Annotated in this window: 43 protein-coding genes and 1 pseudogene (2 of these 44 cut by a window edge); 10 read left to right on the plus strand and 34 right to left on the minus strand. The window is 62.3% G+C overall.

The genetic code is table 11. From position 1 onward, the window contains the following. Together ACP7DW_RS16660 and ACP7DW_RS16665 are read left to right on the plus strand one after the other, a co-directional pair. Window positions 1-1,075 carry the 3' portion of a TolC family protein gene (locus ACP7DW_RS16660; protein ID WP_426055807.1) on the plus strand. Its footprint begins 161 nt before the window's first position, so 1,075 of the gene's 1,236 nt are visible here — the last part of the coding sequence; its start codon lies off the left edge, out of view; its stop codon occupies window positions 1,073-1,075. A 49-nt stretch (window positions 1,076-1,124) separates the two neighbouring features. Further along, window positions 1,125-1,667 carry a cytochrome b gene (locus ACP7DW_RS16665; RefSeq protein ID WP_426055808.1) on the plus strand — a complete coding sequence of 181 codons (543 nt, stop codon included), beginning with the start codon at window positions 1,125-1,127 and terminating at the stop codon, window positions 1,665-1,667. Window positions 1,668-1,716: 49 nt separating this feature from the next. Here the strand turns inward: ACP7DW_RS16665 and ACP7DW_RS16670 are convergent, their stop codons facing one another. The 13 genes from ACP7DW_RS16670 to ACP7DW_RS16730 form a co-directional block, all read right to left on the minus strand. Then, window positions 1,717-2,703, minus strand: coding sequence for a magnesium and cobalt transport protein CorA (locus tag ACP7DW_RS16670; protein ID WP_426055809.1), 987 nt, complete (start codon window positions 2,701-2,703; stop codon window positions 1,717-1,719). Between the two features lie 344 nt (window positions 2,704-3,047). Further along, the gene (locus ACP7DW_RS16675) at window positions 3,048-4,325 is read right to left on the minus strand and encodes an OmpA family protein (RefSeq protein WP_426055810.1); all 1,278 of its coding nucleotides are present in this window, start codon (window positions 4,323-4,325) and stop codon (window positions 3,048-3,050) included. A gap of 289 nt (window positions 4,326-4,614) precedes the next feature. Further along, entirely contained in the window at window positions 4,615-7,128 is a 2,514-nt protein-coding gene (locus ACP7DW_RS16680) for an ATP-binding protein (RefSeq protein WP_426055811.1), read from the minus strand. 10 nt (window positions 7,129-7,138) lie between these two features. Continuing rightward, window positions 7,139-8,167: an ABC transporter substrate-binding protein gene (locus ACP7DW_RS16685; RefSeq protein ID WP_426055812.1), complete on the minus strand. Its 1,029-nt coding sequence runs from the start codon at window positions 8,165-8,167 to the stop codon at window positions 7,139-7,141. Next, the gene (locus ACP7DW_RS16690; RefSeq protein WP_426055813.1) at window positions 8,164-9,801 is read right to left on the minus strand and encodes a response regulator; all 1,638 of its coding nucleotides are present in this window, start codon (window positions 9,799-9,801) and stop codon (window positions 8,164-8,166) included. The genes ACP7DW_RS16685 and ACP7DW_RS16690 overlap by 4 nt, the downstream gene beginning before the upstream one ends. 120 nt (window positions 9,802-9,921) lie before the next feature. After that, on the minus strand, window positions 9,922-12,120 hold the full coding sequence (gene paoC, locus ACP7DW_RS16695; RefSeq protein ID WP_426055814.1) for an aldehyde oxidoreductase molybdenum-binding subunit PaoC: 2,199 nt from the start codon (window positions 12,118-12,120) through the stop codon (window positions 9,922-9,924). A 4-nt stretch (window positions 12,121-12,124) separates the two neighbouring features. Further along, entirely contained in the window at window positions 12,125-13,084 is a 960-nt protein-coding gene (locus tag ACP7DW_RS16700; RefSeq protein WP_426055815.1) for an FAD binding domain-containing protein, read from the minus strand. Further along, a complete protein-coding gene (paoA, locus tag ACP7DW_RS16705) occupies window positions 13,081-13,749 on the minus strand; it encodes an aldehyde dehydrogenase iron-sulfur subunit PaoA (protein ID WP_426055816.1) in 669 nt (222 codons plus the stop codon). The genes ACP7DW_RS16700 and paoA overlap by 4 nt, the downstream gene beginning before the upstream one ends. A gap of 76 nt (window positions 13,750-13,825) precedes the next feature. Then, window positions 13,826-14,050 (minus strand): sigma factor-like helix-turn-helix DNA-binding protein, encoded by a 225-nt coding sequence (locus ACP7DW_RS16710; RefSeq protein ID WP_426055817.1) that lies wholly within the window; start codon window positions 14,048-14,050, stop codon window positions 13,826-13,828. Continuing rightward, window positions 14,001-14,405 carry a filamentous haemagglutinin family protein gene (locus tag ACP7DW_RS16715; protein ID WP_426055818.1) on the minus strand — a complete coding sequence of 135 codons (405 nt, stop codon included), beginning with the start codon at window positions 14,403-14,405 and terminating at the stop codon, window positions 14,001-14,003. The genes ACP7DW_RS16710 and ACP7DW_RS16715 overlap by 50 nt, the downstream gene beginning before the upstream one ends. Continuing rightward, window positions 14,342-14,479, minus strand: coding sequence for a hypothetical protein (locus ACP7DW_RS16720; protein ID WP_426055819.1), 138 nt, complete (start codon window positions 14,477-14,479; stop codon window positions 14,342-14,344). The genes ACP7DW_RS16715 and ACP7DW_RS16720 overlap by 64 nt, the downstream gene beginning before the upstream one ends. Window positions 14,480-14,487: 8 nt before the next feature. Then, window positions 14,488-14,946 carry a sigma factor gene (locus tag ACP7DW_RS16725; protein WP_426055820.1) on the minus strand — a complete coding sequence of 153 codons (459 nt, stop codon included), beginning with the start codon at window positions 14,944-14,946 and terminating at the stop codon, window positions 14,488-14,490. Beyond that, a complete protein-coding gene (locus ACP7DW_RS16730) occupies window positions 14,873-15,076 on the minus strand; it encodes a hypothetical protein (protein WP_426055821.1) in 204 nt (67 codons plus the stop codon). The genes ACP7DW_RS16725 and ACP7DW_RS16730 overlap by 74 nt, the downstream gene beginning before the upstream one ends. Window positions 15,077-15,396: 320 nt before the next feature. On the opposite strand from ACP7DW_RS16730, the gene ACP7DW_RS16735 reads away from it, so the two are divergent. After that, on the plus strand, window positions 15,397-16,413 hold the full coding sequence (locus ACP7DW_RS16735; protein ID WP_426055822.1) for a M14 family zinc carboxypeptidase: 1,017 nt from the start codon (window positions 15,397-15,399) through the stop codon (window positions 16,411-16,413). Further along, the gene (locus ACP7DW_RS16740; RefSeq protein WP_426055823.1) at window positions 16,410-17,210 is read left to right on the plus strand and encodes an alpha/beta fold hydrolase; all 801 of its coding nucleotides are present in this window, start codon (window positions 16,410-16,412) and stop codon (window positions 17,208-17,210) included. The genes ACP7DW_RS16735 and ACP7DW_RS16740 overlap by 4 nt, the downstream gene beginning before the upstream one ends. Before the next feature lie 118 nt (window positions 17,211-17,328). Here the strand turns inward: ACP7DW_RS16740 and ACP7DW_RS16745 are convergent, their stop codons facing one another. From ACP7DW_RS16745 to ACP7DW_RS16770, 6 genes are all read right to left on the minus strand, one after another. Continuing rightward, window positions 17,329-19,023 carry a ShlB/FhaC/HecB family hemolysin secretion/activation protein gene (locus ACP7DW_RS16745; protein ID WP_426055824.1) on the minus strand — a complete coding sequence of 565 codons (1,695 nt, stop codon included), beginning with the start codon at window positions 19,021-19,023 and terminating at the stop codon, window positions 17,329-17,331. A gap of 7 nt (window positions 19,024-19,030) precedes the next feature. Beyond that, window positions 19,031-27,871, minus strand: a complete 8,841-nt coding sequence (locus tag ACP7DW_RS16750) for a YDG domain-containing protein (protein WP_426085221.1) — start codon at window positions 27,869-27,871, stop codon at window positions 19,031-19,033. A gap of 71 nt (window positions 27,872-27,942) precedes the next feature. Then, window positions 27,943-28,887: a tetratricopeptide repeat protein gene (locus ACP7DW_RS16755; protein ID WP_426055826.1), complete on the minus strand. Its 945-nt coding sequence runs from the start codon at window positions 28,885-28,887 to the stop codon at window positions 27,943-27,945. 169 nt (window positions 28,888-29,056) lie between these two features. Further along, on the minus strand, window positions 29,057-29,905 hold the full coding sequence (locus ACP7DW_RS16760) for a phage tail protein (RefSeq protein WP_426055827.1): 849 nt from the start codon (window positions 29,903-29,905) through the stop codon (window positions 29,057-29,059). A gap of 127 nt (window positions 29,906-30,032) precedes the next feature. Continuing rightward, window positions 30,033-31,010 carry an IS481 family transposase gene (locus tag ACP7DW_RS16765; RefSeq protein ID WP_426055828.1) on the minus strand — a complete coding sequence of 326 codons (978 nt, stop codon included), beginning with the start codon at window positions 31,008-31,010 and terminating at the stop codon, window positions 30,033-30,035. 189 nt (window positions 31,011-31,199) lie between these two features. Next, window positions 31,200-32,102 (minus strand): LysR family transcriptional regulator, encoded by a 903-nt coding sequence (locus ACP7DW_RS16770; RefSeq protein WP_426055829.1) that lies wholly within the window; start codon window positions 32,100-32,102, stop codon window positions 31,200-31,202. A gap of 87 nt (window positions 32,103-32,189) precedes the next feature. Between ACP7DW_RS16770 and ACP7DW_RS16775 the strand changes: the two genes are divergently transcribed. Further along, window positions 32,190-33,251 carry an NAD(P)H-dependent flavin oxidoreductase gene (locus tag ACP7DW_RS16775; RefSeq protein ID WP_426055830.1) on the plus strand — a complete coding sequence of 354 codons (1,062 nt, stop codon included), beginning with the start codon at window positions 32,190-32,192 and terminating at the stop codon, window positions 33,249-33,251. 54 nt (window positions 33,252-33,305) lie between these two features. Here ACP7DW_RS16775 and ACP7DW_RS16780 read toward each other — a convergent pair whose 3' ends face one another. Further along, entirely contained in the window at window positions 33,306-33,716 is a 411-nt protein-coding gene (locus ACP7DW_RS16780) for a GNAT family N-acetyltransferase (RefSeq protein ID WP_426055831.1), read from the minus strand. Window positions 33,717-33,915: 199 nt separating this feature from the next. Then, window positions 33,916-34,863 carry an alpha/beta hydrolase gene (locus tag ACP7DW_RS16785; protein WP_426055832.1) on the minus strand — a complete coding sequence of 316 codons (948 nt, stop codon included), beginning with the start codon at window positions 34,861-34,863 and terminating at the stop codon, window positions 33,916-33,918. Between the two features lie 531 nt (window positions 34,864-35,394). Between ACP7DW_RS16785 and ACP7DW_RS16790 the strand changes: the two genes are divergently transcribed. Continuing rightward, window positions 35,395-36,653, plus strand: a protein-coding gene (locus ACP7DW_RS16790; protein ID WP_426055833.1) for an IS3 family transposase whose coding sequence is annotated in 2 segments (ribosomal slippage) — window positions 35,395-35,743 and window positions 35,743-36,653 — 1,260 coding nt in all. Because the reading frame shifts where the segments join, the coding sequence is not laid out codon by codon here. Window positions 36,654-37,387: 734 nt separating this feature from the next. Here the strand turns inward: ACP7DW_RS16790 and ACP7DW_RS16795 are convergent. The 5 genes from ACP7DW_RS16795 to ACP7DW_RS16815 form a co-directional block, all read right to left on the minus strand. After that, window positions 37,388-37,741: a hypothetical protein gene (locus ACP7DW_RS16795; protein WP_426055834.1), complete on the minus strand. Its 354-nt coding sequence runs from the start codon at window positions 37,739-37,741 to the stop codon at window positions 37,388-37,390. 812 nt (window positions 37,742-38,553) lie between these two features. Beyond that, complete coding sequence (locus ACP7DW_RS16800) at window positions 38,554-38,850, minus strand: hypothetical protein (RefSeq protein WP_426055835.1); 297 nt, start codon at window positions 38,848-38,850, stop codon at window positions 38,554-38,556. Between the two features lie 75 nt (window positions 38,851-38,925). Further along, window positions 38,926-39,438: a DUF1579 domain-containing protein gene (locus tag ACP7DW_RS16805; RefSeq protein WP_426055836.1), complete on the minus strand. Its 513-nt coding sequence runs from the start codon at window positions 39,436-39,438 to the stop codon at window positions 38,926-38,928. A gap of 174 nt (window positions 39,439-39,612) precedes the next feature. Then, the gene (locus tag ACP7DW_RS16810) at window positions 39,613-40,407 is read right to left on the minus strand and encodes a TOTE conflict system archaeo-eukaryotic primase domain-containing protein (protein WP_426055837.1); all 795 of its coding nucleotides are present in this window, start codon (window positions 40,405-40,407) and stop codon (window positions 39,613-39,615) included. Between the two features lie 47 nt (window positions 40,408-40,454). Next, the gene (locus tag ACP7DW_RS16815) at window positions 40,455-41,990 is read right to left on the minus strand and encodes an MFS transporter (RefSeq protein ID WP_426055838.1); all 1,536 of its coding nucleotides are present in this window, start codon (window positions 41,988-41,990) and stop codon (window positions 40,455-40,457) included. 118 nt (window positions 41,991-42,108) lie between these two features. Here ACP7DW_RS16815 and ACP7DW_RS16820 point away from each other — a divergent pair, with 118 nt between their 5' ends. Further along, on the plus strand, window positions 42,109-42,969 hold the full coding sequence (locus ACP7DW_RS16820) for a LysR substrate-binding domain-containing protein (protein WP_426055839.1): 861 nt from the start codon (window positions 42,109-42,111) through the stop codon (window positions 42,967-42,969). A 144-nt stretch (window positions 42,970-43,113) separates the two neighbouring features. Beyond that, window positions 43,114-43,755, plus strand: a complete 642-nt coding sequence (gene gstA, locus ACP7DW_RS16825) for a glutathione transferase GstA (protein ID WP_426055840.1) — start codon at window positions 43,114-43,116, stop codon at window positions 43,753-43,755. Here the strand turns inward: gstA and ACP7DW_RS16830 are convergent. From ACP7DW_RS16830 to ACP7DW_RS16865, 8 genes are all read right to left on the minus strand, one after another. Further along, window positions 43,712-44,200 carry a PaaI family thioesterase gene (locus tag ACP7DW_RS16830; protein ID WP_426055841.1) on the minus strand — a complete coding sequence of 163 codons (489 nt, stop codon included), beginning with the start codon at window positions 44,198-44,200 and terminating at the stop codon, window positions 43,712-43,714. The genes gstA and ACP7DW_RS16830 overlap by 44 nt on opposite strands. Window positions 44,201-44,404: 204 nt before the next feature. Next, on the minus strand, window positions 44,405-47,044 hold the full coding sequence (locus ACP7DW_RS16835) for a hypothetical protein (RefSeq protein ID WP_426055842.1): 2,640 nt from the start codon (window positions 47,042-47,044) through the stop codon (window positions 44,405-44,407). A 23-nt stretch (window positions 47,045-47,067) separates the two neighbouring features. Continuing rightward, complete coding sequence (locus ACP7DW_RS16840; protein WP_426055843.1) at window positions 47,068-47,556, minus strand: hypothetical protein; 489 nt, start codon at window positions 47,554-47,556, stop codon at window positions 47,068-47,070. Continuing rightward, a complete protein-coding gene (locus ACP7DW_RS16845) occupies window positions 47,553-49,058 on the minus strand; it encodes a dynamin family protein (RefSeq protein WP_426055844.1) in 1,506 nt (501 codons plus the stop codon). The genes ACP7DW_RS16840 and ACP7DW_RS16845 overlap by 4 nt, the downstream gene beginning before the upstream one ends. Continuing rightward, the gene (locus ACP7DW_RS16850; RefSeq protein ID WP_426055845.1) at window positions 49,055-49,798 is read right to left on the minus strand and encodes a hypothetical protein; all 744 of its coding nucleotides are present in this window, start codon (window positions 49,796-49,798) and stop codon (window positions 49,055-49,057) included. The genes ACP7DW_RS16845 and ACP7DW_RS16850 overlap by 4 nt, the downstream gene beginning before the upstream one ends. Further along, window positions 49,785-50,522 (minus strand): DUF1566 domain-containing protein, encoded by a 738-nt coding sequence (locus tag ACP7DW_RS16855; RefSeq protein ID WP_426055846.1) that lies wholly within the window; start codon window positions 50,520-50,522, stop codon window positions 49,785-49,787. Before ACP7DW_RS16855 ends, ACP7DW_RS16850 begins: the two co-directional genes overlap by 14 nt. Beyond that, on the minus strand, window positions 50,519-52,876 hold the full coding sequence (locus ACP7DW_RS16860; RefSeq protein ID WP_426055847.1) for a dynamin family protein: 2,358 nt from the start codon (window positions 52,874-52,876) through the stop codon (window positions 50,519-50,521). The genes ACP7DW_RS16855 and ACP7DW_RS16860 overlap by 4 nt, the downstream gene beginning before the upstream one ends. Further along, the gene (locus ACP7DW_RS16865; RefSeq protein WP_426055848.1) at window positions 52,791-55,361 is read right to left on the minus strand and encodes a dynamin family protein; all 2,571 of its coding nucleotides are present in this window, start codon (window positions 55,359-55,361) and stop codon (window positions 52,791-52,793) included. The genes ACP7DW_RS16860 and ACP7DW_RS16865 overlap by 86 nt, the downstream gene beginning before the upstream one ends. Before the next feature lie 129 nt (window positions 55,362-55,490). Between ACP7DW_RS16865 and ACP7DW_RS16870 the strand changes: the two are divergent. After that, a pseudogene (locus ACP7DW_RS16870) lies at window positions 55,491-56,473 on the plus strand (IS481 family transposase). 125 nt (window positions 56,474-56,598) lie between these two features. After that, window positions 56,599-57,671: the 5' portion of an acyl-CoA dehydrogenase gene (locus tag ACP7DW_RS16875; RefSeq protein ID WP_426055849.1), read on the plus strand. The gene runs 25 nt beyond the window's last position; only the first 1,073 of its 1,098 coding nucleotides appear in the window; its start codon is at window positions 56,599-56,601; its stop codon lies beyond the right edge, outside the window.

Raw genomic sequence — 57,671 nt, forward strand, 5'->3', positions numbered from 1 at the left:
ACGCGACAAGCTGGCCGCCGGCCCCTATGAATGGACGGTGCGCGCGGGCGCCAGCCGCCGCACCGCGCCCGGCGCAGAACGCTACCTGGAACAGGAAGTGGCGCTGGAGCGGCCCCTGCGCTGGTTCGGCAAGGCTGACCAGGACCAGGCGCTGGGCGAGCAAGGCCTGACAGTGGCGCGTGCGCTGCATGGCGACGCCTGGCACGAGGCGGGACGCGCCCTGCTGCGCGACTGGTTCGACGCGCTGCGCGACCTGGCCGGCGTGGCGCGGCTGGAAGAGCAGCTGGCCGTCACGCAGCGCTTGCAAGCGATTGCCGCGCGCCGCGTGCAGGCCGGCGACGGCGCCGCGCTCGACTTGCTGCAAGCCGAGACGGAACAGCGGCGCGTGCTGGCCCTGCTGCAACAGGCACGCCAGCGCAGCGAGCAGACGCTCACGCTGCTGGCCATCAGCTACCCCGGCTTGCCGCGTCCGCAGGCCGACTCGCTGCCACTGCCGCAAGCCGATGGCGAGAGCGTATCGCGCTGGACCGAGCGCATCGTGCACATCGAGCACGATAGCCACGAACTGCAGCTGGCCCAGGCGGAAGCGGACCTGTACGCCATGCGCGCCAGCCGGCTGGCCAGCGACGCCATGCCTGACCCGACGCTGGCACTGCGCGCCGCGCGCGAGCGCGACGGCCAGGAGCGGGTGTTCGGCGTGAGCCTGTCGTTTCCCCTGCCCGGCGCCGGACGTACGGCGGACCGGTCGGCGGCGGCCATCAAGGCCGCGATGGCGCGCGAACGGGTGGCGCAAACGCAGCTGCGCGTCGCCCTGGCGGCCCGGCGTGCCGCCAGCGACAGCGTGCATAGCCACGCAATCTGGTCTACATTACAAGAAGTACAACAACAAACCATGCGCCAGGCGGAACTGATGCAGCGCGCCTACCAGGCGGGCGAATGCACGCTGGCCGACGCGCTGGCCGGCAGGCGGCAGGCGCTCGACGCGGCGCTGACGGCGCAGACGGCCCAGATCGAGGCGCTGGCGGCCCAGGCGCGCCTGCAGCTCGACGCGCACGCCATCTGGTCCATCGACTGATGCGGCGCCAACACGATTCATCCACGCGATTGACCGAGAAGGAAACACCATGAACACCGAGAAATTGACAACGCAAGGCTGGCGCTATGCCGCCCCGGCGCGCCTGCTGCACTGGCTGATGGCCGTGCTGATCCCCGCCATGCTGGCCCTGGGCTGGACTATGATGGAAATCGAGGACGATCCCGGCAGCGACGTCTACTTCAATCTGCATAAATCGCTGGGCCTGCTGCTGTTGCTATTGCTGGCCGCGCGCGCCGCCTGGCGCCTGGGCCACCGGCCGGCGGACTTGCCGCCGTCGGTGCCGTCCTGGCAAGCGCGCCTGTCACGCCTGGGGCATGGCTTGCTGTACGCGGGCATGCTGCTGGTGCCGGCTGCGGGCCTGGCCGGTGCGCTGCTGAGCAAGAGCGGCGTGGCCTTCTTCGGCCTGGCCCTGCCGCGCTGGTTCGCGCCCGACCACGCGCTGGCCGAACAATGCTTCGAACTGCACGAACTGGGCGCCTGGACCCTGGCCGCCCTGATCGTCCTGCACGTCCTTGCCGGCCTCAAGCATCTGCTGCTGGACAAGGACGGCGTCTTCCAGCGCATGCTGTAGCGCACCGCCATTCAGCCTGCTGTTCAGCGCTGGCGCGCAAGCCGGCTGCCTACAGCCAGCCCTCGCGCTTCAGGCGCCGGTGCAGCCACCAGCAGCCGGCGATGATGACGACGATCACGGCCGGATAGCTGCCACGCCACTTCAGTTCCGGCATGAATTCGAAGTTCATGCCGTACAGGCTGAAGACCATGGTGGGCACGGCCAGGATGGCGGCCCAGGCGGCCAGGCGCTTGACCACCTCGTTCTGGCGGATCGAAATTTGCCCCAGCGCCACCTGCATGGCCGAATTGACCAGTTCGCGCATCTGCCCCGCCGTGTGCGTGACGCGTTTGACGTGGTCGAGAATGTCGCGGTAATAGATGCGGTTTTCCTTGGGCACGATGTCGCCATGGAAACGGATCAGCTGGGTGCAGATGTCGTGCAGCGGATTGACGGCCGCGTCGAGCTTGAGCAATTCCGTCTTGAGCTGGTAGAAATCCTGCAGCTTGTCTTCGGAGAGACTGGGCTGGAACAATTGCAGTTCGTAGTGCTGGAAGCGCGACTGCAGATGGTCGATACAGGGCTGGTACTGGTCGACGATGAAGTCGATGATGGAATAGAGCACGTAACCGGGGCCGCTGGCCAGTTTCTCTGGCATGCTTTCCTTGCGTTCACGCAACTTTGCATAACCGGCCGAGGCGCCATGGCGCACCGTGATGATGAAGCGGGGACCGAGAAAGACGTGGGTCTCGCCGTAGACGATGGCGCCGCCGTCCAGCGTGGCCGTGTGCATCACCATGAACAGGGTATCGCCGTACTCTTCCAGCTTGGGTCGCTCGTGCGCCCCCTGCGCATCCTCGACGGCCAGTTCGTGCAAGCCAAACGCCGATTGCAGCGCCTGCATGGCGATGCTGTCGGGACCGGCCAGGCCTATCCACACGAAACAATCGGGGTCGCCGAGGAAGTCGCCCACCTTGTCGATGTCGAAATGGGCGATCTTCCTGCCATCGCGATACGCTTCGCAGTTGACGACGGCGGCGTGGGTACTCAGGTCCATGGTGATTTTCGGCTAGTGGCGGCAATATTGGGGGGCCAGTATAGCGGAGACCATGATAACCATGCCAACTGCACGGGCGCATTGACATGCGGACGCGCCAATACAAAAGGAGGACCATACGCATGCAAGAAGGACCTGCGACGGCCACGAACCAGCTTTAGCGCCAGCTGACGGCGCAGGTGAACGTGGAAAATGTGCTCGACAAGAAATACATCAACATCAATACTTGTGCGCAAGGCACGTACGGCGGAACGCTGACGTACCGCTTCTGATGCCACATCCAACGACATAAAATGCCACGCGAGGGGCGGCAACAGCGGCAAACGCCGTTGCCGCCGCTCTCCTTACTGCGTTCGCGAGTACATCACCCGCACCTCCACCCTGCGGTTCAAGGCATTGCACTGTTCCGTTTCATAGGAAGTAGTAGTTGCCTCGACAGGGCATTTCACGCGCGGTTCCCGCGCACCCGCCCCTTCCGCTCTCAATGTCAGGTTCTTTCCCGCCAGCGTAGTTCTGAGCACATTGACAATCGCCTCTGCGCGCAGCTCCGATAGACGCTGGTTATCCACGCCTTTTCCAGCAATGCTACCCGCGAAAGGACGGGCGTCACTGTGACCCCGCACCAGTATGTCACTCGGCGTACCCGATGCCAGAATGGCTGAGGCAAGGGCTTGCAGACGCGCTTGTGCCGTTGGCAATAATTGCTCGCTGCCGGTCTTGAACAGCAAGTCATTGGAAAGGTCGAAACAGGGATTGAGCGCAGGCCGGCTCTTGATGATGCGCATCGTTGCCGCGTCCAGACGCAAGGTGGCAACCTTGAGGATGGCCGGCTCAGGGCTGAAGATGCCGGCCTCCTGCTGCGTGCGGACACTGAAACTGACAAGCGACACCCCACCAATGCCGGTCCACAAGACATCGGCATGATGTAGCAGCAATCGCCCCCCGGCGACCCTGCGGCAGTCAAGGATGGGGCGGCCGAGGACTTCCGTGACGCGCTCGATTTCACCGAGCTCGCTCTCGGGCACTTCGATGCTCACGTCGGGAATACGCACACCCAATAGCTGGAACGCCATATGCACCATCTTCATGAACGGCCCGAAGAACAGCACGAGTACCAGCGGTGCGACGAATACTGCGGCAAGCTGCGCCCATTTGCGCGGCGGCTTCGGCTGCCCAGCTGCGCCCGTGATACCCGCTTGCGTGCCAGCCGTACCGATAAAAAGGGTAAGAAAACCGGCACAAAAAAAGATCAGGATCAGTAAAAACAAGGAAGGTTGTGCAGCAGCGAATAAATGCAACAAGGACAGCAAAAAAAAGAACAGCGATACCAGAAAATAGCCAACGCCATGCAGCCCGGCTGGAACGACAAACAGGGCCGCCCGCCCATGGGAGCCGCGACACCTGGCTCGCCCCCTTTCCAGCCAGGAAAGCAGCTGGAGCAGCCATACTGCAGACATGGCCCCGAACAACAGGAAGATACAGTACAGAAAACCGAACATCAGTGCCACAAAGATAAAGAACACCACTTCGCCTGGCGTCAGGCTACTGGGGAAGAACCGAATGTCAAACAGATAGGTCAGCGTGACGACGGCGCCCACTGCAACGGCCAGTTTATATGTCAAGGTCGTCACGAGATCAAGGATCGCTATTTTCTTGCTCAGCGAATCACTGCTGTACGCTGGGACAGTTGCTGGCTCTGGCGGGGGTCTCGGTATGATCACAGTATCCCCCTCATTGTGGACAACGCGTTTGACTCGCTTGAACAGGCATGCCCATCACGCCTTTGGCAAAGGCGCCAGCTAAGGGTCCAACCATACAAGTCTAGTGCGTCGTCACGCCGCGATGCGGCCATTGCAGCGAAGCTTGATACGGATTAAACAAGGATAATCGGGATTGAACGACCCCGGCGGCCTATACATTCGCCATGACCGCATTCAGGGCGCGCCGCAACTCCTTCAGCCGGGGCGGCTTGCCCAGCACGCAGTCGACGTGTTCGGGATAGTCGCTGTCGGCCGCCAGGCGCTGGCCCCAGCCCGTGAGCATGATGACGGGCGTGGCCGGCGAGCACTGGCGCACGGCGCTGGCCACCTTGCGCCCGTCCACGTGGGGCATGCCCAGGTCCGTGATGACCACCGCAAACTGTTCGTGCCGCTCGTACGCGGCCTGGAAGCAGTCGATGCCGGCCTGGCCGCCATCGGCTGACGTCACATCGTGGCCATCGATTTCCAGGATGTCGCGCAGGGACTTGAGCACCATCGGGTCGTCGTCCACCACCAGGATGCGCAGGCGCGGTGGCACGGCGTGGGCCGCGTCGGGCGCTTGTTCCCCCTCGCCCGCCGCGCAGGCGGGGAAATCCAGGCGCACCGCCGTGCCCTGCCCGGGCGCCGTGACGATGTCGATGCTGGCGCCATGGCGCTCCATCATGCCGTACACCATGGCCAGGCCCAGGCCCGTGCCCCGCTCGCCCTTGGTGGTAAAAAATGGTTCCAGGCAGCGGCGGCGCGTGTTCTCGTCCATGCCGATGCCCGTGTCGCCCACCTCGATGCGCACCTGCCGCGCCTCTCCCGCTGCGCCGGTGCAGCTGGTGCGCACGCTCAATGTGCCGCCGTCCGGCATGGCGTCGACGGCGTTGAAGACCAGGTTGGTCAGCGCTTCGCGGATTTCCCCCACGCTGCCGGGCAGCATGGGCAGCGCGTCCGCCAGCTGCGTGCGCAGGGCGATGACGATGCCGCGCTGCTGCGGCATGTCGCTCCAGCGCGCGCGCGTCAGGTCCAGCACCTGCTGCACCACCAGGTTGGCGTCGATGGGTGACAGCGCCAGCTGCGGTTCGCGCTGGCGGTAGAATTCGCGCATGCGCGCCACGGTGGCGGCCACGTCGTCGATGGCGCGCTCGATCACTTCCAGGCAATGCCGGCCCTGCGGACTGAGATTGGTTTCCGTCTCCAGCAAGGACTCGGTGTACAGCGCCACGGGGGAAATGGCGTTGTTGATGTCGTGTGCGATGCCGCTGGCCATCTGCCCCAGCGCGCGCAGGCGCTCCTGCTGCATTGCGGATTGCTGCGTCTGGCGCAAATCGTCATACGCGCGCTGCAGCGCGCCGTAGAGCTGTGCCTGGTTGGCGGCCAGCGCCACATGCTCGCTCAGCTGGCTGAGGAATTCGCATTCGCCGCTGGTGAAGCTGTGCGCGGCGCGGCGCGCCACGATCAGGATGCCGAAGACCGTGTTTTCAGCCAGCAGCGGCGCCATGACGAGCGCGCGCAGCCCCCCTTGCGCCAGCCGCTGCGGAAATGGAAACGCCACCTCGGCGATGTCGGCTTCATACACGAGCTTGCCGCGCACGCAACTCGACAGGCCATTCTCGTCGATGGGGATGTGCGCCTGCTCGCCCATCATGAACGACTGCGCCAGCGCCTCGCTGCGCACGCCCACGCACGTCACCTGCAGCGCGTGCTGCGCCGGTTCGTACAGGCAGATGCAGCTGAAATCGATGGGCAGCTGGTCTTCCAGGCTGCGCACCACGACCTGGAAGATGCTGCGCAAGTCCTGCCGCTCGCCGATCGAGCGCGTGATCTGCTGCAGCAGGTTCAGGCGCTCGAGCTGCTCATGCACCTTGCGCTCGGCCAGCTGGCGCTCGGCGATCTGCGTTTCCAGGGCGGCATTCGTGCGCGCCAGCTCGTCGCGCGAGACGGTGGTGCGGCGCAGCTTTTCCGTCATGCCGTCGAAGGCGCGCGCCAGGTCGCCGATTTCATTCTTCGTGTGCACGCCGAGCGCGAAATCGAGCTTGCCGGCGCCGACGATCAGGGTGCCCTGGCGCAGCTTTTCCAGCGGTCCCGTGACGCTCGTCATGGTGAAGTAGATCAGGCCAGCCACCAGCGCGATGATCACGCCGCCAAACAGCATCACGGCGACGTTGGCCCGCTGCTGCGCCTCGAGCACGCCTTGCCGGCTCAATTCGGACAGCCGCATCGCATCCGAAATCATGCCCTGCACCCTGCCCATGATCTGGCCCGACAGGCGCGATTCCAGCTCGACCAGCACCTCGCGCCGCTGCGGATCTTGCCCCAGCTCGCGGTGATTCGCCACAAACAGCTCGAACAGGGCGCCCACGCCGGCCAGGTCGCCCTGCAATTCGCGCAGCAGCTTGCGCTCTTCGTCGCCGTTGAAGGCGCGCCTGGCCAGCAGGCCCGTGCCCAGCGATTCGCTGCGCAGCTGCCACTGGGCGCGCGTGCGCGCGCCATGGTGCAGCGCATATTCGATCGACAGGTAGCGCAGCGACGTGACCGCTTGCAGGATATCGGCCGCCGCCTTGTTCTTCGCCAGTTCGCGCTGCATCGCCATGGTGGTGGAGAACAGCACGGCGACGATGATGGCCACCAGCAGCACGCAAAACAGTTCGGCCAGCTTGAAGCGCGTGACGATTTTCACGGTGGCCTTCTCAATGAATGACCGTCATGGCCGATGGCGCCACGGCTTCCAGGCCGTCCAGGTAGACGGCGTCGAGGAAGTTCGGCATGTCGCCGCGTTCGGCCAGCCGGTTCTTGATGGCCCAGCGCGCCTCGTCTTCCAGCGCCAGCAGCAAGCCCTGGCCGAGCACGATGCCAAACCGATAACCGTGCCAGGCCGCCTGCAGGCGCGCCGCCTCGCTGGCCGACACCGTGGTAAACAGGGAGCGCGCGGCGTCGGGCTCGTCGCGGCAAAAGCGCGCGCCGGCCAGCAGCGCGCGCAGCACCTTGCGCACCGTCGCCGGGTGGCTGCGCACGTAGTCGCCCGTGCCGGCCACGTTGAACAGGCCCGCATACACGTCCTCGCCATAGAAAATCGCCGCCTTGCCCGCGATGGCGTGCGTCATGCCCGTCAGGAAAGGCTCCCAGCCGGCCGCCGCATCGACCTCGCCGCGCGCCAGCGCACCGGCCAGCTGCTCCGGCGCGTAGTTGCGCAAGGTGACCTCAGCGGGCAGCAGCTTCTGGCGGTTCAAAAAAGCGTCCAGCGTGAAATGGCCGGAGGTGTTCAGGGTGACGCCGATGCGCTTGCCTTTCAGGCTGGCGGGCGTGGACACGCCGCGGTCCAGGCGTCCCACGATGCCGTGGTCGCGCTCGGCCTCGAAGATGCTGGCGATGATGACGACGGACTGGTTTTTCAGGCTGGCCAGCACCACGGGAATATCGGACACGGTGCCCAGGTCGGCACTGCCCTGCAGCACGGCTTCCAGCGACGCCTTGCCCGACGAATACGCTTGCAGCCGCGCATCGATGCCCTCGCGCGCGAAATATCCGTGTGTGCGCGCCGCCAGCACGGGGCAGCTGCCCACGTATTCCGCATTCACGGCCAGGCGCAGCACTTCCACCGGGCCGGGCGGCGCAGCGGGACGGTCATTGAGCCGCCAGATGGCCGCGGCAGCCAGCGCCAGCAACAGCGCGATGGCCGCCAGCCAGAGCGCCCGCCGCACCGGCGCCGCGCCGTTCATGCGCTGTGCTGCGCCGTGGCCGACTCCAGCGCGCTGTTGATGGCCTCGGAAAACGCCTGCACGTCGATCGGTTTGGTGAGATAGCGGTAGTAACCCGCCGCCAGCCCCTGGCGGATATCGCCCGGCCCGGCCACGGCCGTCAGGGCGATGACGGGAATATGCGCGGTGCGGGCATCGGCGCGCAGCAGCTGCATGACTTGCGTGCCGCTGATGTCGGGCAGGTCGCTGTCCATCAGTATCAGCTGCGGCAGGTGGCGGCGCGCCAGCTCCAGGCCCGTTTGCCCGTCGCCGGCCGACAACAGGTCGAGGTCGGGGCGAAAATGGATCAGTCCCGCCACCAGGGCCAGGTTCAGGGGATTGTCTTCCACATACAGCAGCGTCTTGCGGTCCGGCAGGCGTACCGTTTCCGCGGGCCGGGCAAGGGCGGACAGGCGCGCACTTTCCTGCAGCGGCTGGCGCGCCGGGCAACTGGCGATATCGAGCCAGAAGGTGCTGCCGCGTCCGGGCGTGCTGGCCACGCCCAGCCTGCCCTGCATGGCTTCGGCCAGGCGCTTGCTGACCACCAGCCCCAGGCCCGTGCCCTCCTCGTCGCGCGCATCGCGTCCCAGGCGATTGAAGGGCTGGAACAGCGCTTCGAGCTGCGCGGCGCTCAGCCCGCCGCCCGTGTCGCGCACGGACAGGCGCAGCTGCCGCGTATCGAGGGGCTGGCAATCGACGTGGATTTCGCCCTGTTCCCGGTTGTACTTGACGGCGTTCGACAGCAAGTTGAGCAGTACCTGCTTGAGGCGCGTACGGTCGGCCAGCACATGCAGGCCGACCGCTTCCACGAACGTCAGGGTGATGCCGCGCTTCTTCGCCAGCGGTTCCATCATTTGCCAGCATTCGTGGTAGATGCCGGCCAGGTCCACGGGCTCCATCGACAGCGACATATTGCCCGACTCGATCTTGGCGATATCGAGGATATCGTTGATCAAAGTCAACAGGTGGCGGCCCGCGCCGAAGATGTGCGAGGCAAAGATTTTCTTTTCCTGCGCCGTCGAGGGAATGGAATCGGACATCAGCATCTGCGAAAAGCCCAGGATGGCGTTGAGCGGCGTGCGCAACTCGTGGCTCATGCTGGACAGGAAAGTGGTCTTTTCCTGGTTCGCCCGCTCGGCCACTTCGCGCGCCAGCTGCAAATCCTTGTTCACGGCGTCGAGTTCGTCCGTGTGCTGGCGCAGCAGCAGTTCCAGGCGCGCATTGGCGATGCGCAGCTGGCGCGTTTCCAGCGCGCGCGCCAGTATCAGCAGGATGCCCGACACCTTGAAGGGCTTGACGACATAGTCGAGCGCACCCGCCTGCATGGCCTGCACGGCCGAGGCGATCGTGCCTTCGCCCGTCATGATGATGCAGGCCAGGTCCGGATCGATCTGCCGCGCCGCTTCCACCACGGCGATGCCGTTGATGCCAGGCATCATCAGGTCGACCAGCAACAGGTCGAACGATTCGACGGCCAGCAGGGCCAGCGCCGCCTCGCCCGAAGCGAGCCCCGTCGTGTCATAGGCCTGCCCGCGCAAGGTGTCGCACAGCGCGCGCACGTGCGCCAGCTCGTCATCGACGATGAGGATACGCGGCGGCATTGATGAGCTGTTCATGCATTCTCCTGGCGACATGACCTTGCGGGCCGGGAACTTGCCCCGCAACATCCGTTCCGAGCATAGCACCTGGAAATTACAAAAAATACACGCATTGTCACGCGCGGCAGCGCAAGGGAGCTAGGCGACCTCGGGCAGCCCCCGCAGCAGCTTGTCCAGGGTCAGCGGATAGTCGCGCACTCTCACCCCTGTGGCGTTGTACACGGCATTGGCAATGGCCGCCGCCACGCCGCAGATGCCCAGCTCGCCCACGCCCTTGGCTTTCATGGGCGAGGACATGGGGTCCGTTTCGTCGAGGAAAATGACGTGCTGGTGCGGGATGTCGGCGTGCACCGGCACTTCGTAGCCGGCCAGGTCGTGGTTGACGAAAAAGCCGCGGCGCTTGTCCACAACGAGTTCTTCCATCAGAGCCGCGCCCACGCCCATGGTCATGGCGCCGATCACCTGGCTGCGCGCCGCTTTGGGGTTCAGGATGCGGCCGGCCGCGCAGACGGCCAGCATGCGGCGCACGCGCACTTCACCCGTGTCGCCGTCCACGCCTACCTCGACGAAATGCGCGCCAAATGTCGATTGCTGGAATTTTTTGTCCAGGTCGCCGTATTCCATATGGTCTTCGGCGACGATGTCGCCGTTCGCCGCCGCCTGCGCCAAAGGCACGCTGCGCTCGCCCTGGCTCACTTGCCCATCGGAAAAGCGCGCCTCCTGCGCATCAAAACCCAGCTTGCCGGCCACGGCCTGGCGCAGGCGCACGCAGGCCGCGTACACGCCGGCCGTCGAGCTATTGCCGCCCCACTGCCCGCCCGAACCGGCCGAGACGGGAAAATCGGAGTCGCCCAGGCGCACGACGACACGCTGCAAGGTCACGCCCAGCATTTCCGCCGCCGTCTGGGCGATGATCGTGTAGCTGCCCGTGCCGATGTCGGTCATATCCGTTTCCACCGTGACGATGCCGTTGGCGTCCAGGCGCACGCGGGCGGCGGACTGCATGACGAGGTTGTTGCGCAAGGCGGCCGCCACGCCCATGCCCACCAGCCAGCGGCCGTCGCGCCGCGTACCGGGCCGGCTTTGCCGCTCTTTCCAGCCGAATTCCACGGCGCCCGTGCGCAGGCAGTCGATCAGGCGGCGCTGGGAAAACAGTCTGCCCGGTTTCTCCGGGTCCACTTTCGTGTCGTTGAGGATGCGCAAGACGATGGGGTCCATGTTCAGCTTTTCCGCCAGCTCGTCCATGGCGATTTCCAGCGCCATCAAGCCCGGCGCCTCGCCCGGCGCGCGCATGGCGTTACCCTCCGGCAAATCGAGCACGGCCAGGCGCATGGCCGTCATGCGGTTCGGCCCCGCATACAGCAGCCGCGTCTGCATCACGGCCGTTTCCGGTTGCCCCCCTTTCAAGTCGCCCGACCACGATTCATGGCCGATGGCCGTGATCTTGCCATCGCGCGTGGCGCCAAGGCGCAGGCGCTGGATGGTGGCGGGCCGGTGTGTCGTGTTGTTGAACATCAGGGGCCGCGTCAGCGCGACCTTGACGGGGCGCTGCGCCGCGCGCGCGCCCAGGGCCGCCAGCAAGGCTTCGGCGCGCACGAACAGCTTGCCGCCGAAACCGCCGCCGATGTATGGCGAGACGATGCGCACCTTGTCTTTCGACAGCCCCAGGGTGCGGGCCAGGTCGCCCCGGGCCCAGTCCACCATCTGGTTCGACGTCCACAGCGTCAATGTATCGCCCTCCCAGGCGGCAATCGAGGCGTGCGGCTCCATCATGGCGTGCGACTGGTCAGGCGTGGTGTAGCTGGCATCGAGGCGCACGGGGGCATTCGCATAGGCGAGCGCGAAATTGCCCGTCTTGCTGTCGGGCTTGCCTTCCTTCGGCTTGCTCGCCGTATTCTTCGCCTTGGCCAGGTCGAAGGCGCCCTGCTGCTCGACATACTTGACGTCGAGCAGCTGCGCGGCCGAACGTGCCTGCTCGAAGGAATGCGCCACCACCAGCGCGATGGCCTGGTGATAATGTTCAATGTCCGGGCCGCCCAGCAGATGCGCCGTGTTCATCTTGCCTTTGCCCAGCTTGCCTGCCGATTGCGCCGTCACCACGGCCAGCACACCGGGCGCCCGGCGCGCCGCGCTCGTATCGAGCGAGGCGATGCGCCCCCTGGCAATCGCCGCGCCGACGACGTAACCGTAGGCGGCGTGCGGCGCGGCCTTGTTCTGTTCATACGCGTACGGCGCCGTGCCCGTGGTTTTCAGGGGGCCGTCGATGCGGTCCGTGGGACGGCCCACGACTTTCAGCTGGTCGATGGGGTTCGTCGTGGCGGGTGTCGTGAATTTCATGGCCCTAGCCTTTCTGGTCGGGTGCTTGCGCCAGCACGGCGGCAATCGTGCGCTGCGCCAGGATCAGCTTGAAGGCATTGTCCGCCGTCGGTTTGGCACCGGCCAGCAGCCGTGCGCTCACGGCGGCCGCGCCATTCGGCATCGCCTGCTCCGCTTCCGCGATTCGCCACGGCTGCGGCGCGACGCCGCCCAGGGCCAGCCTGCCCGTGCCGTTGGGCAAGATGATAGCCGCGACGGACACCAGCGCAAACGCATACGAAGCGCGGTCGCGCACCTTGCGGTACACGTGCGTGCCGCCGACGGGCGGGGGCAAGGTCACGCTGGTGATCAGTTCGCCGGGCTGCAGCACGGTTTCCAGCTGCGGCGTGTTGCCCGGCAAGCGGTAAAAGTCGGCAATCGGGATGCTGCGCGCGCTGCCGTCGGGCCGCACCGTGTCGATGGCGGCGTCGAGCACGCGCATGGCCACGGCCATGTCGCTGGGATGCGTGGCGATGCAGGCCTCGCTGCCGCCCACAATCGCCAGGGGCCGGCTGAAACCCGCGATGGCCGGGCAGCCGCTGCCGGGCACGCGCTTGTTGCACGCCTGGTGCGTGTCATAAAAATAAGCGCAGCGCGTGCGCTGCAGCAGGTTGCCCGCCGTCGTCGCCTTGTTGCGCAGTTGCGCCGAAGCGCCGGCCAGCAAGGCGCGCGACAATACGCCGTAATCGCGGCGCACCGTGGCATGCGCCGCCAGCGCCGTGTTGCGCACGAGGGCGCCGATGCGCAAGCGACCGTCTGCCGTCGTCTCCACTGTATCGAGCGCGAGGCCATTCACGTCGATCAGGTGCGCGGGCGTTTCGATTTCCAGTTTCATCAGATCGAGCAGATTCGTGCCGCCCGCGATGAAGCGCGCACCCGGCGTGTGCAAGGCGGCGGCCGCCGCTTCGGCCGGCGAGGCGGCCTTCTGGTAAGTAAAAACTCTCATGCCGGCCTCCCGGCCACTTCGGCAATCGCCTCGATGATGTTGGAGTACGCGCCGCAGCGGCACAGGTTGCCGCTCATGCGTTCGCGCAGTTCTTCCGGGGTCGCCTGCGGCGGCGCGTTCAAGTCCGCGCTGACGTGGCTGGGGATGCCCTGGCGGATTTCTCCCAGCGCGGCGACGGCCGAGCAGATTTGCCCCGGGGTACAGTAGCCGCATTGAAAGCCGTCATGCGCGATGAAGGCGGCCTGCATCGGGTGCAATTTCTCGGGCGTGCCCAGTCCCTCGATGGTGGTGACCCTGGCGCCGTCATGCATCACGGCCAGGGTCAGGCAGGCATTGATGCGCTGGCCGTCCAAGATCACCGTGCAGGCGCCGCACTGGCCGTGGTCGCAGCCCTTTTTGGTGCCCGTCAATTGCAGCTGTTCGCGCAAGGCGTCGAGCAAGCTGGTGCGCGTGTCGAGTTCCAGGCTGCGGCGCTGGCCGTTGACGTCGAGGTTGATTTTCATCAGGACGGGCGGCGGAGAAACACTGGCCTGGGTGGCCGTGTTGACGGCCTGCGCCGCTCCCGCCGCTCCTGCCACACTGGGCACGGCCACGGCCGTGGCCGACAGCGCGCCGGCGATCAGCAAACCGCGCCTGCCGGCATTGATGTGATTACACTCTGTCATCTCGCGCTTCCTCCTGGCTGTGGACTGGCTGGGTGGGCGCATGCAGGCCCGAAGCAGCAGTCTGCTGGCAGGAATGTTACGCGTCTGTACGCGAACGTACCTTCAGCCTCAGACTGCGCCGGGTCGTGCCGGCGCCGCCCTGCGCCGCATGGCCCGTGTGGCGCGCGCAGTGGTCGAGCGCCTGGCGCAAGGCCGTATCGACATTGCGCAGCGACATGTCGTGCCGCTCGGCCACCTCCTGGCGGGTCAGCTCATCCACGCGCAGCGCTTCGAGCACTTGCTGGTGGCGCCGCGGCAGCAACGCGACGGCCTGCGCCAGTGCTGGGCATGTCGGATGACGACGTCACGTTGCCCCAGTGGTCATACACGCGCTTGGGCGGCGTGCAGATGATGGTCGACTTCGAACCGCGGCCCGCGTTGATGTCGCCCTGCGACGACCAGCCGAGGATGTCGCCGCCGGCCGCCAGCGCACCGCCGAGAAAGGCACGCCGTCCGGGCCGGAGGGGAACGCCAGCACGTTCGCCCGCTGCGGCGCGGCGGCGGCGCGGGTCAAGGCGGGATCGAGCGCCTGCCACAGCTGTTGCAGTTCGCGTCAGGCGCGCAAGGCGTCGGCGTCGGCCTGCGTGAAATCGTCGGCACGCAGCCGCGCCCACCATTCAGCGGCTTGCCGGCCGATGGCAGTGTCGTCATGTTCAACCAGGTCGCGTGGATCGCGGTCGGAAGCGGTCATCAGATTCATCAATATTTACGGCGGCCCGACACATCGCTGCGCTGGGCGGCATCGGCGTCGGCCATGCACGTTTTACAGTGTTGCCTGGCGGCCTGCCATTCTTTTTTCACCATCGCCACGGAAATGCCGAAGCGCTCAGTGACGATGATGCGGTCGCGGCGGTAGGCATCGGTGGCGATATTGGCCGCCATGCGCAGCAGATAGGCGTCGGGATTGTGGACGGGCGCGGCAGTCGGGCCGGGCGCCACCATCGCTTCGAGGCGCAGCCAGGTTTCCTGCAGCGCATCGGCCGCGTTGTGCTTGCAGCCGACCACCGTGTCGAGGCGCCAGCGCAGCACAGCGTAGCGCGAACTGAGGTGGCGTTTCAGCCTGGTGCGCGCAGGTCGGGCATGCTCATGGCGCGTTTCTACCCGGCGCGCTGGGGGCGCAATCGTCCAGCAAGATTTGCAGGGCCGCGCCGGCCGCATACGCGCCGCGCACGGCGGCCGACTGGCGCTGTGCATGGCGCTGGTCCATCAGCACGGCGATGCCCGTGCGGCGGCTGTACCAGTCCAGCGCTTCGCCAAGGGGTTGTGCGGCGATATCGAACTGCAGCACGGGGCCGTCGGCCGGTTACGCCCGCACGGGCCCCAGCGCGGTCAGGAAACCCAGCAGTACCAGGTATCCCGCCAGCGCAAGCACACGCACGGATGCCGGGCTGCCTGTCATATCGCTATCGTGTCGCTATCGTGTGAGGGTGGAACTGCGTGAAAACGGGGCATTGCCATGTAATAATTCTTGCGTCAACTGCAATAGCCTACACAGCAAACATGACAGCTTCGTGACATGCTTGCCATGCATAAATTTCGCCATGCGGGACGTCGGGCGCGCTGCTTATTTCGGCTACACTGGCTGTCACTTTCCCTTTCAGACGTCTGATGATCGAAAAGAATCTGCCCGAGCTGGTCATGCTGAAGCGCCTCATCGACGAGGGCGGCAGCCACCTGGAAGTGGCCGCGCCCTGCAGCATCGCCATGGATGGGCGCGAGTTTCCCGTGTACACGATTGCCATGGGCAATCCCAGCCCCGACGTGCCCGTGCTGGGCTTTTTCGGCGGCATCCACGGTCTCGAACGCATCGGCACGCAAGTGCTGCTCTCCTTCCTGGAAAGCCTGATCGCGCGCCTGCGCTGGGACGCCACCCTGCACCAGCAGCTGGAAAGCATGCGCCTGGTGTTCATGCCGCTGGTCAATCCGGGCGGCATGTGGCAAGCCACGCGCTGCAATCCGCGCGGCGTGGACCTGATGCGCAACGCGCCGCTGAGCGCGCGTGAAAAAGTGCCGTTCATGCTCGGTGGCCAGCGCTACAGTGCCCGCCTGCCCTGGTACCGCGGCGCGCCAGACGCGCCGATGGAAGTGGAAAGCGCCGCCGTGTGCGACCTGGTCGAGCGCGAATTGCTGTCGCGCCAGTTCAGCATCGCCCTCGATTGCCATTCCGGCTTCGGCTTGCGCGACCGCATCTGGTTTCCCCATGCCCATACCAAGGTGCCGATCGAACACCTGGCCGAGATCGGCGCGCTGGAAGAGCTGTTCAGCCAGAGCTACCCCAACCACAACTATGTGTTCGAGCCGCAAAGCCGGCAATACCGCACGCATGGCGACCTGTGGGACTATCTGTACCTGAACGGCACCAGCTACACCGGGCGCGTGTTCCTGCCGCTGACCCTGGAAATGGGTTCGTGGCTGTGGGTCAAGAAAAACCCGCGCCAGCTGTTCAACCGGGTCAGCATCTTCAACCCCACGGCCGCGCACCGCCTGCAGCGCGTGCTGCGGCGGCATCTGGTGTGGTTCGATTTCCTCATGCGCGCCGCCAGCAGCCACGGCCGCTGGATGCCGGAAGGCTTGCTGCGCAAGGCGCAGCGCCGGCGCGCCCTGGCGCAATGGTATGAGTCATGACGCCGCCCTCCTGGATTTTATTGCGCGGCCTGATGCGCGAACAGCGCCACTGGGGCGGTTTTCCCGCCAGCCTGGCGCGCGCCCTGCCCGGCGCCAATATCGTCACGCCCGACTTGCCCGGCAATGGCGAGCGACACGCCATGGACAGCCCCACGCGAGTGGCCGAGATGGTGGAATTTTGCCGCCAGGATTTGTCCGAACGGGGCATCGCGCCGCCCTACCGCCTGCTGGCCCTGTCGCTGGGCGGCATGGTGGCGGTCGAATGGGCGCAGCGCTATCCGCAGGAAGTCGCGTTATGCGTGCTGATCAACACCAGCATGCGCCCGCACAGCCCGTTTTACCGTCGCCTGCGCTGGCAAAACTATGGCGCGCTGCTGCGCCAGCTGCTGCTGGGCAATGCAGCCAGCCAGGAAGCATTGATATTGCGCCTGACGAGCAGCAGGAATGCCCATGGCAATCCCGCGCTGCTGGCCGATTGGCGCGGTTTTCAGCAGCAATACCCGGTCAGCCGCCGCAACGCGCTGCGCCAGCTACTGTCGGCCGCCCGCTACCGGGCGCCGGACCGCCGCCCCGCCATGCCCGTGCTGATCCTGGCCGGCGCGCGCGACCGCCTGGTCGACCACCGCTGCTCGCAGCAACTGGCGCAGGCATGGGCCGCCGTCTGCATGCTCCACCCCGACGCCGGCCACGACTTGCCGCTCGACGATGGCGATTGGGTGGCGGACACGCTGGTGCAATGGCTGGGGCGGATGGCCCCACAGCCAGGCAACATCGCGCCCGCCGCCGACCACAACTGAGCGTTGCGCCTTGCATGACTCATGCATCACGGCTTTTTTCACGCAGGCGGTGCATGACTTTCTCGTTTGTCGCTCGGCACAGGGCCGGCACCTGGCTAGGCTCAGGATGGCGGCCAGGTCAGAATGCCTTGCTTACGAGCAGCCAGGCATGCGCCGACGACTGCCGGGACAACAGCGCAGGCACCGCGCCCACGCGGGTTGCCACGGCGGCACTCGCGCGCCACAGGTCGGGGCCGACCCAGCTCAGACCGACGCCGGCGCCGGACAAGGTCGCACTGTTCACAGTCACGGTCCAGGGCTGGCGGTTGACCTTGACATAAGCATTGTCGATAAACACCTGCGCCTGCCATGATCCTGACAACAGCCGTCCCAACTCATGGCGTATTTCCACACTGGCGGCATAGCCGGTGTCGCCTGACAGCGCACCGATGTCATATGCACGGACAGTATAGGGGCCGCCGATAGCCATCTTCTCGGCGGAATCCAGATTGCGGTCTGCCCATTGCCCGGCAAAACTGAGATACAGCGAGTCGCGCGGCGTCAGTCCCTGCAAGCGGGCGAGATTGACATTCCACTTCGAGAATGTACCGTTCGAACGTGCGGTCGCGGCATCCGATGCGGCGGCGGCGGCATCGTCAAAACTGGTACGTCCGCTAGTCCAACTCAGCGATCCTGTGCTCATGCCGCCTGCCAGCAGGCTGTCGCGATAATCGGCGTTGATACTGGCTATCCAGTTACTGAGCTGCCGGTCAGTACGGATGCCGGTGACATCGACGCGATCATGCAGCGTCTTGGCTTCATATTGCAGTTGGGCATAGAGGTTATATTGCCTGGTACGAATCAATGGATGTCTTACCCACAGGCTGCCGACTGCCGCAGTGCCATTCGCATCAAGGGCGCGGGCAGTGCTGCCGAGCTTGTAACGCAGTGCAGAATATGCGGTGCCGATCCGGGTCCCCTGACCGTTGAGCAGCGTGTCGTATGCCGCCCGGAGATAATTCATGCCTTCGCCGGTGGTGGTCATGTTGGCGCTCAGTGTGTCACCAGCATGGAAGGGATTGACAATATTGACATTGCCGTTCAGGCGCGTGCGGCCGATATAGCGGTTACCGTAGTTATCCAGCGACAAGTTAGCCAGCGTCGCCGGAATGTACCGCGTCTCGATATCGATGTCGGACGTACCGGTAGTCGCTCCCGGCTTGAGCACCGCATTCACGCCCACGCCTGGCACGTCCGACAGCAACAGCAAAGCATGGTCGAGTTCGTCATCGACAATTAATTTTCCTGTAGCGAGCGGCTTCAGAAAGGCCTGCAGCAAATCGTCGCTCACCTCGCTTTGATTCTTGAGGCGGACGTTGTCATAGTGCGCCTCGACGACCTGGATAATAACGACGCCGTCGGTAATCGACTGCACCGGAATGATGGCCCGTGTAATTGGAAATCCATGCGCCTGATAGTATGCGGTAATGCGCCCGGCGAGTTCTTCGAGTTGCGCCAGCGTCAGATCTTTACCTTCCTGATCGGCGATCAATGCATGCAGCGTTGCCGTAGCAAATGCAGTATTGCCTGTGATACGCAATTTGCTCACGTGGAACGGCTGCGAAGGCGGCATGCCGGCATCGATTTTCGGCTGCACTTCAAGGATCGGCGCCGTCGGTTGCGCCGCCTTGGGAATTGGTGGTTGCAATTGTTGCAGAATCGATCCGGCGTCGGGAGGCACTTGCTGACCAGCGGCTTGGGCCTCCAGCGACGCAAGCAACAACGCGGCGAACAAGGGTTTCATCAGGAGAGGCTGTTTGGATAGGGTGTTCATATAGTCTTCACTCTTTACTGCTGGTAGCAACGAGCGGCAATTGCATGCCGCCATTTTGAATTTTCAGCATCGGCGCGGGCGTGCCAAATCCTGTTGCCGTATTGATCAACGGCAGGCCCAGCGTTTCTTTCGAGCTCTCTTTGCTGTCGCTGTTGCTGTTGCTATTGCTGCTGCTGCCGGAGTCAGTCAGCTGCTGTACCACCAAGGTCGTGGACAGGCTCAATAGTTGCGGCTGCGCCAGGGCTTGCGGCGGCAGCAAGGACGACTGCACTTGCGCCACCGCGCTCTGAACTTGCTGCGCCGGCGTGTCGGGCACAACGACAGGCCCTCCCGCGATGCTGGCGATTGCCTGTGCTTGTCCGGTAACGAGGTAATTGCCGATATCGGCACCGCCATAAGTGCTGCTCAGATTGACCGTCTTGCCAACACCAGCGGCGGCGTCGGAAAACTGGCCTGTCGACGCGAGTGTGATGTCATCCGAAGCAAACTTGCCTGCCAGCGTCGCATTGGCGGTGCTGACCGTGGCGGCAGTACTACCGTCAAAAACTTTATCGGCTGCAGTGATGCCACTGACCGTCAGCGCTGCACGGGCAATGCTCGCCGTCAGGCCGCTCGGTTGCGTCACCACATAGTTGCCCGCGTCTGCGCCGGCCAGGGTGTAGCCGCTCACGCTGACCGCCTTGTTGGCGCCGGCGTTCTTGTCCGCAAAGCTGGCCACGCCCGCCCCCGTGACCGACACGCTGTCGCTGCCCAGGGCCGCCACGGCGGCCGTGCCGCTCAGGGCCGCGCCGGTGGTGGCATCATAGGTTTTATCGATGGCGGCGATGCCCGATACGGCCAGACTGGCCTTGTTGATGGTCGCCGTCAGGCCGGATGGTTGCGTCACCACATAGTTGCCGGCATCTGCGCCCGACAGCGTATAGCCGCTCACGCTCACCGCCTTGTTGGCGCCGGCGTTCTTGTCCGCAAAGCTGCCCGTGCCCGTGCCAATTACCGACACGCTGTCACTGCCCAGGGCCGCCACGACGGCCGTGCCGCTCAGAGCCGCGCCGGTGGTGGCGTCATAGGTTTTATCGACGGCGGCGATGCCCGATACCGCCAGGCTGGCCTTGTTGATGGTGGCCGTCAGGCCGCTCGGTTGCTCGACCACATAGTTGCCCGCGTCTGCGCCGGCCAGGGTGTAGCCGCTCACGGTCACCGCCTTGTTGGCGCCGGCGTTCTTGTCCGCAAAGCTGCCGGCACCGATACCCGCGACCGTGACGCTGTCGCGGCCCAGGGCCGCCACGGCGGCAGTGCCGCTCAGGGCCGCGCCGGTGGTGGCGTCATAGGTTTTATCGACGGCGGCGATGCCCGATACGGCCAGGCTGGCCTTGTTGATGGTCGCCGTCAGCCCGCTCGGTTGCGTCACCACGTAGTTGCCCGCGTCTGCGCCGGCCAGCGTGTAGCCGCTCACGCTCACCGCCTTGTTGGCGCCGGCGTTCTTGTCCGCAAAGCGTCCCACGCCCACGCCAGCTACCGACACGCTGTCACTGCCCAGGGCCGCCACGGCGGCCGTGCCGCTCAGAGCCGCGCCGGTGGTGGCGTCATAGGTTTTATCGACGGCGGCGATGCCCGATACCGCCAGGCTGGCCTTGTTGATGGTGGCCGTCAGGCCGCTCGGTTGCTCGACCACATAGTTGCCCGCGTCTGCGCCGGCCAGGGTGTAGCCGTTCACGGTCACCGCCTTGTTGGCGCCGGCGTTCTTGTCCGCAAAGCTGGCGGCACCGATACCCGCGACCGTGACGCTGTCGCTGCCCAGGGCGGCCACGGCGGCCGTGCCGCTCAGGGCCGCGCCGGTGGTGGCGTCATAGGTTTTATCGACGGCGGCGATGCCCGATACGGCCAGGCTGGCCTTGTTGATGGTCGCCGTCAGCCCGCTCGGTTGCGTCACCACATAGTTGCCGGCATCCAGCCCGGCCAGGGTGTAGCCGCTCACGGTCACCGCCTTGTTGGCGCCGGCGTTCTTGTCCGCAAAGCGTCCCGTGCCCACGCCAACTACTGACACGCTGTCGCTGCCCAGGGCCGCCACGGCGGCCGTGCCGCTCAGGGCCGCGTCGGTATTGGCATCATAGGTTTTATCGACCGCGCTGATGCCGGTCAGCGTGATGCCTTTGGCGGTCACGGTGTAACTGCTGCCGGCCACGCCAGGCGCGTTGTAGTTGCTGGCCAGGCCGCCGTTGCTGCTGCTGTCCAGGCTCAAGCCCGTGGTGCTGGCAAGCGCCGCACCGCTTTGCACGTTCTTGCTGCTCAAATTCGAGGCGTCGCCGGCCCCGGTGACGCTGAAGGTCTGGCCGGCCACGCCGGTCGCCGTCAAGGTGCTGCCCGCCACCGACGTCGTGCCATCGTAGGTTTTGCTGCCGGACACGATGACATCCGCCTTGTTGATGGTGGCTCTCACCGCGTTCGGCTGCACTACGTCGTAATTGCCGGCGTCAGCGCCAGTGAGCGTATAGCCCGTCACGCTGACCGCCTTGTTGCTGCCGGCATTCGCGTCGTCAAAGCTGCCGGCACCGGAGCCAATCACCGAGACGCTGTCGCGACCCAGCGCGCTCACGGCGGCCGTGCCGCTCAGGGTCGCGCCGGTGGTGGCGTCATACGTTTTATTGGCGGCGGCGATGCCCGACACCACCAGGCTGGCCTTGCTGATGCTGGCCGTCAAGCCGGTCGGTTGCGTCACCACGTAGTTGCCCGCGTCGGCGCCCGACAGGGTGTAGCCGCTCACCGTCACGGCCTTGTTGGCGCCGACGTTCTTGTCCGCAAAGCTGCCCGTGCCGCTGCCGGCCAGCGACACCGTGTCGCCGTTGATCAGGCCCGAGTAGCCGACGCTGGCGGTGTTGAGCGCGGCCGTGGTATTGGCATCATAGGTTTTATCGACCGCGCTGATGCCGGTCAGCGTGATGCCTTTGGCGGTCACCGTGTAACTGCTGCCGGCCACGCCAGGCGCGTTGTAGTTGCTTGCCAGGCCGCCGTTGCTGCTGCTGTCCAGGCTCAAGCCCGTGGTGCTGGCAAGCGCCGCACCGCTTTGCACGTTCTTGCTGCTCAAATTCGAGGCGTCGCCGGCCCCGGTGACGCTGAAGGTCTGGCCGGCCACGCCGGTCGCCGTCAAGGTGCTGCCCGCCACCGACGTCGTGCCATCGTAGGTTTTGCTGCCGGACACGATGACATCCGCCTTGTTGATGGTGGCTCTCACCGCGTTCGGCTGCACTACGTCGTAATTGCCGGCGTCAGCGCCAGTGAGCGTATAGCCGGTCACGCTGACCGCCTTGTTGCTGGCGGCATTCGCGTCGTCAAAGCTGCCGGCACCGGAGCCAATCACCGAGACGCTGTCGCGACCCAGCGCGCTCACGGCGGCCGTGCCGCTCAGGGTCGCGCCGGTGGTGGCGTCATACGTTTTATTGGCGGCGGCGATGCCCGACACCACCAGGCTGGCCTTGCTGATGCTGGCCGTCAAGCCGGTCGGTTGCGTCACCACGTAGTTGCCCGCGTCGGCGCCCGACAGCGTATAGCCGCTCACGGTCACCGGCTTATTGACACCCACATCCTTCGTCAAAAAATTGCCCGTGCCGCTGCCGGCCAGCGACACCGAGTCGCCCGAAATCAGGCCCGAGTAGCCAACGCTGGCGGTGTTGAGCGCGGCCGTGGTATTGGCGTCATAGGTTTTATCGACCGCGCTGATGCCGGTCAGCGTGATGCCTTTGGCAGTGACCATATAGCTGCTGCCAGCGGTGCTGAGCGCATTGTAGTTGCTCGACAATCCTCCATTGCTGCTGGTACCAAGACTGAGGCCCGTGAGGCTGCTGAGCACCGTTCCAACTTGCACATTCTTACTGGCAAGATTGGCGGCGTCACCGGCGCCGGTGACGGTGAAGGTCTGTCCGGCCACGCCGGTCGCTGTCAAGGTGCCGCCCGCCACCGACGTCGTGCCATCGTAGGTTTTGCTGCCCGCCAAGGTCAGATCAGCCTTGTTGATGTTGGCGGTCACGCCGGCCGGCTGCACCAGGTTGTAGTTGCCGGCGTCAGCGCCATTGAGCGTATAGCCCGTCACGCTGACCGCCTTGTTGCTGGCGGCATTGGCGTCGGCAAAGCTGCCGGTGCCGGTGCCCGCCACCGACACACTGTCGCCGCCCAGTGCGGTCACGCTGGCCGCGCCGCTCAGGGTCGCGCCCGTGGTGGCGTCATACGTTTTATTGGCGGCCGCGATACCCGACACCACCAGATTGGCCTTGCTGATGCTGGCCGTCAGGCCGGAGGGTTGCGTCACCACGTAGTTGCCCGCGTCGGCGCCCGACAGCGTATAGCCGCTCACCGTCACGGTCTTGTTGACACCGACGTTCTTCGTCGCAAAACTGCCCGTGCCGCTGCCGGCCAGCGACACCGAATCGCCCGAAATCAGGCCCGAGTAGCCAACGCTGGCGGTGTTGAGCGCGGCCGTGGTATTGGCGTCGTAGATTTTATCGACCGCGCTGATGCCAGTCAGCGTGATGCCTTTGGCAGTGACCATATAGCTGCTGCCAGCGGTGCTGAGCGCATTGTAGTTGCTCGACAATCCTCCATTGCTGCTGGTACCAAGACTGAGGCCCGTGAGGCTGCTGAGCACCGTTCCAACTTGCACATTCTTACTGGCAAGATTGGCGGCGTCACCGGCCCCGGTGACGGTGAAGGTCTGGCCGGCCACGCCGGTCGCCGTCAAGGTGCTGCCCGCCACCGACGTGGCGCCGTCGTAGGTTTTGCTGCCGGACACGATGACATCCGCCTTGTTGATGGTAGCGGTCACGCCGGCCGGCTGCACCAGGTTGTAGTTGCCGGCGTCAGCGCCATTGAGCGTATAGCCCGTCACGCTGACCGCCTTGTTGCTGCCGGCATTCGCGTCGGCAAAGCTGCCGGTGCCGGTGCCCGCCACCGACACGATGTCGCTGCCCAGTGCGGTCACGCTGGCCGCGCCGCTCAGGGTCGCGCCCGTGGTGGCGTTATACGTTTTATTGGCGGCCGCAATACCCGACACCGCCAGATTGGCCTTGCTGATGCTGGCCGTCAGGCCGGTCGGCTGGGTCACCACGTAGTTGCCGGCGTCGGCGCCGGACAGCGTATAGCCGCTCACCGTCACGGCCTTGTTGACACCGACGTTCTTCGTCGCAAAACTGCCTGTGCCGCTGCCGGCCAGCGACACCACGTCGCCCGAAATCAGGCCCGAGTAGCCGACGCTGGCGGCGTTGAGCGCGGCCGTGGTGGTGGCGTCGTAGATTTTATCGACCGCGCTGATGCCGGTCAGCGTGATGCCTTTGGCGGTCACCGTGTAACTGCTGCCGGCCACGCCAGGCGCGTTGTAGTTGCTGGCCAGGCCGCCGTTGCTGCTGCTGCCCAGGCTCAAGCCCGTGGTGCTGGCGAGCGCCGCACCGCTTTGCACATTCTTGCTGCTCAAATTCGAGGCGTTACCGGCCCCGGTGACGCTGAAGGTCTGTCCGGCCACGCCGGTCGCCGTCAAGGTGCTGCCCGCCACCGACGTGGCGCCGTCGTAGGTTTTGCTGCCGGACACGATGACATCGGCCTTGTTGATGGTAGCGGTCACGCCGGCCGGCTGCACCAGGTTGTAGTTGCCGGCGTCAGCGCCATTGAGCGTATAGCCCGTCACGCTGACCGCCTTGTTGCTGCCGGCATTGGCGTCGGCAAAGCTGCCGGTGCCGGTGCCCGCCACCGACACGATGTCGCTGCCCAGTGCGGTCACGGTGGCCGCGCCGCTCAGGGTCGCGCCCGTGGTGGCGTTATACGTTTTATTGGCGGCCGCAATGCCCGACACCGCCAGATTGGCCTTGCTGATGCTGGCCGTCAGGCCGGTCGGCTGGGTCACCACGTAGTTGCCGGCATCTAGCCCCGACAGCGTGTAGCCGCTGACCGTCACGGCCTTGTTGACACCGACGTTCTTCGTCGCAAAACTGCCTGTGCCGCTGCCGGCCAGCGACACCACGTCGCCCGAAATCAGGCCCGAGTAGCCGACGCTGGCGGCGTTGAGCGCGGCCGTGGTGGTGGCGTCGTAGATTTTATCGACCGCGCTGATGCCGGTCAGCGTGATGCCTTTGGCAGTGACCGTATAGCTGCTGCCGGCCATGCCAATCGCGTTGTAGTTGCTGGCCAGGCCGCCGTTGCTGCTGCTGCCCAGGCTCAAGCCCGTGGCGCTGGCGAGCGCCGCGCCGCTTTGCACATTCTTGCTGCTCAAATTCGAGGCGTCGCCGGCGCCGGTGACGCTGAAGGTCTGTCCGGCCACGCCGGTCGCCGTCAAGGTGCTGCCCGCCACCGACGTCGTGCCATCGTAGGTCTTGGTGCCCGCCAAGGTCAGATCAGCCTTGTTGATGTTGGCGGTCAGGCCGGTCGGCAGGGTGATCACGTAGTTGCCGGCATCGACACCGGTCAGCGCATAGCCGGTGACGGTGACGGCCTTGCCAATGCCTGCATTGGCATCGGCAAAGGTGGCGCTACCGGTACCGAGCGTGACGCTGTCACCGTTGACGATACCGGCGGCGACACTGGCGCTGCCGGACAGCGTGGCCGAAGTGGTGCCATCATAGGTTTTGCTGTTGGCCGTCAGGCCGTTAAGGTTGACGGTTTTGGCCGTGATCGTGGCGGTCTTGCTGTCGAGACCGCTGATGAAGTAGTTGTTGCTGTTGTAGCTGATGACGGTGGCGCCATCGCTGTTGATGGTGGTGGCGGCATTGGTGCCCATAGCGAAAACGCCGGTGATGTTGACGGCCTTGTTGGCGCCGACATTCTTGTTGGCAAAGGTGGCCTGCGCACTGGCGGTATTGAGCGACAGTCCGCTCGGCAGCGCCACCGCGGGAGTCAGCCCTGACACGGACGCCGTATTGGAACCATCGTAAATCTTGGAGGCAGCCGTGCCGCCCACATTGATGGCCATATAGGCCGTCAGTTGACTGGCGTCACTGGCCATATAATTGGCATAGGGCGTCGGAGTGTTATAGCTGCTCGGATTGTAATAGATGGAGATGGTGCTTCTAATATCATTCAAATAAAGGGAGTTCAGGTGTTGACCTTCAAACCTGACCGTGCCTGTCCCTGTGGCGGTATTGTCCGCCCTCAGCACGACGTTGCCTGAGCCGTAAGAGAAGACACCTCCTTCAAACGTATCCATGCTGGGGTTGCCGGGGGCGCCATATTTCACATTACTTGTTGTTTTGAAATAAATGTCGCGGTAGGCACTCAGCGTGAGCGTTTTGTCACCGCTCTCCCAAAGAACGCCTAGATTGCCGTTGTTATAGTCAGCCGTGCTGCCAATCAAATCGAGCACGATGATATCGCCATTGCCGGACACTCCCGTACACGTCGGCGTGCCCGTGCAACTGGCCGAAGATCCGGTGGTCTTGATGGTCACGTTGCCATTGTTGAGCGCAGCCGACAAAACGCGCGTGTCGACATTGATCGGGTAGGAAACACCATTCAACCCGTTATTAAAGACACTGTTATTGCCTATCGTAATATCATCGGGGTCCAGCAGCCAGTCGCCTGCCACGCCATGGGGCGATGCTGTATTGACAGCGGCGCTGGCGTTGATGTTCAAGCTCTTGCCGGAAGTTTCCACCTGGCCGCCGTTGCCGGCAGCGCTGCCCCCGCGTGCCGTGATGCTGCCGTTGAACTGCGTGGCGCCATCCGACCAGACCGCAACACTTCCGCCGTTACCGGCGGTCATGGCATCGGCCTTGATCGAGGCGCCCGCTGCGACTGTCGTGGTGTGCGCGTTTTGCTCGGCGCCGGCGTCGAGGAAATTTCCTCCAATGAGTGCGGTGCCGCCGCCGGCGTTGCCTGAAACATCGGTCAGACTGCCGGCTGCCAGTGTGACGGCGCCGCCAAGCACTTTCACGGCGCCGCCCGTTTCGCCGTGTCCGAGACCGGAAGCATCGAGCGTGCCGCTATTGCCAGCGGCGCCAGCGCTGCCGGCCTCCAGCACAATCACCCCGTTGACATTCTGCACGCTGCGCGCCTGAATAATACCCGTGTTGTTGACCACGCTGGCCAGCAGGGTATTCCTGGCGCCGGCCGACAGCCAGACCGCGCCGCCGTCGGCATTGATCAGACCACCATTTTCAGCCAGATTGTTCAGCGTGCCCTGGTTCACTTGCAGCTGAACCAGGCTATCGCCGGAAAACGACAGCGTGACGTCGCTGCCCGCGCCCAGCGCCACCGTACCCGCCCTGGCGTTGATCGTCCCCGAATTACTGACCTGGTTGCCGATGAAGGCAACATAACCGCCGTTGCCGGTATTGATGGCGCCCTGGTTGATGATGCTGCCGGTGCCGCTGCCCGTGAATCGGCGCGTGGCGCCGCCGAGGCCGGCGTCGCCGGTGTCGAGCGTCGACGCCACCAGGCCGCCGACGTTGATTTGCGATCCGGCGCCAAACAGCACGCCATTCGGATTGATCAGATAAACCTGGCCGTTGGCGTTGAGCGCACCGTAGAATTGGGTGGCGCTATTGCCGCCGATACGGTTGACGGCAATCGCGCTGGCCGACGGCTGGACAAAATTGACGGTTTCGCCGCTGCTGGTATTGAACGACTGCCAGTTCAATGACAGGTTCTGGCTCGCTTGCGTCACCGTGGTGGTGGCGCCGTTCTGGTTGATGGTGCCGTTGCCGGCGGTAACCTGGCCGCCGGTCGGCCCCGCCATGGCCGAGTGTGAGGCGGCCAGCAACACGCTGGCGATGAGGCGGCGATTGGCCGACTTGCCCTTGCCCCTGGCGCGTTCGTGGACGGCCACCCAGGTTTGGTGGACGTGACTCCAGACGAGTCGATAGATTCTGTTCATGGAAGCATGCATGGTGATTTTCCCTGGTGAACGGCGCGCTGCGCCAGCAACGGCGGCGCCTGTGTTTGATTTTATTTAACAGTAAATTTATTCAGATGCTCGGCTACGCGGCGGTCGAGCTCGGGTTTCCACTGCGGTGGCATCACTTGCTGCAGCAGTTGTTCAATACCTTCGATTTCAGCGATGTCCGCCGGCTTGCTGGTGCTGGCTTTGGCCGCGCGGCTCCACATGTAAATCTTTGCCAGGCTGTCCGGCGTCAGCGCGCCGGTGGCAGGGTCCGGCGCGCTGTTGCCATACAAAATGGCCACCGGCAAATAAGCGGGCGCATACCCTTCGACGGCCGCATGTTCGAGCCAGAACAAGGCCAGGGCCGGGTTGGCGGCGCCGCCCTCGCCCTGTCCCAGCATCACACCGAGGCGGTATTGGGCCACCACCAAACGGTGTTCCGCCGCCTGCTGATACCAGTAGCGCGCAGCCGCCAGGTCTTGCGGCACATCCTGATCGTCTTTGTAATAGTCGGCAAGGCGCAACATGGCCGGCGCCGAGCCGGCTTGCGCCGCTTGCGCACACAGGGCCAGGCCGCGCGCGACATCCTTGTCGACGACCTGGCCACGGATATACAGTTCCCCGGCGGAGCAGTTCGCATACGCGATGCCTGATTGCGCCGCCTTCTGATACCACGCCACGGCAGCCTTGCCATCGGCCGCCCGCCCGGTGCCGCTTGCCAGGCAATCGCCGAAAAACTGTTGCGCCGCCGGGGTCTTGCCTTGCGCCGCCTTGCCGAACCAGGCACAGGCGGCGACAGCATCGCGTGGGCGTCCCCAGCCCTCGCGTTCGATCAGTCCCAGGTTAAATTGCGCCAAAGGATTGCCGGCGGCAACGCGCGCATACTCCTTGTACGCCAGCCCATAATCGTGCGCTGCCAGGGCCTTGTTGGCGCGTTTTAACTCGGCGGAAAGGTCGCGCGGAGCGGCGCCCGCGTTCAGCGTGACCGCAAACAGCGCGGCAGTGATCATTGCATCAACATTACGCACAACAGCATCCCGGCTAAAATCGTTATTGGTGGCCTGCTCAGCCACTGCAGCATCTCCAGTGACGGACGCAGGCGCTGTCCCGGCAGGCAATGAGGCGCGGCTGGTGCGCCTCGTTGCCGACCAGCACAGCATCAGCATTACTTAGTTAGTCTTAGTCGCGGCTCGGATACAGGCCATTTTGCGCCGCGATGTAATACGTCAATGCGATATACGACGGCCTGATATCAATCGGCGCACCCGTCCCGACGACATTGGTGTTGCCGCTGACGGTCGCAGTGCCGCCCACGGCTCCTGCCATAACTGCGCCGCCTGGCACGCTAGCCGTTGCGGTACTGGAAGGAACCGTTACCGACACATTGCCGCCGCTGATGGCGCCGGCATTGAGCGTGGCATCGGGCGTCGCACTGGAATAGACGTTGACGAGAGGGCTGGTGCTCTTGCCGAGATAGTTACCCGATGGCGAAGTGACACCGCCCGAACCACCGACCACGTTCAGTTTCAGATCCGACACCGTGCCGGTGGCGACGCTGCTGGCGATATTGACCGTGGCGTTCAGCGTAGGCAATACCGTGGCAACGGTCACCCCATTCAGGGCGACAGGAAGCGCGCTCACGGTGAACAAATGCGGCGGCAACTGGGCTGTCGACAGGCTGATGGCATTATTCCCGCCTTTAGCGCCCGCGTTGTAATTGACGCCGTCGGCAGCGATCACGAACCTGCCGCGCAGGTCGGGCAGCTTGAAGGTCATATTATTGAGTTGGCCATAAGTGGTACCGATCAGGGAGTACAGCGCCGTATAGTTATTGATCGCTAAATCCTGCCCGGCAGCGAGCACATACTGGCGATTAAAAGGACCGAACGTGAACGGCACGGCCATGACGCAAATACTCGCCAGCACCGGCGTATCGGAGCAGGCGAAACTGGCGGGACTCCAGGCCGCCGCAAGCACACCAGCGAACAGGGCGACGTTAGAAACACGATTCCTGACGAATGATTTCAACTTACTCTCCTTGATATGATAGATGGCCTGGTGATTATGATTTATTTAATAACTTTTTACCCGCAAGGTATTTGACGAACCAGTAAATTAATTGTTGCCAATAATAATTTAAAATGCGTGGCCGTGCCTATGTGTCCAGTCCCGTTTGATCATAAACGCGCTTGACGAATAGTTCCGGTTTCTTTTGCTGCCATTCTTTGAGCGCCTGGATGGGTGTTTTGGCACCGATGGCCCGTTGTGGAATGTGGTGGTTGTAAAGCTTTAAATAGTTGAGCAAGGTCGTCTCCAGGTCGGCCCGGCTGTCGAATCGGGTCTGCTGCAATAGTTCGCTGATACGGCCGTTGAATCGTTCGACCATGCCATTCGTTTGCGGATGCCGGGGCGGTGCCAGGCGGTGTGCGATGCCCATGGCGGTGCAGACTTTATCGAAGGCGTGCTGGCCACTGGGCTTCCTGTCCTTGGTTGTGAAGCGGTCGGTGAATTGCGAGCCGTTGTCGGTCAGCAGTTTAATGATCTTGATCGGCGAGGCCAGCTTGAGCCGGCGCAGGAAGTCGACGCTGCTTTTGTCTGTCATGTCACCGTAGATATGCAGGAACACCCAACGCGTGGCGCGGTCGATGGCCACGAACAGATAGCGGCGCGAGGTTTCGTCTGGCATCTGCGGCAAGTATTTGATGTCGACGTGAACAAAGCCGGGTTCGTAGTCCTTGAAGGTCTTCTTGGCCGAGATCGTTTCGCCCTCAGCCTTTGGAATGACATCTTCCAGGCGGGCCATGCCTTCGCGCTTGAGCAAACGGGCAATGCCTGAGCGCGAGACGTCGGGATTGATGTATTGCCGGGTAATGTACAGCAGGTCGTCAAGCGGCAGATAGAGCGACTGGCGCAGTGACAGCACGATGGCCTCCTGCGTCGCGCTCAGCGTGGTATGCAGCGTATGGGCCCGGTGCGAACGGTCTTGTACATCGTCCCGCTTAAGCCACTTGGCAGCCGTGGCACGGGTGATATTGAAAACCTTGGCGGCTTCGCGGTCGGACAGTCCGGAGTTCTTGATTTCCTGCCGGATTTTCGGGGTTGTGCGGGCTTGGGGATGAATGCGTGAGCTCATGGACTGAAGTTTATGCGATGCGCTATAACCGGTGGGACGATCTCGGTGGAAAACCACGGATCAACTCGTCAAGCGCCGCTCTGGCCCGGAACAGGGGCATGCTGCGACGAGGAATATGATCGCACGAAACTAAACACCTATGTATATTTTGTTATTCGTTACATTAAAACATCATTTCAGGCCCCGATGTCACGGCTCAGATCCAGTCCGAATAAGCTCTTGCAACTTCACACCAAGCTGCGCCAGCAAGTGTTGAAAGGCGGGCACGTCGAATCCCGCGCGCCACACCAGCAAGGTGTCGGCTTGCCCAACCAAAAGTGTTGTCAGGGTAGCTGGCGCGTCCGACAGCGCCAGCACACTGGCCGGCAACAAGCTCACGCACGCGCCAGCCGCCACGCAGGCGATCATGGTGTGATACGAAGTCATTTCCTGCACGCGCCACTGCGTGCTGCAGGCCACGCCCAGCACCTCTTCGGCGATGCCGCGGTAGGTGCAGCCCTGCGGAAACGCTGCCAGCGAGCGCGTGCGCACGTCCACGGCGCGGCGCACCGGCCCTTCGCTGGCCGGCAGCAGCAAACACAGTTCCTCGCGCCACACGGATGTCGATGCCAGGCCAAGTTCATCCAGCGCGGCGGCGCCGCCGAACGCTGGCGGCAAGGCCACGAAGGCACAGTCGAGTAAACCCGTGCGTACTTGCTCGATCAGGGGGCGCGACGGCCCCGTGCTCAGCGCCAGGCGCGTCGCCGGAAACCGGGCGTGATACGCGGCCAGCAGCGCCGGCAGGCGGCTGGCCGCCGTGCTTTCCATGCTGCCGACGCGCAAGGTGCCCCCTTCGCGCCCGCCCGTGACGACATGCCTGGCCTCTTCCGCCAGCGCCAGCAGGCGCTGCGCGTACTCGAGAAAGCGCTCGCCCGCCGCCGTCAGTGCCATGCGTTTATTGGTGCGCACGAACAGTTGCGCGCCGATATCAGCTTCCAGCTGCTGGATGCGCGTGGTGACGCTGGACGGCGCGCGGCCCAGCCGGGCTGCGGCCTGGGTGACGCTCAACTCACTGGCCACGGCACAAAAAATCGTCAATGACGCCATTTCCATCGTGTTCTTTCTTTGAGAATGATTATGCTATTATATTCTTAGAATAAGAATTAAATGCGGCATCCTCAACTTGATGAAGGAAACATCATGACCACGTCCCAGCACTTCCTCGACCGCCTCGGCTTGCAATTGCCCATCATCCAGGCGCCGATGGCGGGCGTCTCCACGCCGCGCTTGGCCGCCGCCGTCTCGCATGCGGGTGGCCTGGGGTCTCTGGGCATCGGCGCCGGCAGCTTGGCGCAGGCGCGGCAGATGATCATGGATACGCGCGCGCTGACGGACCGCCCCTTCAATATCAACGTGTTTTGCCATGTGCCGGCGGTCAGGGATGCGCGGCGCGAAGCGGCCTGGCTGGCGCATCTGGCGCCCCTGTTTGCGCAGCTGGGCGCGCCCGTGCCAACGCAACTCGATGAAATCTATCCAACGTTTGTCGGCGATGAAGCGGCATTCGCCCTGTTGCTGGAGCAGCGCCCCGCCGTCGTCAGCTTTCATTTCGGCTTGCCTGCGACGGAGAAAATCGCCGCCCTGCGCCAGGCCGGCATCTACACGATGGCCACGGCCACCAGCGTGCGCGAAGCGATCCTGATCGAACAGGCGGGGGTCGACGCCATCGTGGCGCAGGGCGTGGAGGCAGGCGGGCATCGCGGCGTCTTCGATCCGCAAGCGCCGGACGAGCGCCACAGCACCAGCGTGCTGCTGCGCCTGCTGGCCGGCCGCACCACGCTCCCCCTGATCGCCGCCGGCGGCATCATGGATGGACAAGGCATCCGCGCCGCGCTGGACCTGGGCGCCGTGGCCGCCCAGCTGGGCACGGCGTTCGTGCTATGCCCGGAATCGTCGGCCAATGCCAGCTACCGCGCCAACCTGAAAAGCGAACGGGCGGCGGCCACCCGGCTGACGAGCGTGCTCTCGGGCCGCCTGGCGCGCGGCATGGTAAACCGTCTGATCGAGCATGGCGAAACGCCGGGCAGCCCGCCGCCGGCCGCCTACCCCGTCGCCTACGATGCCGCAAAACAATTGAACGCGCTGGCCAGCCAGCACGGCGACAGCGAGTTTGCCGCCCAATGGGCCGGCCAGGGCGCGCCGCTGGCGCGGGAAATGGGGGCGGAGGAATTGGTGTTGACCTTGGCCAGGGAAATGGCGCATTAATTTCAGCATGCCGGCCAGAGAGAGATCTGGCTCGACGCCGCGACCGCAGTGTACTCAGGTGGCTGCCTTGAATTGCATGCCGGGCGCATCTTCGGGTCGTGAGGAAAATCCCAGTTTTTCGTAGAATAGCGACTTGCCTTTGGCGCTGAAAAGCTGAATATCTGCAATACCAGCGGCACGACAATCGTCAAGAATGGAACTGAGCAAAGCCGCTCCGATTCCCTGCTGTTGAAATTCGGGGTGAACAATCATCTCGGTGACAAACGCGTGCAAGCGGCCATCCGAAATGACACGCACAAAACCAACAAGTCGGCCGCCAAAATAGGCGGATCGCGAACACCAGGAGCCGTCAAGTGCCTCTTGATAGAACGCGGTCCCGCGTGATACCGGCCCCCAGCCAGTCGTGTCGTACAGTGCCTTGAACGCTTCGGCGCATGGCTGATCGGATGTGTAGTTGATATTCATAGGGCAGATTGTATGATGCGGTTTCGCTGGAAGTTGACTCGATTCAAACCAGTGGCGCTGTGACGTGCGTGTCGACAGGGAATATCGGCCCCTGCCATTGCTCATTGTCAGGTTTCTGACTATCTGGCGTTCCGTGGGCTCGGCGCGTCGAATTTCAATCTTCATGTAAATTGTTGCTCTTTCCAACTGTGTTGCATTGTCATTTCCTGGGTATCATTCCCATCGTACCCAGCCACGTTTCAACCAACGTGGGCCACTTCGTGATTGGAAACTGCGCAGGACGGAGCCCAAACGCGTGCCCTCCCCCGGCGAACAAATGCATCTCCACGGGTATATTCGCATGCTTCAGGGCCGCATAATAGAGAAGAGAAAACTCTACCGGGTCTACCGGATCGTCTTGCGCATGCAGCAGGAAAGTCGGAGGTGTTTGACTGGTCACTTCAATACTTGGGTTCAGCTTTGAAAGGTCATTTTTATAGTTGACCGACATATGGCCAGGATAAAGAGACACTGCAAAATCGAGACGACAGCTTTCCTCGTCTGCCTTGTCGACCGGCGCATAGATCCGCTGATGATGCGTACTGATTGACGCGACCAGGTGACCGCCGGCAGAAAACCCGAGCACGCCAATCTTCTTCGGGTCAATTTTCCAGTCAACGGCATGATGGTGAACGAGGCCCAACGTTCTCTGTGCATCTTGCAACGCCGTATGCGTCTTGGGAATGACACGGACATTACGGATTTTGTCCCAGTGAGGACCTGATCCGGGGACACGATATTTCAACAGCACGCACGTAACACCAATCGATGTCAGCCAGTCACAAACTTCCGTTCCTTCCAGGTCGATGGCCAGCGCCGAATAGCCTCCGCCGGGAAAAACGATAACGGCAGCGCCCGTGTTCCTTCCCTGCGGCGAGTAAATTGTCATCGTCGGCCGCGTGACATTATTTAGTTCCAGCCAGGGCCGTCCTGCGATGAGCCGATCTTCCAGTAACGTCACCTCGTCTTCCGGTCCAGCGGCTGATTTCGCGTCAGGTATCACTCCAGGCCAGATCGGCAATTGCTGCTGTCCGCTGGCAGGCTGCCATGCAGCAGCGTGCACGTTCGTACAAGCAAACACCGCAATCATACTGAGAAGATATTTCACAGAATTCCATTCCAGACATGGTGAGCCGACAAAATTTGATGCCTAAATCAGAGTCAGTCATTCTATCTGACTGACTGCTTCTGGCCTATTGTGTTGAAAAACGCAGGTACGTTGATGTTGAGATAGAAAACCTGTCAGCCTCGACTGGCCAGAACCGCCGCTATTGAACGATCACCGACCGCTTGGAGGTCCGAGCCATCCAGAAATTGTTGCCGCTCGACATTTTCAACACAATAGCCCCTTTTGCGGTCGGTCAGAGTTCGGTTGTACATGTAAGGCGCTCGCCCTACTTGTCTTGCTTTTGAGATCGTTTAGCATTAAAAAAGTTCATCAGATGGCTGTTCAATTGAGCCGCCTGAGCAACTAACAATGAATCGCGTAGCGCGCGCGCAAAGGGCCTCGATAGGTGAGCGAACGACCAGAACGAGCGGATCATGAGGGAGAAGGTCTATGTTCAATTGTGAAATAGCCCCTTGATTCACCAGACACAGCCTATGCGTTATTCTTACGGATAGGAATAGGACTGTGCATATGACTAGGAACAAGCAAACAATCGAGGTGGTGACGGTGAACCAGGAGCGCCGCAGGCGCTGGTCTGCCGAGGAAAAAGCGGCGCTGGTACGCGAGACTTACGAGCCAGGCATGAACGTGTCGCTGGTCGCTCGCAAGCACGGCGTCGGTGCAAGCCAGTTGTTCAACTGGCGCAAGCTCGAACGGGACGGCGCGCTAACGGCGGTCACTGCTGGCGAATCGGTGGTGCCGGCGAGCGAACTGGCCGCTGCGCGCGCACAGATAGCCCAGTTGCAGCGCATGCTCGGCAAGAAAACGATGGAGGCGGAAATCCTGAAGGAGGCCGTCGAGTTCGCTCGCGAAAAAAAGTGGATTGCGCGCTCGCCCTTGTCGGGCAAAGACGACCAGTGAAGCCGGTCTGCTCTGCCCTTGGCGTAGCGCGCTCACACGTCGCCCAACTGCTGGTTCGTCCCGCAGACTGGATCGACGGGCGCACCATGCAGACGTTCCACCAGCCTGCCGACGCCATCCTGGTCGACGCCGTGCGCGCCGAGATTACGGCGCTGCCGACCTATGGCTACCGCCGGGCTGGCGCTCTGGTCAACCGCACGCGCGCCTTGATGGGCCTGCCAGCAATCAATCACAAGCGGTTTTATCGCGTGATGAAAGCGAACAGTTTGCTGCTACCCAAGGCGCCCAAACGCCCAGTAAGCAGCCGCGTGCACAATGGCGTGGTGGCGGTGGACGAACCCAATCAGCGCTGGTGCTCGGACGGCTTCGAGATCGCCTGCGACAACGGCGAAGTGGTGACCGGTGTGTTCATGAAGGATTGCTGTGACCGAGAAATCATTGCCTGGCGTGCGTGGGCCGAACGTGGCCTGCCTGGCGAGCCCGTGCGCGACATGCTGGTGGAAGCGGTCGAGACAAGATTCGGCCAGGCCAGCGTCGGCTCGACCAGGCTGGAATTCTTGAGCGACAACGGCGGCGCCTATCGAGCGCATGAAACGCACGCGCTGGTGCGCGCACTTGGGATTGAACCGGTGCACACGCCGGTATGCAGCCCGCAGTCGAACGGCATTGCTGAAAGCTTCGTGAACACGTTTAAACGGGACTACGTGAACTTGATGGACCGCAGCAGCGCAGAAATCGTTCTGGCTCAACTGCCAGACGCCTTTATGCACTTCAACGAGGTCCATCCGCATTCGTCGTTGAAATGGAAATCACCTCGCATGTTCAGGAGGGAGCTGGCGCGCCGGGCTCAGGAAAGCGGCGCTAACTAAACGATTGGCTGTGTCCGGTTATACGGGGGCAAGATCAAATTGTTCATCTTGCCCCGCCCCGCGCAAGGCTACAGTGAGTTCTGTCCATTCGCTATCTAGGGCCGTCATACTATTTCCGTCTGAGTCATAGTCGCAACCCGCCCCCCACAAGTGTTCAGCCACGAGGTGGAAAGCAGGCCTAGGACCTGGACGCCTAATATAGAGAACGTGTTCGGAGTCCATACTCATTATCCTCAGAACGTGTTTTACGATCATGCATGATATATCTCGATTCCCAATGTCGGATCCTGGCCGATTGCGGCGTAGACATGAACTGAAGAATCATTGGCTTTTCCATTGAATTCCTGGAGTTCTGCGCTGCAACGGTAACCAACACTTCAGAGTATTTATAGCAGCGCTCACCGTCAGTCCTTCGGCTATAAACCCGCAATGTTCATGTGCGGCGACGATGGCTCGCTCTTGCGCATCTATTTCAACTATAAGATTGCCGTAGTCTACGGACGCGCCAAGGCACGCAACAAAAAGCTCTGAGCCGGGTTTAAGATTGAGATTCGAAAAACTAAGAACTTCAGCTTCGCTAACAGAACGAAAAGCTGACCGAGTTGGCATATCTCCAAAACTTTCGAACTCAACATAGTAGTAGGTGTTTGGTCGCATTTATCGTGACAAAAATTTTGCCTAAGTGAACCTCTGGTGCTGGCAGCTTCCGCCCCGTTGCAGACAGAGAGCTATCGTCAAAAGTCGGCAAATTTTGCCCACATCATGCCTAAATACCCAAGCACAGCACCAATAAGGCTTGCGAGCGCAACGCCTTCAAGCGGCCAGCGCCACAAAGCGGACAATATTAATGAGGCTATGACTCCGAATGACATCCGACCGATTGCACTGGACTTGATCTTCAAGTCGGAATCCGGATCGAAGGCGTATATCCCCCCGAGTAAGAATCCGAGACAACAGAAGGAACCTGTCCAAAGCAACGCTTGCCGCCACGATATGTCCGTCCACGGTGCTGCATATGACAGCGCTGCGCCAGCGCTTATCACCGCAAAAAAGACTGCCAGGATAATTGCTTTACGCAATGTGGTCATGATCGGACTGTGCGAAGAACTGGTTTGAGGAGCTGGTCAACATACAGAGTTGGTCGCCAGCGGCCTATGAGCATAACGAATTATCAACCTAGAAAAGTCACGCATTGTCACATCAACGTGAACATCTGCTTCTGGCCGCTAAGTAGGTCGCAATAAATTATTGTGATTTCTGACATCCATAACCGGCGCTCTGCAAGGTGGCCGACGAGGCTTGCCCGCTGCTAGCAGTGCTCGCACTGCGTCGCAGCGGGCGCCTTGCAGAGCATCCGGTTCTGTTCGTCATAAATTTACAATAATTTCCTGAGGATTACTTAGGTGCCGTGGACTCGAAGAGAGAAATGGTCCAAGTTATGTCGGGATACACGGAAGTGGCTTCTACGCCCAGGTCTATTTCACTAAAACCGAGAGATCTCAGAATAGAGCCGACAACGTCAGAGCGGTGGTTTTCAAAAAAACGGTCATCTCGATCAAGACGATCTCGAAGCAAACCAGAGTGCATCGAAGGTAATGAGAATAGTACCTTCGCGGTCGGCTTGAGCACCTGCAGAATGGATTTCCACGACTCTACAAAACAGTCCTCGCGAATATGCATCAACACTGCGCTACACAGCACGCCATCGAAACGTCCACCGAATGGCACGCGAGTAATAGGTAGCAGACCAGGCTTCACGCGCCCCGCCAGCTCGAGATGTTTCGTCAGAGAGTATGTTCGCATCGAGTCATTGGGTTCGATGCAATAGGCGTCAACGCCATTTTTTATTAAAACCGCCAATTATGAGCAGTTCAGCAGTGTCTAGTTGACTCATGGCAATTCACACATCCAGGAACATCATCACAGTCGACAATGCCAGCAACTGAAAAAAAGCGAGAAACAAAGCTCGTGGTATCGGCGGCATGAACTTCCATTGCAAGCTCTTTGCCGGAGAAATCAAGGCAGATTTATTGCTCCTTACGCAAGAAAATAGTGCCAATAGTGCCAAGGAAAAAAACCTTACATGAGCCGGTACAACGTCAGGAGCAAAGGCGCAGCCAAAGAAAATTAACGAGCAAAAAAATAGAAACATGCGGGAAATTTTCTGCCCCAACTGAAGTTGTATTTCATATTCCATAATTTTTATCATTGATTTTAGTTACTCAAGTTTCGCTTCAATGACTGAGGTTGCCGCCGCTGGCAACCTCAGTCTTCAAGGCTGAATGGCTGCCATTTCCTGTGCGGCGCGCACGAAATCCATGGTCCAGTTCGTTTCCCATGTTCTTCCTTGGTCCTTGGAAAAAGCCTGATCCCAACGGGGATTTTCCCCAGGTGTGGCAGTCCAGGTAAAGCGTACTTTGATTGCTTGGCCATCTAGTAGGTCATCTGCAAAAAATACGCCGATGTGATTGGAGAATTTTCCAACGACAGGGACATCGAGCGTCGTCGGCTTGCGTGCATCGAGCCACCAGATCGACCAGGTGTCGGATTTCATACAAAACGAGCGCAGTGCAAGGGCGCGGAAGCAACCTTCCGGGAAGTAGAGAACGTTGTCCTCCAGGTTTCCAAAGCCACCCAGCGTCTTGACGGTCGAAGAGAGCCCGTCAAACTCCGTCCATTCCTGGCAATTGGTGAATCTGGAATTGAGCCGGCGATGTTTCACCAGCCAATCGCCGATGATGAAATCAAAATCTCGGGGGGCGTTTTTCTCGGCGGGCAAGTGCATTGATGGTTTCCTGGATGGGACTTAACGCGTTGCTCGGCCTGACTTTGCATTGCCGACATGGGCCAGCGCGGCCGTAGAGAATAGCAAATTGCCAGCAAGAAAAAAGCGTACTTTGTCACATCCGTGAAAATGTCCGCTACTGGCCGCCTGCCGCCAACATCTGCAATCGCCCCGTTACGGCAACCTGTGCCGCAAAGTCGGCTCGATATTGCGCGCATGCAGCCAGCGCACGATGTCTTCCAGCGTGGCGTCCTGCAGCAGCAAGCCCGGCGCAGTGGCGGACGTTGCCACTGGCAATGCGGCGACGACGGGAGCGGGCACGGCGACAGCCAGCCCCGCATGTCCCTGCAATTTCGCCAGCGCCTGCGCGAACTGGGTCGGATTGATGCTGCGCAAGCTTTCCAGGAAGCCCAGCTGGGCGGCTGGCGGCGGCGGCATGTCCAGGCCCGGTTCGTCGACGAAGGCGGCGCCCATGCTGGGGTGGATGAAGGCGGCCCACTTGCCCGACGGCTGCAAACATGGCGGCAGCGCCACCTGCTCCACGTCGTCTGGCGGCGCGGTGGCGAGGATGTCGGTCGAGACAGGTAAAAAGGTCGAGCGCAGCAACTGCACGAACTGGCGCGCCTGGGCGACGGGCACGGGCGTGGCCAGCGACAGCCACAGCTGGAACGCCGTACCCGAGATGCTGACGGCGGGCGCCGGCAAGTCCAGCTCATGCTGCACGGCATTGGCGATCGTGCACAGCGCGCTCCAGTGCGCTTCGCCGCCGCCCTTGCCGCCAAACTCCAGCACCAGCGCGCGCGTCAGGCCGCTACTGGTCACGAGCTGCACGGCCACCGTCTGCTCGCCCGACAGATGGCGCGCCAGCACAGCCGGCATCAAAGGCTGCACGCCGCCCTGCGCATCGACGTAGTGCTGCTGTTCCTCGAACAGGTACAGGCGGGTGAGTGCGGAAATCAGTTTATGCATGGGCAGCCTCGTAATGACGTTGAGCAACACTTGTCAACGTGCCCAGATTATAGCCTCCCCGGCCTTAGCGCACCCTCCCGCCCGGCACCAAACACCAGCCAGCTGGCCACGGCGAACAGGCAGGCGGCTATGCCGCCATACAGCATCACGGCGCCAAATCCCTGTGCCAGCGCCAGCTTCGCCACGCCGGCCGGCAGCGCACCGGCCCCCTTGCCTGCCGACAAGCCTTCCGCCATGGCGCGCAGCGCCGCCGCATCCATCCCGGCAGGCACATGCTGGCGCAAGGCGGACTGGATGCCTGCGACGAGAATAAAGCCCATCAGCGCGATATTGATGGACAGGCTGACCATGCGCGCGCTGATGTCGATGCTCGACGCCATGCCGGCCCGCTCGCCGGGCACGGCGCCCGTCGTCGTGTTGGTGACGGGCGTGTTGGTCAGCCCGAGGCCCGTGCCGGCCAGCAGGCAGCCGGGCAAGATCGTCAGCCAGCTGGCGGCGTCCGCATGGCTGCCCCACAGCATCAGCAAAAAACCTGCGCCGATGGCCAGCAAGCCGGCGGGAATGACCGCATCGGCCCGGTAGCGCAGCGCCAGCCGCTCGGCCAGCGGCGGCATGAGCAAGGTGGGCAAGGTGTAGGCCAGCAGGGTCAGGCCCGTGCCCAGGCTGCTGTAGCCGAGGCCATGCTGCACGTACAGGGGCAGATAGATCATGAGCGGCCAGAAACTGCAGTTCATGCCCGCCGAACCGAGCAGCGCACCCGAGAAGCGGCGGATGCGAAATACGCGGAAATCGATCATCGGTTCAGGCTGGCGCCCTTCGATGACGGCAAACGCGGCAATACCGGCCAGCGCCACGGCCAGGCTGGCCATGGTGCGCGGGTCGGCGACACCCAGCGCCGGGCCCTGCGTGATGCACCACGCCAGGCTGAACACGGCCAGCGACAGGGTGGCGATGCCGGCCACGTCCAGCTTGCGCCGCTGCGGATCGCGCGATTCCGTCACGCCCAGGCCCGCCAGCAGCAGCGCGACGACGGCCAGCGGCCCGTGCACAAGGAATACCCATTGCCAGCTCGATAGTGCGACGATGGCCGCACCGATGATGGGGCCGAAGCCCAGGCCCAGGCCAAACACGATGCCCCAGGCGCCAAATGCCCGGCCCCGCGCGGCGCCGGCCGGGAACTGCTGCGACAGTACGGCCACCTGGCAAATCAGCATGGCGCCGCCGGCCGCGCCCTGCAGCGCGCGCGCGGCGATCAGCACGCCGGTGCTGCCGGCCCAGCCGCACACCAGCGAACTGAGGCCGAACAGCGCCAGGCTGGCGAGCAGCAGGCGTTTGCGGCCATAGCGGTCGGCCAGGGTGCCCGTGGCCATCAGCACGGTGGTGCACGCCAGGGTGTAGGCATTCATGATCCATTGCAAGTCCTTGAAGTCGCCATGCAGCACCGTTTCCAGGGTGGGCAGGATGACGGGCACGCTGGAAATTTCCAGGCCGAACATGAGCGAGGCCAGGCACACGGCGGCCAGGGTCAGTACATTTTGTTGCGAAGTAGTCAGGTGCATCGAAGCCTTGATGTCGGTAGTCATGGAAGGGCGCGTAGAGGCGGCGCACTGCGAGCCGCCATTCTAGAAAGCCTGAACTCATGAGGGAAATGATAAAATTTTGTACAATTCATTCATTTTCATCATGAATCACGGGAATCCCATGGACTTCGATACCGCCCTGCTGCGCGCCTTGGTCGCCGTAGCGGACACGGGCGGCTTTACGCGCGCAGCCGAACAGCTGCACCTGAGCCAGTCCGCCATCAGCCACCAGATCCGTCGGCTGGAGGAGCAAGCGGGCACCGCGCTGCTGCTGCGCACCACGCGCAGCCTGCGCCTGACGGAAGATGGCGAGGATTTTCTGCGCCACGCGCGGCAGATCCTGGCGGCGCAGGATGCGCTGTCGCGGCGCTTCCAGCGTTCCTCGATCGCGGGCGCCGTGCGCTTTGGCGTGCCGGAAAATTTCATGGGCGCGCGCCTGCCCGCCCTGCTGGCGCAGTTCGCGCACCTGTTTCCCGCCGTACGCCTGGATGTGACGGTGGGCACGTATCTTGACTTGCAGAAACTCGTCGCCGCCGATGCGCTGGACCTGGCCGTCGTCATGGCCCTGGCCGATGGCCAGGATGACGCGGCCGTACTGCGCCGCACGCGCTTCGTCTGGGCAGCGGCGCACGATTTCCGCCACGACGGCGCGCTGCCGCTGCCGCTGGCGTTTTCGCCGGCGCCGTGCATGCACCGGCAAGTGGGCGTCGACGCCCTCGACGGCGCCGGTCTCGACTGGCGCGTGGCGTTCACCTCGCCCAGCCAGCAGGGCTTGCGCGCCGCCGTGCTGGCCGGGCTGGCGATCACGGCCATGCCGCAGGGCGACCTGGAGCCGGGCATGATCGTCATCGATGGCCAGCACGGCTTGCCCGCCCTGCCCGCCGCCCAGTTCCAGCTCGTCTGGCGCGCCGCTGGCAACACGGCGGCGGCCGAAGCGTTCGGGCTATTGCTGCGCGAGTGGTCAGCCGGAGCGGCGGCATGACAGCACCAGCAGCGAGGGCGGCATGGCGCGGTACAGGGCGATGGGGCGCATGACCGGGCAGACATAGTCGCCACGCGAACATGCGTTTACCGTGCGGCGGCGCAGGACTATAGTGGCTGCTTTCCCACCTGTTCAAGGATCGCCATGAAACTCTTTTACTCGCCGGGCGCCTGCTCGCAGGCACCGCACATCATCCTGCGCGAAACGGGGGCGGCCTTCACCCTCGTGAAGGTCGACCTGGGCCAGCACCGGACGCAGGAAGGCGGCAATTACTACGAACTCAATCCGAAAGGCCAGGTGCCGCTGCTGGCCCTCGACGATGGCAGCACCTTGAGCGAAGGCCCCGTCATCGCCCAGTACATCGCCGAACAGGCGGGCAGGCAGGATCTGCTGCCGCCGGTGGGCAGGCAGGATCTGCTGCCGCCGGTGGGCAGCTTTGCCCGCTACAAGGTACTGGAATGGCAGAACTACATCACGTCCGAGCTGCACAAATCGTTCAGTCCCCTGTTCGATCCCCGCTACGACGCCGCCACCAAGGCCTTGTTCATTGAGCAACTGGGCAAGAAATTCAAATGGGTCGACAGCCGCCTGCAAGGCCAGGCTTACCTGACCGGCGACACGTTCACCGTGGCCGACGCCTATCTGTTCGTCATCACGGGCTGGGCGCCGCGCGTAGGCGTGGATTTGTCGGGCCTGGCCAATGTGCAGGCCTTCCTGGGCAGAATGGCCCAGCGCGACAGCGTCAAGGCGGCCTGGGAAGCGGAAGGATTGACCAAGGCGGCTTGAACGCCATGGCCCGGTGCAAGGCTCCGGTTTTTCCCGCCTTGCCGTGCATCACCATGATGGTTTGCTGCATCAGCGCGCACAGTAACACTACGGCCTGCGTGACGATCAGGGTGCGGCCCGGACGCACCACCTTGCCGCGCGTGATCAGTTTCTCGCCATCGGCGGGCGCCAGCAAATTCATCTTGTATTCCACCGTCAGCACGGACCCGCCGTCCGGCACCATGGTCATGGCCGCGTAGCCGGCGGCCGAGTCCGCGATCATGCCCACCACGCCGCCGTGCACGAAGCCATGCTGCTGCTCGATGCCGCGCCAGTGCGGCACGTGGATTTCCGTGCTGCCGTGGCTCACCACAGGCAGGCTGGCCTGGATCAGGGTCATGGCGTTTTGCAGATCGAAACTGGCGCGGACTTTCTCGGCGAAGTGCGGGTCGGAAAGATGGGACATGGATTCTGCTTTCTCAAGTGGGCAAGGAAAACGCCAGGAGACTACTCTACCCTGCTTCCGGCGCCCGGCAAGCGGCAAGGCCGGCCGGCAGCATTACCAGAGCTGACCAGCGCATCCTGAACCAGCCGGGAAACGTGGCCAGCAAACAGCTAGGCGCCGATCAGCGGGTGCGTGACGGTCGCCAGCCATTCCTGCCGTATCGGACTATTGTTTTAACACAATACGCCGCGCCTCCAGGGTGGCATCGATGTCCGACAAGCCGGCAGCGGTGCAGATTTCGATGACGGCAGGCTCGATGGCGCGTGCAAACACACGCTGGCCATCGGCGATTCCGGCAAACTCAAGACGCATCTGCAGTAATCCGTGTGTCCCCTCTTCCATTTCTCCCGTGTAGGCCAGCGGCGACTGGCTGCAACTTAATTTAAACACCCCGGCACGTGGCCGCCCCAGCTCCACCCATTCTCCATAAGCATGTCCCTGCATGAGCACTGGCTGAAATTTGTCTTGCCGAATACGTCCCACGTAATAGGCAAACGGCGCCTCGCCACGAGAATGGTCAACCACGGCAGCCACGCCACCGTCACACAGGCGCAACAGGCCCAAGGCAACGCCGGTTTTGGCGGTGGGTTGAAACAGGTCCTTCGGATTGCTCGCCAGGGCCGGATGCACGGTCAAGCCGGGGACTTTTTCGCCAAATACCTGCGCCATATATGCTTGCATTTTCGCATGCAGCGATTTGCCGGCATCCTCGTCGTCCAGCCCAAAATAGCCGGAAATCTGCCGGCACAGGCTCGAATTTCCAGCCAGCAACACATGCACATGGTCGGGCACGGCATCCTGATATGCTTTTTGCATGGCGACACAAAAGGCCAGCACACCCTGGCCGATACGCTGTTCCAGATAATCGAGTAGCGCCGACTTGGCAATTTTCAACTGCAGCGCGCTACGCTTGCCGCTACGGTCAAACAGAGGGATGGTCGGACTCTGCGTCTCCATGCGCCCTGTTTCCCACAAGGGGCGCAATATGCTCATGAGCACCAATGTATTCGTGCGGGCATAGCGGCCCTGCTCGACAATACGCTCATGGCCCGGGAAAGCATCGGCATCGATAGGCCGGGTAAACACGGCACCCAGCTCCAGGCACGCCGCCAGATTATCCTGGAAGACACGATAGGCCAGGTTTGCCAACAAGTTCTCGCCCCCAAGATAGCGGTCGCCTGCGGCGCCATGACGCTCCAGGATCTGCTCCAGGTCCGGATCTTCATGTTCGGCCGGCAAGCGGTAGTGGCCAAAATCAAAATCGCTGCTACCTCCGCCAAAATCGAACACGCTATACGCCACACCTTCCCTTGTCGGCAATATTCCCAGGCTTGGCAAAGCCGCCGCCGCGTACGCAGCCGGCTCGGAAGCCACTTCGTCAACCCGGAAGTTCTGAAACTCGGGCGCCGTCAGGAGGGTCGATGGCAGGCTGCGCTGCAGGCCGCGGCGGAAGGAGGCCAGGATCTTGTCCTTCACCAGTTGCGGATAGTCGACGGGAAACGTCATGCAATAGCGTAAAAACAAACCCCGCCCACGCCAGTTGATATTCATGCCAATAAACCACGCATACAACTCGACCGGGTCGAAATCGTCGCCGGCATACAGCTCGAGCGGCATGCCCCGCACTGGATTGCGCACGGAGGGCGCCAGCAATTCACGTTCGACCTGGCGGCCGTCGGTAATGAAGACACGCTTGCCCGCTTCTGCGTCCAGCACCCATTGCTTGATATGCATCAGCAAACTGCCGATCATCTGGTGCGACTTATCACTGGACAGGAAATCCTGCAACGCTGCATGCGAACAACGCACGTGCTCCCAGTCCACATCCGGGCGATAAGCGCAGCTTTGCCAAACACGCATCAAGCCTGTCCAGTCCAGGAACTCCAGCATCGTGGGATTCTCATAATTGCTGGCCTCTTCCTGGTCCAGGAAATTGCCGACGCCGACGCGCAGCAGTTTGCGCTTGCCATGTTCGTTGATCGCCACCACCGTACTGCTGGTGCCAAAGTCGATGGCGACGTCCCAATCGCGCACATCATCGGCCGGATTACGCGCACGCACCGCTTCCGCGCGCAAAGTATCCGCATCCATGCCCCAGGCTTCCCACATGCCCTTGGCGGCATCGTCGAATTGCGTGTCTTCCAGCATCGGCAGGCGCATACCGCGATAATCGATATCGCGCCACTGCAAACGCAACGGCACGGCGGCGCGCAACGGCGCCAGCAGGTCGATGGCACGCGTATCCCCCGCATCAAACAGAGACCAGCCGCGCTGGACACACTGCTCGATGAACTCAAGGTAGCTCGCTTCTCCGACAAGATCATTGACTTCGATCAGGCGCGCATTGCCCTCTGCGACGCCATCGCCAGCAACCGTGCCGACCGCCACCGTTCCCTTGACATTCAGCCAGGGGCTGCGGTGCAGGAAGAAATCAAAAGGAGCCGCCTTGCCAGGACAGGCTGGCGCATTGTGAAATTCCAGCAGTTCCTGCTCTGTCGGGACGCGCCAGGAACCGATGTTTCCGATTTTCTTCTTGGCAATCCCAACAGTCGCTTCCTGCGCCCCACTCCATCGGCGCAGATCCGGCTGGGCATTCCACAAGAGGCGCGTGCCGGCATCGTAAAACATGCTCTCCGCACCATTGGCACAGACCACCCAGAAGGCTTTTTCCGACAGTTTCGCCGCCAGCTCCGCCAGCTTGTCGCGGTGGTAGTCAGCCTTGCTATCACCCGTATTCATTTGCATCTCGACATTCTCATTCTTATTTTTTATCAGTTGTTGCAGCACTGCGTTCAGAGTATTCATGAGGGATTGACGTGCCTGTTCCATTATGAGAAAAATCCGCGCATTTCAACTCTGATTTGCAAGCGGTGCGGCAAGTTGCGGCAAAAATTCAGGATCGCGTCACGCTCATCTTGCGGCATCGACTGCAAGCGCCGCTTCATGAACAAGACGGTTTCGGGCGAAGGGTCGGGATACGGAGACGGTATGGTAATGGTCTGGCAGGTCATCGCCATCATGGCCACTTCATCCGGGCGCACGACACCCCAGAAATTGCGGAATATCGCAGGTAGAAAAACCAGCAGAGGTTCTATGGCAGGCATGCGCAGCAGGTGCAATGCCTCTTCCAGCGCAGCCTTTTCTTGCGCAAGAATGGCGATTTCGGTGCGCAGCATCGTCAGTTGCTCCTCGGACTCGCCCAGGCGGTCCTGTAACGCACTGTGCGCCAGGCGTTCCAGATACTCGCTGAGAACCTCGGGAGAGGATTGCTCCAGCGTAAAGTCCCGCAACAAGTTCAGCTCATACTCATCCGTCATGGCATTTCCTCCTGCAGTTGCTTCTGCAGCAACTTACCACATTGGCTTTCATAATATGTCTGCACGGTGGCCAGGCTGAACAGGCTTGCCAGCAAGCGTTCGGCCGGTAGCTCGCCAGCGGCATGCACGGCGTCGACGAGGCGCGCAAAACTGCCAGTGGCGAGTACGCTGGCCGCAGCATGCAAGGTGCGCAAGCGCTGGGCCAGGTGTGCCTCCAGATCAACGGTCTGCGCGCTGACGTCTTCGAGCGCCTGGGTAGCTCCGCGCATCAGGTCGTGGACGGCATCGAGCAAACTGTTCGTCTGGCTGACCCAAAACAGATTCCACCACGCCGCCAGTGGATGGTCGGCGGCCAGCAACAAGTCTTCAGATGTTTCCAGCAAGGAATTCCACTCCTTGACGCGCGCTCGCTTGCTCCACATCCGGAACAATGTGCTCTGTATTTCCTCCTGCTCGGCCCCATCCAGGCGCCGCATGTTCATGCCCGGCAAAAATACCCCTTGGTCGCAGATGCCGGCCAGCATGCCGCGCACGGCCACCAGCACACGATGGGTAGCGGCGACTTTGGGCGCCAGTTGCCACGCCTCCGGCCAAGCACGCATGCGGCTTTGCCAGGGATGAGCTGGGTCCGCTGCCAGCCCCAGCGGCGCCAGCAGGCATTGCCAGAAGCGGGCACGAAAGGCTTGCAACTGCAATGCATCCATGCTGTCAAATTCCACGCAAAGCACTGTCAGTTCCAACTCATGCGGATCGAGCCCCAGCTTCGTCCATATATCGCTGACCAGGCACGCAGCCAGCGCACGCAGGCGCTGCTGGTCCTCTTCCGGGCAATGCGTCATCACCATCAGTAATTGGCTCTGTCCGCGGAAATAAGCTTCGCTCAATGCCTCCAGGAAATCGTGCAGCCGCTGTCTATTGACGCTGCTGTCAAGGCGCATGGCGCTGACCACGTACACCAGCGCAAGATTATTGTCGCCCGCAAGCATGAACTCAGCAGGCTGCTCCGCCAGCGTGTCCTCGCTCGAATTCCAGCCTGGCATGTCGATCAAGAACAGACGCTTGGGTGCATTGCCTTCCATGTAACCATCACCTTCAGGCAAGACAAGTTGCTGCATGGGCAAGGACAGGCGCAGGCGGAAACGCTGCGGCGCATAGTCGGCGGCAAGGATTTCCCCACGCTGGGGAAAATGTGCCAGCGCCTTGATGACAGTGGCTTGGTCCGTATCGCACTCCCGCTCGACCAGATGCAGCGCCGCCTGCGCGCCATATGTCACTTCCAGTGGCAAGCGGGTTTGCACTTCGCGCGAGCTGATGGGTTTCAATGCTTGTGGCACCATATCCCCCAGCAATTCATTGACCAGCCGTGTTTTTCCGGCGGAAAACTCCCCCACGATGCGTGCCGTCAGACTGCCATCGCTGATGCCATGCCAGCCCGCCATCTGCGAGGCAAACGCCGCCATGGCTTCATGCAGCGTGCCAGGCTGTGTTTTTGATGCATTCATACTGATCCCGTGTATTGATATTCAAGACTGTCCAGCAAACCGCGGCCGTCCCGCAACAAGCGCCGCGCCGCCGACTGCCAGCCATGACGCGCCAGCGATGCCACTGCCTGTGCGTCGAGCCAGCCTGGCAGGCAGGCCAGGACGGCACCCGGCATGTGCCGCCTGGCAAGCTCTCCCTGTTCGCGCTCCTCGCATGCCTGGGCGACGGCAATCAAACCGGACAATCCCGGTTGTGCCGCGCGAAAAGCATCATTATTTCCCGACAGAAGCAGCGGCGCCAGCAGCAGGTGGTGATTTTTCGCCCCCCAATCCTTCGGCCTGGCCTGGCGATCATCTTGCGCCACGGCGTGTACCGTCTCGGCAATCAGCGCGGCGCAAGGCTCCTGCAATGCCGGATAGCGCGCGCCGAGCGCGAACACCGTACGCCAGAACAGTGGCTGCATGCGCAGCAGATGCTGCCGGTCGATGGGCAGATTTTCGTCAAGAGCATCATCGAGCACGCGCGCATACAGATGGACGCGCGCGCAGTCCAGCAGCGTCGCCGCAAACCCGGGGTCTGTACGGTCCTGCCATGGCTCCACCAGCAGCGCCAGGAAAGGCGGGAAGTGACAAGCCACCGCATCGAGCCGCCGCAACGCGCGCGAGGCGCCTGCGGTATTGGCGGACAGGGAGAAACTGGCGATATCATTTTGCAAAATTGCGCTCAGATTATCCAGCAATGCGTCATCAGCCTTGTCCACGTGCACTCCGGACAAAACGCAGATGGGCATATCCGCCAAGTCCGCAAGTACCGACAGTGCGTTGCGAAAAACTCAGCGTCTGCATGTGTTGCTCATATTCCTGGTCGCTGTTCGACGACCAGTACTCCGCCTCCCCCTGCAAGTCGGGAAAGAACCGGCTGCTGATGCAAAAATCCTGCTGCACAGTCCCGCCATGCAGCGACGGCGCTCCCGTTTGTAGCAGGGTCTTGAGCTCATCGAGCGTCGGCACGCGCCAGTCGCGGTGTCCGCACCAGCCGTTGTAGTTGAGCATGGCCAACTGCTGCAACACCGTTCGCCACTGACAGCGGCCACTACGGTGTGGCCACTCGCCCTGCAAACGCGTATTCACCGTCCACATCAGTTCGTAGCCCTGATCCAGCGCCGCGCTCCACTCCTCGCTAGCCAGTGGCAACAGTTCACCTGCCGGCCCGATCTTGCGCCAGGCCGCCGTGCCGTCCGCCATGGTACCGGCACGCTGGCGTGCCGCAATACGCTTGACGATGCTGATTTCCTGGGCAATTTCACGCGCGCTGGGCGCATGCAGTCGCTCAAGACGCTGCACTTGTTGCTGCAATTCACGCAATTGCTGCGCCATACCCTGTTTGCCGGCAGACATCTGCGCCAATTGCTCCACATAGCGTTCCATGGGCGCGGGCGCAGCCATTGCCAGCAAGCCGGCCAGGGATTCGTCCGCCTTGCTCATGCCAGCGCCGCGATCGCCGCCTCGATGCCCTGCGCTTCACGCTGTAACTGTGTAAGCGCCAGCGCGCGTTCCTGCGGCGCAGCATCAAGGTGTGCAAGCTGGACCTGCAACTGCTCCAGGCTGGCGGCCAGCGCCGATTCGACATGCTGCGCCCAGTAGGCCGCCGCCTTGCCCATCAGCAATTGCTGCATGCCCGCCGCCTGCTGTTCATAGCTGCGCAGCCAATCGCCGACGGCACGCTCCAATGCCAGCAAGACAGTGCGCTGATGCTGCACATGCGCTTCCTGCCGCGCCTGTTCCGCGCGAGCCTCAAGCCTCACGGTCAGTTCGCTGATCTCCTGCTGCAGGCGCAGCGCTTCCTTGTTGCTTTGCTCCAGTGCCCAACCAGTCAACTCGCGCTCGCTGGCCAGACGTTCCTTGCGCACCAACTCATTGCGCGCGCACTGCAGGCCGGCATCCAGTTCGGCCACTGCCCGCCGCTGCTCCGCCAGCGCCTGCGGATCGACGACGCTGCGTTCGCTCGGCGCACCGCCACAGGCATTGCCGATCCGCTCGCCCCAGTAAGCGAGCGATAGAACCTCAAGCGCACCCAGTTTCTGCAAGATGGGTTGCGGAATGTTCGGGTGCGGATCGCCGGTACGGATCGCCTGCGCCACCTTGGTTGCCTCCGTGACGACCCTGCTGATCTGCTGGGCCTTGACGGCCACGTTACGAATCTTGACACCCTGGCCAACCAATGCCCCCACCTTGGCGCCAACGGTCGCAGGGTTGACACATATCAATGCCAGATCGGCAATCTCGCCAAGAAAGCGTCCCAACTGCGCACCGCCGTTGCCCTCCGTGCGCTCGATGACGCGCGCCAGCGGCTCCTCGAGCACGTATCGCCGTTGCTGCGCCAGCGCATGGAGCTGCTGCTCGTCGGCAGCAAGGTCGACGCTGGGCAAGGCCTGCAGCTGGTTTTCCGTTGCCAGGACGAGCTGCTGCTTTTCCGATAAGGCCTGCTGCAGCTGCAACAGTTTCCCCGTCTCGAGAAAAGTGCTGACATCCACCGCGACGGGAACGGGCAGGCGCAAGTTGAAGCTGCTGACCTGCGCATCGGGCAGCTGCAATGCGCCATAAGCCACCGAACGCGAGCTGAAATCAACGGCCAGCGCCGCGAGCGCTTCGCGCAACTGCTCGCCGCCCTGCAGACCAAAGTGCTTCCAATCCACTGCCACGCCACTGTCCGCCTGCACCTGCAGCAACTGCTGCAATTGCCGCTGCAGCGCCTGCCGGCGGCGTGTGGCGGCATCATCCGCATCACGCTCAAGCTTTGTGGTCTCCTCTTTCTGGCGCGCATACAGCTCGGTCTTCATGACATACAGTTGCTGCTTCTTCTCCAGTACCTCCGCATGCGCGCCGCGCACGGCATCTTCCGACCGCAGCTGGCAGGCGTGCTGTGCCTGCACATTGCTGCCCATCGCGTTCTCCAGCAGCGGTCGCATTTCCGAGCGGAAACGTTGCAAGCGGATTGTGGACAGTTCTTGCCGCGATTGCGCCACGAATTGCAACAATTGTTCGCGCCCCAGTCCGTGCACGCTGACGCATTGCAAGTCCACGCAGAGGCCCGTTTCAGCTTTGATCTGCTCTGACCAGCGCCCCAGATCCGGCGCCTTCTCGCCTTGCGCCACACTGTTCTCCACCATATCCCAGCGCGTGACCACGACTTTTACCCGCTTGCCGTACTGGCGCACGATGCGCAATGCTTCCATATCCTGGCGTGTCGGCCCACGCGGCTCAAGCAGATACAGCACCGCATCCGCCTGCTGCACCTGGGCCGCAGTGTATTCCTGGCGGGCCGCCGACACGCTGCCCAGACCAGGCAAGTCGACCACCGTCACATCGCGCAACCATTCCAGCGGCAGCGCCAGCGTGGCGCAGACCGCACCGTCCGGTGCCTGCGAGGTCGCCTGACGAAAACCATCGAGATCCAGCGGCAAGGTACTACCATCCGGCCCCACCAGCGCCATCGACTGCGCAGCGCCGTGCTCGATAAACGTCGGCAGCGCCGTCGCTTCTTCCGGCGCCGTATGCAGCAAGGCCTCGCCCATCAGCATATTCAACAAACTGCTCTTGCCAACGGAAAAACCGCCCAGCACGACCAATTGCAGCGGCGCACTGGCCACCAGCCTGGATGCAGCCAGTTCGCGGGCCTGCTCTTGCAAGTCGGTTGGCAACAACGGCGCCAGTTGCACCAGCGTATCTTGAATTTTGTCCATCGTGGTTTCCTCAGCGGCCTGTGGCCTGGGTTTGCTGTACCAATTGCGCCAGTTCCTGCTGCGCTGCTTGTAATTGCTGTTCGCGGCGCGCCACATCGGCTTGTCCTTGTTGCAACAATTGATGCACGGATTCTCGCTGGGCACGCTTGTCGCTCAAGGGCTCGACAAATTGTTCGCTGACGCAACTTTGCAGCAGGGCCAGCTGATTATCGTAAAGTTGCTGTACCGATCCGCTGACATGTTCTTGCAAATAAGAAATGCGTTGCTGCAACTGGCCAACAGTGGCGGCCGTCAACTGTGCCAAGGTTGCCGAAACCAGGTGCTGCTGCTCGTCCTGGCGTGCCTGCTCGGCCGCCTGTTTCTTGCGATTGAACGTCTGCAGTTCCTTTTCATACTTGCGCAGCGCAGCCTCGGCAGACAGGCGCACGCCGGTCTTTTGCAACTCCTGTTGCTTGATGAACTCCATTCGAGCGGCTTTGTCAGCAAGATTTTCTTGCTGGCGCGCCAAATCCTCTTTCCATGACTCGACATTGCTGTAATCGAGAAACTCTTCATTTTCATGGCGATCACTGCTGTACATCCCGCCGCTACGTTTGACACTGCGGTTCCCGGTACGTGGTGCCGGTTGCCCGCCGAGCCTGTCCAGTTGGGCTTCCGCACGTTCCAGGGCGATGCGAGCCAGCTCGATATCGCGCTCGTTTGGCGCATGCTGCAGGGCTTTCAGTTTCAAGCGCTCCAGTTCATCTTCGCGCTCGGCAATGGTCTGCTCCAGTTCCAACGCTTGCGCATGATGGTCCTCGATCAGGGACAAATCCAGATCGAACCCCACGTCCAGCTTTGGCAAACTGATCTGCATCTCCCCCAGCGACGCATTCAATTGCTTCGCGTGGTGCGCCATGCTTTTTTCATACACGGCGCGCAAACCTTCCAGGCTTTCGGCCAGCAACTGCCGCTGACTTTGCCAAAGCTGATTCACCGTGCCGACGACGTCTTCAAACTCACGTGCCACTTGGGCAGGCAAGCCTATCTTATTGACTCTCTTGGCGATCTGCGATTCGATGTAGCCAACGGTCAGGTGAATTTCGACCTGGGCCTTCAAATTGGCCAGCGGGGCGATCAGCTGATGTTCAATTTCCTTGGCCCGGTGCTTGGCGGCACGCCTGTGCTCCCCTGCAGACTCCTCCTCCAGGTTGCGCATTTCCAGTTCCAGATTCTTGATTTCTTCGTCCAGCAACGCCAGATCGCGTGCACGCTGCTCTTCCGTATCCGTCGAGGCCAGTTGCATCCGCTCCGTGGCTATGCGTTCAGACAATTGCTCTTGAATGTGCGACAACTGTTTCAGCGGTTTCAGATAGATCTGTTCCAGCGCCTCGCCATTGCAAAACATGTCGCTGATCCGCTGCGACAAGAAATCAACGCCAGAACGCGCCCGTTTATGCGCGTCGTCGGACAACGCCCATGCGGCACTGACACCCATCAAGTGTTGCTGGTCTGTCATCAATGCCAGTTCAGCTTCCGGTTGATCGTGCAACTGTTTGCGGAAGTTGGCACGCACATGTTCCAGTTTCAAATCGGAAAGTCTGGCATCGGACATGGGTTCGGCCATACCCTCCGACGATTCCAGGATGACGTCCCACATGTTCACGACCGTAATGAATTTACTGAAGTCCTTGCGCAGCGTACCGGCGACAAATTTCCATTCAGAAGCATTCGCACCCAATTGCAACGCGCTTTGCACCCATACCGCGATATGCGCTTCCGCAATAGCCCGACGCGTGATTTCTTCATGGTGCTGCACCATCGATTCCAGTCCTGGCGTATCGATTAATACCAGCCCCAGATCGAGCAAGGGATGCTGCATGAAAATCTCGATGCGATCCACGGATAAGCGGGCATCCGCATTGAGTGCATCAAGTTCAGTACTCCAGCGCTCCAGCGCGCTGGCATCCGTCCATGCAATTTCCTGCGCCGACTGGCCATCGACAAAATGCACGCGAATAAACCGTTCCGTGCGCCCTGCTGGCAAAGCGCGTACAAAAGTATTAATTGCCGTTGTCGCCTCTTGTGCATGGCGTAGCAACTTGATACCCAGCAGTGCATTCACCAGACTGGACTTCCCACGCGAGAATTCACCAACGAATACCAGCATCACGTTGCGGTCAGCCTCCAGTGAACGGCTTAATTCAGCAAATTTGGCATGCGAACTTTTCAATTCATCACCGCCAAACCGTTCAAATATGGACTGCGTACGCTGCAATAAAACCTGCGCCTCTTGAATCCGTTCCTGGCGGGAGTGCAAGCCAGCACTGATTACTGCATTTTCAATGACATTGACAGATGAATTCATTCTTGAAATAGCCTTTATATGAGCCAGAAAAATCGTCGAAGCATATTGTAACGATATTTTCCAGGCAGAAACTAACCAACATCCCCCCATCGGAAGAATTAACAAGATAAAACGTACTGCGACAACTAATGTCGCACTATCGTGAAAATCCAGAATTTGACCAATAATCAATGACACATCAAGAATAAAGGTATCTTCACGCCAGCCATTAACAATGGCAAGGGAACTACTCAATGCCGCTGCCGCCGAGGTGAATAGCTGTTTAGATATGGGTGATCATATTCCAACGCGCAGCCTGCCATTTTTCAGGGCCAGGTTGCTTTTGAGTACACTGTTGAATCCTGTCACCCAACTACCAGCGCCATGAGCCAAGCCCTTCACAGCCAAGCCCGTACCACTCATCTGATCCGTGACGAAATCCGCAAATCGACGCTCTCTCAACGGGAACTGGCTGAACGCTACAACGTCAGTCGTCTGACGATCCGCAAGTGGCAGAACCGCGACAGCGCCGAGGATCTTTCGCACCGGCCACGTACCATGCACACCACGCTCACGCCTGCGCAGGAATTGATCGTCGTGGAGCTACGCACCACGCTGCTGCTGCCCACCGACGACCTGCTGGCGGTGGCCCGCGAGTTCGTCAATCCAGCGCTTTCGCGCGCTGCCTGCGTCGCCATGGTGTCTCCAGCCTGCTTGAACTGGCCGCCCGGGAAACCGATCAGCCCGTCACCAAAAAGTCGTTCAAGGACTACGAGCCCGGCTTTTTACATATGGATATCAAGTACTTGCCGCAGATGCCTGACGAAACCGAACGCCGTTATCTGTTCGTCGCCATTGACCGTGCCACGCGCTGGGTCTTCATGGAGATCTATGCCGACCAGTCCGACAGTAGTAGCACCGACTTCCTGATCAAGCTCAACAAAGCCTGTCCGATCGCCATCGTCAAGCTGCTCACCGACAATGGCAGCCAGTTCACCGACCGCTTTAGCAGCAGGAAAAAAGACCCGGAAACGGACGACCGGATTCCCAGCGGCAAGCACGCGTTTGACGTGCTATGCAAGCAACTGGCGATCGAACATCGCCTGATCCCGCCACGTCATCCGCAGATCAACGGCAAGGTGGAACGCTTCAACGGCCACATCAGCGAGATCATCAATCAGACCCGCTTCGCGTCCAGGGCCGAGCTCGAATCAACACTGTGCAATTACCTGAAAATCTACAACCACAACATTCCCCAGCGCGCCTTGGATAATGAAACACCGATTCAGGCGATGAAGAAATGGCAGGCGAAAAAACCGGAATTATTTGTTAAACGTGTTTATAACCAGGCGGGTCTTGACAAATAGCGTTCTTAATCAGCGTCAATTTGCGCAGTGGCCAATGCTACGGTGCGATAAAGTGACACGGCGCATGCCTGCAAACGGCCCTGCTGTGCGAAAATGCCCGCCTTTGCCATTGCCGGACGTTACCCATGCCGCACACTGCCATTGCTACCCTTTCCGAGCGCGACGCGCGGCGCATCGCGCGCCATGCGCCGGCGGCCGACGCCGCCCGTTTTTTGCATCCGGCCCAGCAGGCCTTGCTGCACCGGCGTGGCTGGCTGACGATGCTGGCGCCGCGCCGCGCGGGCGGCGCCGAGCTGCCCCTGCCGCAAGTGGTGCGCCTGGAAGAAGCCGTGGCCGCCGTCGACGGCAGCATGGGCTGGGTGCTGACCCTGTGCGCGGGCGCGGGCTGGTTCGCGGGGTTCCTGGAACCTGAGCTGGCGCAGGCCATTATCGGCACGCCGCGCGTCTGCCTGGGCGGCAGCGGCGCGGCCACCGGTTTTGCCGAGGAAGAAGGCGACGGCTACCGCATCACCGGTAGCTGGGACTACGCCAGCGGCGCGCCCATGGCGACCCACTTCACCCTGAACGCCCGGCTGCGGCGCGATGGCCAGCCCCTGCTCGATGCGCAAGGCCAGCCGCGCATCCGCGCCTTCCTCGTGCCCGCCGCGCTGGTGCAACTGGTGCCTTCGTGGAACAGCCTGGGCATGCGCGCCAGCGCCTCGCACAGCTACCGCATCGACGCAAAATGGCTTGCCAAGGAACACGGTTTCACCATCGATGCGACCACCGCGACGGCCGACGGTCCCCTGTACCGCTACCCCTTCTATTCACTGGCCTACGTGACCCTGGCCGCCAACGTGGCCGGCATGGCCGGGCATTTCATGCAACTGGCCGAGGAATGCATGCGCCACCGCCGCCATGCGCGCGCCGGCATGCCGCTGCTGGAGGTGCCTGAAGTGGCCGCCATGCTGCAAGACAAGAAAGACGCCTGCGCCACCGCGCGCGCGCGTTTTTACGCCGTGCTGGATGACAGCTGGGCAACGGTGGCAAGCGGCGCGGTGCTGGACGACAACGCCATGCAAGCCGTGCAGGCCGCTTCGCTGGCCCTGGTGGCCGCCGCGCGCTCAGCCGTCGATGGCTTGTATCCGTACTGCGGCCTGTACGCGGCCCGCGAAGACAGCAGCATCAACCGCGTGTGGCGCGATTTTCACACGGCCAG

Source organism: Janthinobacterium sp. PSRC1-1 (genome assembly GCF_049897525.1).
Classification (GTDB): Bacteria; Pseudomonadota; Gammaproteobacteria; order Burkholderiales; family Burkholderiaceae_D; genus Janthinobacterium; species Janthinobacterium tructae.

Excerpts from the sequence above, each read along its gene's own strand:
- ACP7DW_RS16765 (WP_426055828.1), bottom strand. The coding sequence starts at position 31,010 with ATGAGCTCACGCATTCATCCCCAAGCCCGCACAACCCCGAAAATCCGG.
- paoA (WP_426055816.1), bottom strand. The coding sequence starts at position 13,749 with ATGACAGAGTGTAATCACATCAATGCCGGCAGGCGCGGTTTGCTGATC.
- ACP7DW_RS16830 (WP_426055841.1), bottom strand. The coding sequence starts at position 44,200 with ATGTCCCATCTTTCCGACCCGCACTTCGCCGAGAAAGTCCGCGCCAGT.
- ACP7DW_RS16815 (WP_426055838.1), bottom strand. The coding sequence starts at position 41,990 with ATGACTACCGACATCAAGGCTTCGATGCACCTGACTACTTCGCAACAA.
- ACP7DW_RS16845 (WP_426055844.1), bottom strand. The coding sequence starts at position 49,058 with ATGAATGCATCAAAAACACAGCCTGGCACGCTGCATGAAGCCATGGCG.
- ACP7DW_RS16685 (WP_426055812.1), bottom strand. The coding sequence starts at position 8,167 with ATGAACGGCGCGGCGCCGGTGCGGCGGGCGCTCTGGCTGGCGGCCATC.
- ACP7DW_RS16690 (WP_426055813.1), bottom strand. The coding sequence starts at position 9,801 with ATGAACAGCTCATCAATGCCGCCGCGTATCCTCATCGTCGATGACGAG.
- ACP7DW_RS16720 (WP_426055819.1), bottom strand. The coding sequence starts at position 14,479 with ATGACCGCTTCCGACCGCGATCCACGCGACCTGGTTGAACATGACGAC.
- ACP7DW_RS16840 (WP_426055843.1), bottom strand. The coding sequence starts at position 47,556 with ATGACGGATGAGTATGAGCTGAACTTGTTGCGGGACTTTACGCTGGAG.
- ACP7DW_RS16860 (WP_426055847.1), bottom strand. The coding sequence starts at position 52,876 with ATGTGGCGCGCCGCGAACAGCAATTACAAGCAGCGCAGCAGGAACTGG.
- ACP7DW_RS16725 (WP_426055820.1), bottom strand. The coding sequence starts at position 14,946 with ATGCGGCCGGCGCGGCCCTGCAAATCTTGCTGGACGATTGCGCCCCCA.
- ACP7DW_RS16755 (WP_426055826.1), bottom strand. The coding sequence starts at position 28,887 with ATGATCACTGCCGCGCTGTTTGCGGTCACGCTGAACGCGGGCGCCGCT.
- ACP7DW_RS16780 (WP_426055831.1), bottom strand. The coding sequence starts at position 33,716 with ATGAATATCAACTACACATCCGATCAGCCATGCGCCGAAGCGTTCAAG.
- ACP7DW_RS16775 (WP_426055830.1), top strand. The coding sequence starts at position 32,190 with ATGACCACGTCCCAGCACTTCCTCGACCGCCTCGGCTTGCAATTGCCC.
- ACP7DW_RS16745 (WP_426055824.1), bottom strand. The coding sequence starts at position 19,023 with ATGAACACCCTATCCAAACAGCCTCTCCTGATGAAACCCTTGTTCGCC.
- ACP7DW_RS16810 (WP_426055837.1), bottom strand. The coding sequence starts at position 40,407 with ATGCATAAACTGATTTCCGCACTCACCCGCCTGTACCTGTTCGAGGAA.
- paoC (WP_426055814.1), bottom strand. The coding sequence starts at position 12,120 with ATGAAATTCACGACACCCGCCACGACGAACCCCATCGACCAGCTGAAA.
- ACP7DW_RS16805 (WP_426055836.1), bottom strand. The coding sequence starts at position 39,438 with ATGCACTTGCCCGCCGAGAAAAACGCCCCCCGAGATTTTGATTTCATC.
- ACP7DW_RS16855 (WP_426055846.1), bottom strand. The coding sequence starts at position 50,522 with ATGAGCAAGGCGGACGAATCCCTGGCCGGCTTGCTGGCAATGGCTGCG.
- ACP7DW_RS16740 (WP_426055823.1), top strand. The coding sequence starts at position 16,410 with ATGACGCCGCCCTCCTGGATTTTATTGCGCGGCCTGATGCGCGAACAG.
- ACP7DW_RS16795 (WP_426055834.1), bottom strand. The coding sequence starts at position 37,741 with ATGACCACATTGCGTAAAGCAATTATCCTGGCAGTCTTTTTTGCGGTG.
- ACP7DW_RS16670 (WP_426055809.1), bottom strand. The coding sequence starts at position 2,703 with ATGGACCTGAGTACCCACGCCGCCGTCGTCAACTGCGAAGCGTATCGC.
- ACP7DW_RS16735 (WP_426055822.1), top strand. The coding sequence starts at position 15,397 with ATGATCGAAAAGAATCTGCCCGAGCTGGTCATGCTGAAGCGCCTCATC.
- ACP7DW_RS16715 (WP_426055818.1), bottom strand. The coding sequence starts at position 14,405 with ATGGTGGGCGCGGCTGCGTGCCGACGATTTCACGCAGGCCGACGCCGA.
- ACP7DW_RS16770 (WP_426055829.1), bottom strand. The coding sequence starts at position 32,102 with ATGGAAATGGCGTCATTGACGATTTTTTGTGCCGTGGCCAGTGAGTTG.
- gstA (WP_426055840.1), top strand. The coding sequence starts at position 43,114 with ATGAAACTCTTTTACTCGCCGGGCGCCTGCTCGCAGGCACCGCACATC.
- ACP7DW_RS16835 (WP_426055842.1), bottom strand. The coding sequence starts at position 47,044 with ATGAATACTCTGAACGCAGTGCTGCAACAACTGATAAAAAATAAGAAT.
- ACP7DW_RS16700 (WP_426055815.1), bottom strand. The coding sequence starts at position 13,084 with ATGAGAGTTTTTACTTACCAGAAGGCCGCCTCGCCGGCCGAAGCGGCG.
- ACP7DW_RS16820 (WP_426055839.1), top strand. The coding sequence starts at position 42,109 with ATGGACTTCGATACCGCCCTGCTGCGCGCCTTGGTCGCCGTAGCGGAC.
- ACP7DW_RS16750 (WP_426085221.1), bottom strand. The coding sequence starts at position 27,871 with ATGAACAGAATCTATCGACTCGTCTGGAGTCACGTCCACCAAACCTGG.
- ACP7DW_RS16665 (WP_426055808.1), top strand. The coding sequence starts at position 1,125 with ATGAACACCGAGAAATTGACAACGCAAGGCTGGCGCTATGCCGCCCCG.
- ACP7DW_RS16800 (WP_426055835.1), bottom strand. The coding sequence starts at position 38,850 with ATGGAATATGAAATACAACTTCAGTTGGGGCAGAAAATTTCCCGCATG.